56 protein-coding genes, 1 pseudogene and 1 riboswitch (1 of these 58 cut by a window edge) are annotated in these 56,101 nt (G+C 70.4%); of the genes and pseudogenes, 36 read left to right on the plus strand and 21 right to left on the minus strand.

Going from position 1 to position 56,101, the window contains the following annotated elements; translation table 11 throughout:
- Positions 1–182 precede the first annotated feature (182 nt).
- From ACWDA7_RS08925 to ACWDA7_RS08970, 10 genes are all read left to right on the plus strand, one after another.
- The gene (locus tag ACWDA7_RS08925) at positions 183–812 is read left to right on the plus strand and encodes a CDP-alcohol phosphatidyltransferase family protein (RefSeq protein WP_450603470.1); all 630 of its coding nucleotides are present in this window, start codon (positions 183–185) and stop codon (positions 810–812) included.
- 90 nt (positions 813–902) lie between these two features.
- A complete protein-coding gene (locus tag ACWDA7_RS08930) occupies positions 903–3,398 on the plus strand; it encodes a sugar phosphate nucleotidyltransferase (protein WP_450603471.1) in 2,496 nt (831 codons plus the stop codon).
- Between the two features lie 99 nt (positions 3,399–3,497).
- Positions 3,498–4,403 carry a DUF881 domain-containing protein gene (locus ACWDA7_RS08935; RefSeq protein ID WP_450603569.1) on the plus strand — a complete coding sequence of 302 codons (906 nt, stop codon included), beginning with the start codon at positions 3,498–3,500 and terminating at the stop codon, positions 4,401–4,403.
- Complete coding sequence (locus tag ACWDA7_RS08940; RefSeq protein WP_019708255.1) at positions 4,400–4,732, plus strand: small basic family protein; 333 nt, start codon at positions 4,400–4,402, stop codon at positions 4,730–4,732. Before ACWDA7_RS08935 ends, ACWDA7_RS08940 begins: the two co-directional genes overlap by 4 nt.
- Before the next feature lie 5 nt (positions 4,733–4,737).
- On the plus strand, positions 4,738–5,649 hold the full coding sequence (locus ACWDA7_RS08945) for a DUF881 domain-containing protein (protein ID WP_450603472.1): 912 nt from the start codon (positions 4,738–4,740) through the stop codon (positions 5,647–5,649).
- A gap of 148 nt (positions 5,650–5,797) precedes the next feature.
- Positions 5,798–6,583 (plus strand): FHA domain-containing protein, encoded by a 786-nt coding sequence (locus ACWDA7_RS08950; RefSeq protein ID WP_450603570.1) that lies wholly within the window; start codon positions 5,798–5,800, stop codon positions 6,581–6,583.
- A 36-nt stretch (positions 6,584–6,619) separates the two neighbouring features.
- On the plus strand, positions 6,620–7,375 hold the full coding sequence (gene ftsR, locus ACWDA7_RS08955; protein ID WP_450603473.1) for a transcriptional regulator FtsR: 756 nt from the start codon (positions 6,620–6,622) through the stop codon (positions 7,373–7,375).
- Between the two features lie 84 nt (positions 7,376–7,459).
- Positions 7,460–7,933, plus strand: a complete 474-nt coding sequence (locus ACWDA7_RS08960) for a bifunctional nuclease family protein (RefSeq protein ID WP_004002801.1) — start codon at positions 7,460–7,462, stop codon at positions 7,931–7,933.
- Between the two features lie 545 nt (positions 7,934–8,478).
- Positions 8,479–9,153: a MerR family transcriptional regulator gene (locus ACWDA7_RS08965; RefSeq protein WP_359398261.1), complete on the plus strand. Its 675-nt coding sequence runs from the start codon at positions 8,479–8,481 to the stop codon at positions 9,151–9,153.
- A 55-nt stretch (positions 9,154–9,208) separates the two neighbouring features.
- Entirely contained in the window at positions 9,209–10,615 is a 1,407-nt protein-coding gene (locus ACWDA7_RS08970; RefSeq protein WP_450603474.1) for a DNA polymerase IV, read from the plus strand.
- 110 nt (positions 10,616–10,725) lie between these two features.
- Here the strand turns inward: ACWDA7_RS08970 and ACWDA7_RS08975 are convergent, their stop codons facing one another.
- Positions 10,726–11,097, minus strand: coding sequence for a PRC-barrel domain-containing protein (locus tag ACWDA7_RS08975; protein WP_359398265.1), 372 nt, complete (start codon positions 11,095–11,097; stop codon positions 10,726–10,728).
- Positions 11,098–11,211: 114 nt separating this feature from the next.
- Positions 11,212–11,307: riboswitch (glycine riboswitch) on the plus strand.
- A gap of 177 nt (positions 11,308–11,484) precedes the next feature.
- On the opposite strand from ACWDA7_RS08975, the gene gcvP reads away from it, so the two are divergent.
- Positions 11,485–14,370: an aminomethyl-transferring glycine dehydrogenase gene (gcvP, locus tag ACWDA7_RS08980; protein WP_450603475.1), complete on the plus strand. Its 2,886-nt coding sequence runs from the start codon at positions 11,485–11,487 to the stop codon at positions 14,368–14,370.
- A gap of 95 nt (positions 14,371–14,465) precedes the next feature.
- Here the strand turns inward: gcvP and ACWDA7_RS08985 are convergent, their stop codons facing one another.
- Positions 14,466–14,672 (minus strand): DUF5999 family protein, encoded by a 207-nt coding sequence (locus ACWDA7_RS08985; protein ID WP_351231908.1) that lies wholly within the window; start codon positions 14,670–14,672, stop codon positions 14,466–14,468.
- A gap of 393 nt (positions 14,673–15,065) precedes the next feature.
- Positions 15,066–15,656, minus strand: coding sequence for a hypothetical protein (locus tag ACWDA7_RS08990; protein WP_450603476.1), 591 nt, complete (start codon positions 15,654–15,656; stop codon positions 15,066–15,068).
- A 539-nt stretch (positions 15,657–16,195) separates the two neighbouring features.
- Between ACWDA7_RS08990 and ACWDA7_RS08995 the strand changes: the two genes are divergently transcribed.
- Positions 16,196–17,713 (plus strand): glutamate--cysteine ligase, encoded by a 1,518-nt coding sequence (locus ACWDA7_RS08995; RefSeq protein ID WP_450603477.1) that lies wholly within the window; start codon positions 16,196–16,198, stop codon positions 17,711–17,713.
- Between the two features lie 253 nt (positions 17,714–17,966).
- Positions 17,967–18,767 (plus strand): CPBP family intramembrane glutamic endopeptidase, encoded by an 801-nt coding sequence (locus ACWDA7_RS09000; RefSeq protein ID WP_450603478.1) that lies wholly within the window; start codon positions 17,967–17,969, stop codon positions 18,765–18,767.
- 77 nt (positions 18,768–18,844) lie between these two features.
- Here the strand turns inward: ACWDA7_RS09000 and ACWDA7_RS09005 are convergent, their stop codons facing one another.
- Positions 18,845–19,654: a PhzF family phenazine biosynthesis protein gene (locus ACWDA7_RS09005; RefSeq protein WP_450603479.1), complete on the minus strand. Its 810-nt coding sequence runs from the start codon at positions 19,652–19,654 to the stop codon at positions 18,845–18,847.
- 233 nt (positions 19,655–19,887) lie between these two features.
- Between ACWDA7_RS09005 and ACWDA7_RS09010 the strand changes: the two genes are divergently transcribed.
- The gene (locus ACWDA7_RS09010) at positions 19,888–20,556 is read left to right on the plus strand and encodes a PadR family transcriptional regulator (protein WP_450603480.1); all 669 of its coding nucleotides are present in this window, start codon (positions 19,888–19,890) and stop codon (positions 20,554–20,556) included.
- 73 nt (positions 20,557–20,629) lie between these two features.
- Here ACWDA7_RS09010 and ACWDA7_RS09015 read toward each other — a convergent pair whose 3' ends face one another.
- Positions 20,630–21,058 carry a type II toxin-antitoxin system Rv0910 family toxin gene (locus tag ACWDA7_RS09015; protein ID WP_432925448.1) on the minus strand — a complete coding sequence of 143 codons (429 nt, stop codon included), beginning with the start codon at positions 21,056–21,058 and terminating at the stop codon, positions 20,630–20,632.
- Between the two features lie 278 nt (positions 21,059–21,336).
- Between ACWDA7_RS09015 and ACWDA7_RS09020 the strand changes: the two genes are divergently transcribed.
- The 3 genes from ACWDA7_RS09020 (at position 21,337) to ACWDA7_RS09030 (ending at position 24,124) form a co-directional block, all read left to right on the plus strand.
- Positions 21,337–21,912, plus strand: coding sequence for a Clp protease N-terminal domain-containing protein (locus ACWDA7_RS09020; RefSeq protein ID WP_450603481.1), 576 nt, complete (start codon positions 21,337–21,339; stop codon positions 21,910–21,912).
- A gap of 78 nt (positions 21,913–21,990) precedes the next feature.
- A complete protein-coding gene (locus ACWDA7_RS09025; RefSeq protein WP_450603482.1) occupies positions 21,991–22,995 on the plus strand; it encodes an EamA family transporter in 1,005 nt (334 codons plus the stop codon).
- Positions 22,996–23,173: 178 nt separating this feature from the next.
- Complete coding sequence (locus ACWDA7_RS09030; RefSeq protein ID WP_450603483.1) at positions 23,174–24,124, plus strand: DMT family transporter; 951 nt, start codon at positions 23,174–23,176, stop codon at positions 24,122–24,124.
- A gap of 42 nt (positions 24,125–24,166) precedes the next feature.
- Here ACWDA7_RS09030 and ACWDA7_RS09035 read toward each other — a convergent pair whose 3' ends face one another.
- The gene (locus ACWDA7_RS09035; protein WP_450603484.1) at positions 24,167–24,799 is read right to left on the minus strand and encodes an FMN-binding negative transcriptional regulator; all 633 of its coding nucleotides are present in this window, start codon (positions 24,797–24,799) and stop codon (positions 24,167–24,169) included.
- Complete coding sequence (locus tag ACWDA7_RS09040; protein ID WP_432925438.1) at positions 24,799–25,485, minus strand: pyridoxamine 5'-phosphate oxidase family protein; 687 nt, start codon at positions 25,483–25,485, stop codon at positions 24,799–24,801. The genes ACWDA7_RS09035 and ACWDA7_RS09040 overlap by 1 nt, the downstream gene beginning before the upstream one ends.
- Positions 25,486–25,521: 36 nt before the next feature.
- Between ACWDA7_RS09040 and ACWDA7_RS09045 the strand changes: the two genes are divergently transcribed.
- Entirely contained in the window at positions 25,522–26,853 is a 1,332-nt protein-coding gene (locus ACWDA7_RS09045; protein ID WP_450603485.1) for an aminotransferase class I/II-fold pyridoxal phosphate-dependent enzyme, read from the plus strand.
- Here the strand turns inward: ACWDA7_RS09045 and ACWDA7_RS09050 are convergent.
- Positions 26,844–27,944 (minus strand): DMT family transporter, encoded by a 1,101-nt coding sequence (locus ACWDA7_RS09050; protein ID WP_450603486.1) that lies wholly within the window; start codon positions 27,942–27,944, stop codon positions 26,844–26,846. The two genes, ACWDA7_RS09045 and ACWDA7_RS09050, sit on opposite strands and share 10 nt — an antisense overlap.
- Before the next feature lie 74 nt (positions 27,945–28,018).
- Between ACWDA7_RS09050 and ACWDA7_RS09055 the strand changes: the two genes are divergently transcribed.
- A complete protein-coding gene (locus ACWDA7_RS09055) occupies positions 28,019–28,927 on the plus strand; it encodes a LysR family transcriptional regulator (RefSeq protein ID WP_450603487.1) in 909 nt (302 codons plus the stop codon).
- A 27-nt stretch (positions 28,928–28,954) separates the two neighbouring features.
- Here the strand turns inward: ACWDA7_RS09055 and ACWDA7_RS09060 are convergent, their stop codons facing one another.
- Positions 28,955–29,422, minus strand: coding sequence for a pyridoxamine 5'-phosphate oxidase family protein (locus ACWDA7_RS09060; RefSeq protein WP_450603488.1), 468 nt, complete (start codon positions 29,420–29,422; stop codon positions 28,955–28,957).
- Between the two features lie 135 nt (positions 29,423–29,557).
- Here ACWDA7_RS09060 and ACWDA7_RS09065 point away from each other — a divergent pair, with 135 nt between their 5' ends.
- Positions 29,558–30,208, plus strand: a complete 651-nt coding sequence (locus ACWDA7_RS09065; protein WP_450603489.1) for a cysteine hydrolase — start codon at positions 29,558–29,560, stop codon at positions 30,206–30,208.
- A 13-nt stretch (positions 30,209–30,221) separates the two neighbouring features.
- Here the strand turns inward: ACWDA7_RS09065 and ACWDA7_RS09070 are convergent, their stop codons facing one another.
- Positions 30,222–30,707, minus strand: a complete 486-nt coding sequence (locus tag ACWDA7_RS09070; RefSeq protein WP_450603490.1) for a Rieske (2Fe-2S) protein — start codon at positions 30,705–30,707, stop codon at positions 30,222–30,224.
- Positions 30,708–30,908: 201 nt separating this feature from the next.
- Here ACWDA7_RS09070 and ACWDA7_RS09075 point away from each other — a divergent pair, with 201 nt between their 5' ends.
- The 7 genes and pseudogenes from ACWDA7_RS09075 to ACWDA7_RS09105 all read left to right on the plus strand — a co-directional run bounded on the left by ACWDA7_RS09075 (position 30,909) and on the right by ACWDA7_RS09105 (position 37,062).
- On the plus strand, positions 30,909–31,682 hold the full coding sequence (locus ACWDA7_RS09075) for a HipA family kinase (RefSeq protein WP_450603491.1): 774 nt from the start codon (positions 30,909–30,911) through the stop codon (positions 31,680–31,682).
- Positions 31,679–32,062 (plus strand): DUF3037 domain-containing protein, encoded by a 384-nt coding sequence (locus ACWDA7_RS09080; protein ID WP_359398306.1) that lies wholly within the window; start codon positions 31,679–31,681, stop codon positions 32,060–32,062. Before ACWDA7_RS09075 ends, ACWDA7_RS09080 begins: the two co-directional genes overlap by 4 nt.
- A 161-nt stretch (positions 32,063–32,223) precedes the next feature.
- Positions 32,224–32,985, plus strand: a complete 762-nt coding sequence (gene fabG / locus ACWDA7_RS09085) for a 3-oxoacyl-ACP reductase FabG (protein ID WP_361000392.1) — start codon at positions 32,224–32,226, stop codon at positions 32,983–32,985.
- An 18-nt stretch (positions 32,986–33,003) separates the two neighbouring features.
- Positions 33,004–33,762 (plus strand): SDR family oxidoreductase, encoded by a 759-nt coding sequence (locus ACWDA7_RS09090; protein ID WP_359398310.1) that lies wholly within the window; start codon positions 33,004–33,006, stop codon positions 33,760–33,762.
- Positions 33,763–33,955: 193 nt separating this feature from the next.
- Positions 33,956–35,532: pseudogene (locus ACWDA7_RS09095) on the plus strand (ABC transporter substrate-binding protein).
- Between the two features lie 91 nt (positions 35,533–35,623).
- Positions 35,624–36,307 (plus strand): uracil-DNA glycosylase, encoded by a 684-nt coding sequence (ung, locus tag ACWDA7_RS09100; RefSeq protein ID WP_450603492.1) that lies wholly within the window; start codon positions 35,624–35,626, stop codon positions 36,305–36,307.
- Between the two features lie 197 nt (positions 36,308–36,504).
- Complete coding sequence (locus ACWDA7_RS09105; RefSeq protein WP_450603493.1) at positions 36,505–37,062, plus strand: hypothetical protein; 558 nt, start codon at positions 36,505–36,507, stop codon at positions 37,060–37,062.
- 229 nt (positions 37,063–37,291) lie between these two features.
- On the opposite strand, the gene ACWDA7_RS09110 is transcribed toward ACWDA7_RS09105, so the two are convergent.
- From ACWDA7_RS09110 to ACWDA7_RS09120, 3 genes are all read right to left on the minus strand, one after another.
- Positions 37,292–37,756: a hypothetical protein gene (locus tag ACWDA7_RS09110; RefSeq protein ID WP_450603494.1), complete on the minus strand. Its 465-nt coding sequence runs from the start codon at positions 37,754–37,756 to the stop codon at positions 37,292–37,294.
- Positions 37,757–37,867: 111 nt separating this feature from the next.
- Positions 37,868–38,380, minus strand: a complete 513-nt coding sequence (locus ACWDA7_RS09115; protein WP_359398319.1) for a DinB family protein — start codon at positions 38,378–38,380, stop codon at positions 37,868–37,870.
- Between the two features lie 58 nt (positions 38,381–38,438).
- Complete coding sequence (locus ACWDA7_RS09120; protein ID WP_450603495.1) at positions 38,439–39,029, minus strand: TetR/AcrR family transcriptional regulator; 591 nt, start codon at positions 39,027–39,029, stop codon at positions 38,439–38,441.
- Positions 39,030–39,136: 107 nt separating this feature from the next.
- Here ACWDA7_RS09120 and ACWDA7_RS09125 point away from each other — a divergent pair, with 107 nt between their 5' ends.
- Positions 39,137–40,321, plus strand: a complete 1,185-nt coding sequence (locus tag ACWDA7_RS09125) for an FAD-dependent monooxygenase (protein ID WP_450603496.1) — start codon at positions 39,137–39,139, stop codon at positions 40,319–40,321.
- 41 nt (positions 40,322–40,362) lie between these two features.
- Entirely contained in the window at positions 40,363–41,274 is a 912-nt protein-coding gene (locus tag ACWDA7_RS09130) for a Gfo/Idh/MocA family protein (protein ID WP_450603497.1), read from the plus strand.
- On the opposite strand, the gene lnt is transcribed toward ACWDA7_RS09130, so the two are convergent.
- The 5 genes from lnt to ACWDA7_RS09155 form a co-directional block, all read right to left on the minus strand.
- Positions 41,192–42,766, minus strand: coding sequence for an apolipoprotein N-acyltransferase (gene lnt / locus ACWDA7_RS09135; protein WP_450603498.1), 1,575 nt, complete (start codon positions 42,764–42,766; stop codon positions 41,192–41,194). The genes ACWDA7_RS09130 and lnt overlap by 83 nt on opposite strands.
- Positions 42,767–42,857: 91 nt before the next feature.
- A complete protein-coding gene (locus ACWDA7_RS09140) occupies positions 42,858–43,355 on the minus strand; it encodes a nuclear transport factor 2 family protein (protein WP_450603499.1) in 498 nt (165 codons plus the stop codon).
- A 146-nt stretch (positions 43,356–43,501) separates the two neighbouring features.
- Complete coding sequence (locus ACWDA7_RS09145; protein ID WP_450603500.1) at positions 43,502–44,248, minus strand: hypothetical protein; 747 nt, start codon at positions 44,246–44,248, stop codon at positions 43,502–43,504.
- 379 nt (positions 44,249–44,627) lie between these two features.
- Positions 44,628–44,807 carry a hypothetical protein gene (locus tag ACWDA7_RS09150; RefSeq protein WP_450603501.1) on the minus strand — a complete coding sequence of 60 codons (180 nt, stop codon included), beginning with the start codon at positions 44,805–44,807 and terminating at the stop codon, positions 44,628–44,630.
- Between the two features lie 594 nt (positions 44,808–45,401).
- Positions 45,402–46,277 carry an undecaprenyl-diphosphate phosphatase gene (locus ACWDA7_RS09155; protein WP_450603502.1) on the minus strand — a complete coding sequence of 292 codons (876 nt, stop codon included), beginning with the start codon at positions 46,275–46,277 and terminating at the stop codon, positions 45,402–45,404.
- A 338-nt stretch (positions 46,278–46,615) separates the two neighbouring features.
- Here ACWDA7_RS09155 and ACWDA7_RS09160 point away from each other — a divergent pair, with 338 nt between their 5' ends.
- Genes ACWDA7_RS09160 through ACWDA7_RS09170 form a run of 3 tightly spaced genes read left to right on the plus strand, consistent with a single transcriptional unit; the run spans position 46,616 to position 49,556 of the window.
- Complete coding sequence (locus tag ACWDA7_RS09160) at positions 46,616–47,914, plus strand: Gfo/Idh/MocA family protein (RefSeq protein WP_450603503.1); 1,299 nt, start codon at positions 46,616–46,618, stop codon at positions 47,912–47,914.
- Positions 47,911–48,840: a DUF6807 domain-containing protein gene (locus tag ACWDA7_RS09165; protein ID WP_450603504.1), complete on the plus strand. Its 930-nt coding sequence runs from the start codon at positions 47,911–47,913 to the stop codon at positions 48,838–48,840. Before ACWDA7_RS09160 ends, ACWDA7_RS09165 begins: the two co-directional genes overlap by 4 nt.
- On the plus strand, positions 48,834–49,556 hold the full coding sequence (locus tag ACWDA7_RS09170) for a cupin domain-containing protein (RefSeq protein WP_450603505.1): 723 nt from the start codon (positions 48,834–48,836) through the stop codon (positions 49,554–49,556). Before ACWDA7_RS09165 ends, ACWDA7_RS09170 begins: the two co-directional genes overlap by 7 nt.
- Before the next feature lie 15 nt (positions 49,557–49,571).
- On the opposite strand, the gene ACWDA7_RS09175 is transcribed toward ACWDA7_RS09170, so the two are convergent.
- Complete coding sequence (locus tag ACWDA7_RS09175; RefSeq protein WP_359398340.1) at positions 49,572–50,042, minus strand: winged helix-turn-helix transcriptional regulator; 471 nt, start codon at positions 50,040–50,042, stop codon at positions 49,572–49,574.
- Between the two features lie 115 nt (positions 50,043–50,157).
- Between ACWDA7_RS09175 and ACWDA7_RS09180 the strand changes: the two genes are divergently transcribed.
- Complete coding sequence (locus tag ACWDA7_RS09180) at positions 50,158–51,327, plus strand: thiolase family protein (protein WP_450603506.1); 1,170 nt, start codon at positions 50,158–50,160, stop codon at positions 51,325–51,327.
- A 3-nt stretch (positions 51,328–51,330) separates the two neighbouring features.
- Here the strand turns inward: ACWDA7_RS09180 and ACWDA7_RS09185 are convergent, their stop codons facing one another.
- A complete protein-coding gene (locus ACWDA7_RS09185) occupies positions 51,331–52,161 on the minus strand; it encodes a TVP38/TMEM64 family protein (RefSeq protein ID WP_450603507.1) in 831 nt (276 codons plus the stop codon).
- A gap of 49 nt (positions 52,162–52,210) precedes the next feature.
- On the opposite strand from ACWDA7_RS09185, the gene ACWDA7_RS09190 reads away from it, so the two are divergent.
- The 3 genes from ACWDA7_RS09190 (at position 52,211) to ACWDA7_RS09200 (ending at position 55,401) form a co-directional block, all read left to right on the plus strand.
- Positions 52,211–52,939 carry a DNA alkylation repair protein gene (locus tag ACWDA7_RS09190; RefSeq protein WP_450603508.1) on the plus strand — a complete coding sequence of 243 codons (729 nt, stop codon included), beginning with the start codon at positions 52,211–52,213 and terminating at the stop codon, positions 52,937–52,939.
- Between the two features lie 315 nt (positions 52,940–53,254).
- A complete protein-coding gene (gene tuf, locus ACWDA7_RS09195) occupies positions 53,255–54,445 on the plus strand; it encodes an elongation factor Tu (RefSeq protein WP_450603509.1) in 1,191 nt (396 codons plus the stop codon).
- A gap of 110 nt (positions 54,446–54,555) precedes the next feature.
- Positions 54,556–55,401, plus strand: coding sequence for a spermidine synthase (locus tag ACWDA7_RS09200; RefSeq protein WP_450603510.1), 846 nt, complete (start codon positions 54,556–54,558; stop codon positions 55,399–55,401).
- Between the two features lie 58 nt (positions 55,402–55,459).
- On the opposite strand, the gene ACWDA7_RS09205 is transcribed toward ACWDA7_RS09200, so the two are convergent.
- Positions 55,460–56,101: the 3' portion of a hypothetical protein gene (locus ACWDA7_RS09205; RefSeq protein ID WP_450603511.1), read on the minus strand. Its footprint extends 366 nt past the window's final position; only the last 642 of its 1,008 coding nucleotides appear in the window; its start codon lies beyond the right edge, outside the window; its stop codon occupies positions 55,460–55,462.

Genomic DNA, 56,101 nt, shown 5'->3' on the forward strand with positions numbered 1-56,101 from the left:
TGCAGGGGGGACCCTGTGGGAGAGTAGGACGCCGCCGAACAAATCTTGGGAAAACCCCGCACCGCAGGTGCGGGGTTTTCTGCATTTCAGGGGCATGTTCCCACCCCCTCCTTACTGCCGCGTGAACCGTGCAGGTAGGGTCAAGGGGCATAGTCGGCTCGTTTCCCGCAGGAGGCCCCCGGGTGGAGGTCCAGGAGACCCGTGTCCAGACGGACCGGGTCCTCACCATCCCGAACATCCTCAGCATGGCGCGGCTCGTCGGCGTGCCCGTCTTCCTGTGGCTCATCCTGAGGCCGGAGTTCGGCGGCCCGAAGAGCGACGGCTGGGCGCTGCTCGTGCTCGTGCTGAGCGGCGTCAGCGACTACCTGGACGGAAAGCTAGCCAGGCGCTGGAACCAGATCAGCAGCCTCGGCCGGCTGCTCGATCCCGCTGCTGACCGGCTCTACATCGCCTCGACGCTCGTCGGACTCACCTGGCGCGAGATCCTGCCCCTGTGGCTGACCTCGGTACTCGTGGCGCGCGAGCTGGTCCTGTTGGTGATGGTGGGCATCCTCAGGCGCCACGGCTATCCGCCGCCTCAGGTGAACTTCCTCGGGAAGGCAGCCACGTTCAACCTGATGTATGCGTTCCCGCTTCTGCTTCTCAGTGACGGAAGCGGATGGATCGCGTCACTGGCTGCTATTTTCGGATGGGCGTTCGCGGGGTGGGGTACAACCCTCTACTGGTGGGCAGGAGTCCTCTACGTGGTCCAGGTCCGCCGCCTTGTCAGGGCGGACGCCAAGGCTGATGAGCCCGCCGATTGGCGGCCGTAGCGGCTCGATGGCCCGCTCGGGGAAACTGCGGGACAATCAGACGGGTGAAGTCGGCTGGACCGTCGTCTCTTAGAGGAGGACGCTTCCGACATGAAGGCCGTCGTGATGGCCGGAGGCGAAGGCACGCGCCTTCGCCCGATGACCTCAAGCATGCCCAAGCCGCTCCTGCCGGTGGTCAATCGGCCGATTATGGAGCATGTGCTGCGGCTGCTCAAAAGGCATGGGCTCAACGAGACCGTCGTGACCGTGCAGTTTCTGGCTTCGCTGGTCAAGAACTACTTCGGGGACGGCGAGGAGCTCGGTATGGAGCTCACGTATGCCAACGAGGAGAAGCCACTCGGTACCGCAGGGAGCGTCAAGAACGCAGAGGAAGCGCTGAAGGACGACGCATTCCTCGTCATCTCCGGTGATGCCCTGACTGATTTCGATCTCACCGATCTGGTCAATTTCCACAAGGAAAAGGGTGCTCTGGTCACCGTCTGTCTGACGCGTGTACCCAATCCTCTGGAATTCGGCATCACCATCGTCGACGAAGAAGGTAAGGTCGAGCGCTTCCTGGAGAAGCCGACCTGGGGTCAGGTCTTCTCGGACACGGTGAACACCGGCATCTATGTCATGGAGCCCGAGGTCTTCGACTACGTCGAGCCCGATGTGCCCGTCGACTGGTCCGGCGACGTCTTCCCGCAGCTCATGAAGGAAGGCAAGCCGATCTACGGCTATATCGCCGAGGGCTACTGGGAGGACGTCGGCACCCACGAGAGCTATGTGAAGGCGCAGGCCGATGTCCTGGAGGGCAAGGTCGACGTAGAGATCGACGGCTTTGAGATCTCACCCGGAGTCTGGGTGGCGGAGGGTGCCGAGGTGCATCCCGACGCGGTGCTGCGCGGCCCGCTCTACATCGGCGACTACGCCAAGGTCGAGGCCGGTGCCGAACTGCGTGAGCATACGGTCGTCGGCTCGAACGTCGTCGTGAAGAGCGGGGCGTTCATGCACCGCGCCGTCGTCCACGACAACGTCTACATCGGCCAGCACAGCAATCTGCGTGGCTGTGTCGTCGGGAAGAACACCGACATCATGCGTGCGGCCCGGATCGAGGACGGCGCGGTCATCGGTGACGAGTGCCTCATCGGTGAGGAATCGATTGTCCAGGGCAATGTGCGCGTCTACCCGTTCAAGACGATCGAGGCCGGCGCCTTCGTCAACACCTCGGTCATCTGGGAGTCCAGGAGCCAGGCGCACCTCTTCGGCGCCCGCGGGGTGTCCGGCATTCTCAATGTGGAGATCACCCCGGAGCTGGCCGTACGACTGGCCGGCGCGTACGCCACCACGTTGAAGAAGGGGGCGACGGTCACCACGGCCCGCGACCACTCCCGTGGTGCGCGAGCGCTGAAGCGCGCCGTCATCTCGGCGCTCCAGGCCAGCGCGATCGACGTACGGGATCTGGAGAACGTGCCGCTGCCCGTCGCCCGGCAGCAGACCGCTCGCGGCAGTGCCGGCGGAATCATGATCCGTACCTCGCCGGGCGTGCCGGACTCCGTCGACATCATGTTCTTCGACAGCCAGGGCGCCGATCTGTCGCAGGCCGGTCAGCGCAAGCTGGACCGGGTGTTCGCGCGGCAGGAGTACCGGCGTGCGTTCCCCGGCGAGATCGGGGACCTCTACTTCCCGTCCAGCGTCTTCGATTCTTACACCGGATCGCTGCTGCGCAGTGTCGACACCTCGGGGATAGCCGAGTCGGGCCTCAAGGTGGTCGTGGACGCCTCGAACGGCAGTGCCGGGCTTGTGCTGCCGAGCCTGCTCGGCAAGCTCGGTGTGGACTCGCTGACGATCAACCCCGGTCTGGACGAGTCCCGGCCCACGGAGACCGCCGACACTCGTCGGTCCGGGCTCGTGCGGCTGGGTGAGATCGTCGCCTCGTCCCGGGCCGCGTTCGGCGTGCGGTTCGACCCGGTCGGCGAGCGGATTTCCCTCGTCGACGAAAAGGGGCGGATCGTCGAGGACGACAGGGCGCTGCTCGTGATGCTCGACCTGGTGGCCGCGGAGCGTCGCAGCGGGAAGGTGGCGCTCCCCGTGACGACGACGCGGATCGCCGAGCAGGTGGCGGCGTACCACGGAACGCAGGTCGAATGGACCACGACCTCCCCGGACGACCTCACGCGCGTGGGCCGGGAGGAGTCGACGATCTTCGGCGGTGACGGGCGCGGCGGTTTCATCGTGCCGGAGTTCAGCAGCGTCTTCGACGGGACGGCCGCCTTCGTGCGGCTGATCGGGCTGGTGGCACGGACCCAGCTCACGCTGAGCCAGATCGATGCGCGGATTCCACGGGCACACGTCCTCAAGCGGGATCTCGCGACCCCGTGGGCCGTCAAGGGTCTGGTCATGCGCCGGGTCGTGGAGGCGGCCGGAGAACGGTCCGTGGACACGACAGACGGGGTACGGGTCGTGGAGACGGACGGGCGCTGGGTTCTGGTGCTCCCCGACCCTGCCGAGGCGGTCACCCATCTGTGGGCCGAGGGTCCCGACGACGCCTCCGCGCAGGCCCTGCTCGATGAGTGGTCGGCCGTCGTGGACAGCGCCGGCCGGTAAGAACAGAGGGCACGCGTGCGTGCCGGACAAGTGCCCCCAAGGGTGCCTGTCCGGCATGCCGGTGGGGCCATTCGGAGTATGCGGTCACGACATGCGACGATGTGCTGCATGCCGCAGCCGCCCCCCGTTCGGAGCACATACGGCCGCCCGTCGCGCCCGGATGCTTCCATGTCGTTGCTCACCAACGTCATGGATCACAGCCTCGACGACGGATATGCGCAGGCCGCTGCCCGGAAGCAGGCCGAGGGCTCTGGCGGTATGCCTAAGACGGTCCGGGCCAAGCTCGGTCTCGCCGCGGGACTCGTGCTGGCCGCTCTCGTGGTGACCGTGGGCGCCGCCCAGGCGCGTGTGGCCGCCCCCACGGTCGCCAAGGAGCGCCAAGAGCTCATCGGCCGCATCCAGCGCGAGACCGCGGCCGCGGACAAGCTGCAGGGCACCGTCGACGCACTGCGGGACGATGTGAGCGCACGGCAGCGCGCGGCCCTGAAGCAGGGCGGCAGCGGCGACAGTGCCGACCTCGTCGGAATCCTGTCGGGAGCCGTCGCCGTACACGGCCCCGGGGTGAAGCTCGTCGTGAACGACGCCAAGGAAGCCACCACCGGCGGCAACGGGAATCCTCGCGAGACCGCGGACTTCTCCGACACCGGACGGGTCCGGGACCGCGATATGCAGCGGGTCGTGAACGGGCTGTGGGAGTCGGGCGCCGAGGCGATCTCGATCAACGGGCAGCGGCTGACGTCCCTGTCGGCGATCAGGGCGGCGGGAGACGCGATACTGGTCGACAACAGGCCGTTGGTGCCGCCGTACACGGTGCTCGCGGTGGGGGACGGCCAACGGCTCAGCACCAGGTTCCAGAACAGCGCCGACGGGTTGTACCTGCATGCGCTGCAGGAGAACTACGGGATCCGGACCGCTATTTCCGTCGAGGGTGACGTCCGGCTGCCCGCCGCACCGAGTGTGATCGTACGTACAGCACAACCGAGCACAGAGAAGGGCACATCGTGATCGCCGTACTGGGCCTGGTCGTCGGAGTCGTGGTCGGTCTGTTGGTCCGGCCGGAGGTTCCGGCGGTCGTCGAGCCTTACCTGCCGATCGCCGTCGTGGCGGCGCTGGACGCCGTGTTCGGCGGCTTGCGGGCCATGCTCGACGGCATCTTCGACGACAAGGTCTTCGTGGTGTCGTTCCTGTCGAACGTGGTGGTGGCGGCGCTGATCGTCTTCCTCGGTGACAAGTTGGGCGTCGGCGCGCAGCTCTCCACCGGTGTGGTCGTCGTCCTCGGCATCCGGATCTTCTCCAACGCCGCGGCGATCCGCCGGCATGTGTTCCGGGCGTGAGGCCGATGAACGACGAGGAAGCGACGAACAGGCCGTCGCAGGCTCCGGAGCCGTCCGAGGCCCCTGGTGCGCCGCAGGGGGCGGAGGAGTCCCGGACCGCCGAGCACGGGCTGCGCAGGGAGCTGCCGCAGGAGATCCCCGCGGCGGCCGCCGGCTCGGGGGACCCCGAAGACGACCAGGACCCGGAGGGCTCGCTGACGGGCCGTCAGCGTCTGGCGAAGGGCTTGTGGCCGCTGCGGGTCTCGCGGGCCCAACTCATCGTTGCGGTACTGCTGTTCGGCCTCGGTTTCGGTCTGGCCGTCCAGGTCGCCTCCAACAGTGACGGCAGCAGTGCCCTGCGTGGCGCGCGCCAGGAAGATCTTGTGCGCATCCTGGATGAACTAGATGACCGCACGCAGCGTCTTCAAGACGAGAAGCAGGGTCTCGAAGATCAGCGGTCCGAGCTCGAGAACAGCTCGGACCGGGCCGAGGAGGCCCGCAAGCAGACCGCCGAGAAGGAGAAGCAACTCGGCATCCTTGCGGGCACGGTGGCGGCGCAGGGGCCCGGCATCACGATGACCATCGAGGACACGAAGGGAACGGTCCAGGCGGACATGCTGCTCGACGCGGTCCAGGAGCTGCGCGCGGCCGGTGCGGAGGCGATCGAGGTGAACGGCGTCCGGGTCGTTGCCAGCACGTTCCTGTCGGACTCGGGGAAGAGTGTGAGCGTCGACGGGAACAAGATCACCCAGCCCTATCGTTTCAAGGTCATCGGAAAACCGCAGGACCTCGAGCCGGCGCTCAACATCCCGGGAGGCGTGGTGCAGACCCTCGAGAAGGAGCAGGCAGCGGTCACTGTGGAGCGTTCCACGAAGATCGTCGTAGATGCCTTGCGAGCGGTGAAGCAGCCTGACTACGCTCGGTCGTCATCGCAGTGAACCGGGGGTGCATGGAGCCGGTCCGGCAGGGGCAAGAGGTTGCGGGGGGTCGGCGCACCGAATGGGCGGTGCGTGGTGGAAACTGTCTGGTGGATACGGACGTTGTGAGGATGTCCGGGTCGACCGGTGTACATAGTCAGGGTTCGTCCTGCCCCACGGGCGGGTCTGTTTCGGTCAAGGGGAATCGCCCGTGAAGTTGTTTGCGAAGTTGTTCGGCAAGAGCGCGCGAGAGGGCAGTGACAACGCGACGGCCCGCCATCGCGCACAGCCGGGAGAAGCACAGGGGCAGCGTCCGCTGTTCCGGGACCAGGTGGCTGGTCCAGGTGGTGACATTTCGGGAGGTCAGGGCGCGGCGGCTGTTGACCATGGCGCGTCCGGCCCCATAGGTTTCGGGGACATGTCGACTCTGGTGTGTACGAGGTGCGGTCACCGCAACGCGGAGAACAGCCGCTTCTGCTCCAACTGCGGTGCCCCGCTTCGCCCGGGGGCCGTTCCGGAGCGTGCCTCCGAGACGACCTCCACGATCTCCATTTCCGGTCTCGAGGCGTACGACGCGGAGGCCACTGGCCAGACGCCGACCCCGACGCTGTCTCCGGAAGCCCAGGCGGCCGTCGACGCGCTGCCATTCGGTTCGGCGCTGCTGGTGGTGCGCCGCGGCCCCAACTCGGGCAGCCGTTTCCTTCTGGACAGTGACCTGACCACGGCGGGGCGTCATCCGCAGAGCGACATTTTCCTGGATGATGTGACGGTCTCACGCCGGCACGTGGAGTTCCGCCGGAGCCCTGAGGGCGCGTTCACGGTCGCCGATGTCGGCAGCCTCAACGGCACGTACGTCAACCGTGAGCGCATCGACCAGGTGTCGCTTCACAACGGCGACGAGGTGCAGATCGGCAAGTACAGGCTGGTCTTCTACGCGAGTCAGCGGGGCATCTGACCTGCCAGGGCAGGGTCCCCCGCCAGGGAAGGGTCCATGCTTCACACACCGAGCGGCGGTGCCGACAGCGGTACCGCCGCCACGGACAGCGGGCTGATGAGTATCGGCACCGTGCTGAACGTGTTGCGCGAGGAATTCCCCGAAGTCACGATTTCGAAGATCCGTTTCCTGGAGACCGAGGGACTGATCGAGCCACAGCGCACCCCTTCCGGGTACCGCAAGTTCAGCGCGCACGACGTCGAGCGCCTCGGTCAGGTGCTGAGGATGCAGCGGGATCACTACCTGCCGCTGAAGATCATCCGTGAGCATCTGGACGCCCTGGAGCGGGGTGAGGAGGTGCGGTTGCCCTCTCTGGGCCGTTCGCGTGACACGGGTGAGGGCGAGCTGCTCGGGGACGTCCTGGGCGAGCCCGAGGCCTCCGCGGCGATGCGCATCGGCCGGGGCGAGCTGCTGAAGGTCACGGGGATCAGCGCGGAGCAGCTCGAGGAATGGGAGTCGTACGGCCTCGTGGCGCCGTTCCCCGACGGGATGTACGACGCCGAGACGGTCACGGTGGCCACTCTGGTGGCCGAACTGGGCAGGCATGGCATCGAGCCCCGGCATCTGCGGGTCATGAAGGCCGCCGCGGACCGCGACGCAGGCTTGGTGGACCAGGTGGTGGCCCCGCTGCGGCGCCATCGCAACCCCCAGACCAGGGCACATGCCGAGGCACGCACCAAGGAGCTGGCGGGGCTGGCGGTGCGGTTGCACGCGGCGCTGGTGCAGTCCGCGCTGGGTCTGCGGCTGCCCTGAGCGGGGGTGTTCGCCGTCGGCGGATCGGTGGGCCGTTCTGTGCCCGACTACCCAAACGTCCCGGGCACGGCCTAGGGTTGCTGTGTGAACGAGCTCGATGTCGTAGGTGTCCGGGTCGAGATGCCCTCCAACCAGCCGATCGTGCTCCTGCGCGAAGTGGGAGGCGACCGTTACCTGCCCATCTGGATCGGCCCCGGGGAGGCGACGGCCATCGCGTTCGCCCAGCAGGGCATGGCTCCCGCACGACCGCTGACCCACGACCTGTTCAAGGACGTGCTGGAGGCTGTCGGCCAGGAGCTCACGGAAGTACGCATCACGGATCTGCGTGAGGGCGTCTTCTACGCGGAGCTGGTCTTCGCCAGCGGTGTCGAGGTGAGTGCCCGCCCATCCGATGCCATAGCGCTGGCACTGCGCACCGGGACGCCGATCTACGGCAGCGACGGTGTGCTCGACGACGCGGGCATCGCGATCCCGGACGAGCAGGAGGACGAGGTCGAGAAGTTCCGGGAGTTCCTCGACCAGATCTCGCCCGAGGACTTCGGGACCAGCAGCCAGTGACGGTGTCCGGCGGAGGGTCGGCCGGCCGTGCGTGCCGACCGAAGGCCGGGCTGCGATGTGTGCCCCGGGGCGGACGGGAGCAGTGAACCGGCGCAGTGCGCGCGGGCCCGCGGCGTGGATGCGCCGGAGCGCTGGAGCGGATCGCACGAGTGCTCGGACGAACCGCGGAGGCTTCCAGGACGGACCGGCATCCGGTTCTGGCACGCACAGCGAGACAGGACGCCGTCCTTGTCATGCCGAGCCTTGTGACTGCGCAGCGCGAAGCGCGTTGAGCCTTGTTATCGGGGAGACGTGATCGCGTCGGGCCTTCAAAGCGTCGAGTGGGGAGCGAGTCGAGGCGGCGCTCCGGCGAAGTAGCACATGCCTGCGGCCAGTGCCACGTGTGAGGCCCACCCGCTAGAGCATTCGGCTAGCCTTTCCCCGCGGAAGGGCACGGAAAACCACTCCTAGGGTGATTATCACTCGGCGTGCCGAGTGTGGCGATCGTTGACGCACCCCTGGTGACTGCCTACCGTCGAGAAGGCAGGTCAAGGACGGAGGTCGGCGTGAGAATCAGCGGCGGCGGTACGGCGGGGGGTGCCCCCGGACACAGTCTGGGGGACAGCGGCCCGTACCCTTCCTCAAGCTCTCGGCTCCGTCCGAGCAGGGGGTATCCCCACCCCAGCAGCACGACCGACCCCCCCTCTCCTCGGCCCACGGCCGTTCCGGACGACGGAGGGGTGGCTTCCGAGCAGATCGGCTATCGCGGTCCCACGGCGTGTGCTGCCGCGGGCATCACCTACCGCCAGCTGGACTACTGGGCCAGGACGGGCCTGGTCGAACCGAGCGTGCGCCCCGCATACGGATCGGGCACACAGCGGCTCTACAGCTTCCGGGACGTCGTCGTCCTGAAGATCGTCAAGCGGTTCCTCGACACCGGCGTCGGCCTGCAGAACATCCGTACCGCTGTCCAGCACCTGCGGGAGCGCGGTTTCCGCGACCTGGAGCGGATGACGCTGATGAGCGACGGCGCCACCGTCTACGAATGCACCTCACCGGACGAGGTCCACGCCCTGCTCCAGGGCGGTCAGGGCATCTTCGGCATCGCCGTCGGCGTGGTGTGGCGGGACGTGGAGAGCGCGCTGTCGCAACTGCACGGGGAGCGGGTCGACACGGGGGAGACCCTTGTCGGCCACAACCCCGCCGACGAGCTGGCAAGGCGGCGCAACCGGGCCGTCTGAGCCGCGCCGGCTCATCGCTGCCGTGATGTCAGTGGCGTAGGGCAGCATCGGACATGTGAGAGCCGTGCCCACGATCCTGCATCTCGACATGGATGCCTTCTACGCCTCGGCGGAGCAGGCATCCAAGCCGAGCCTGCGCGGCAAGGCCGTCATCGTGGGCGGGCTCGGGCCGCGCGGAGTGGTGGCCACGGCCTCGTACGAGGCCCGGGCCTTCGGGGTGCACTCGGCGATGCCCATGGCCCAGGCACGCCGGCTCGCGCCGAACGCCGCGTATCTGATCCCGCGCTTCACGTTCTACCGGGAGATCAGCGAGCAGGTGATGGGGCTGCTGAGAGCCTTGTCGCCGCTGGTGGAGCCGTTGAGCCTGGACGAGGCGTTCGTGGACCTGGAGGCCGGAGGCACGGCCTGGGACGAGGAATCCGCGCGGCTCGCCGGAACGAAGCTGCGCACCGACATCCGGGCCGTCACCGGGCTCACGGGTTCCGTCGGGCTCGCCGCCTCCAAGATGCTCGCCAAGATCGCTTCCGAGCAGGCCAAGCCGGACGGCCTCCTGCTCATACGGCCGGGTACCGAGCGCGCGCTGCTCGGACCGATGTCGGTGCGCACGCTGCCGGGCGTCGGGCCCGCCACCGGGGACCATCTGCGGCGGGCCGGGATCACCACGGTCGACGAGATCGCCGAGGCGGGGGAGGACGAGCTCGTGCGACTGCTGGGCAAGGCCCATGGGCAGGCGCTGTACGCCATGGCGCTCGCGCGGGACGAGCGGCCGGTGGTGGCCGAGCGGGAGGCCAAGTCGGTGTCGGTCGAGGACACCTACGACGTGGACATCCACGACCGGATCCGCGTCGCCCTGGAAGTGCAGCGGCTCGCCGACCGGTGTGTGCACAGGCTGCGGGGCGCCGGTCTGTCGGGCCGCACGATCGTGCTGAAGGTGCGCCGGTACGACTTCTCCACCCTGACCCGTTCCGAGACCCTGCGCGGGCCCACCGACGATCCATCGGTGGTGCGGGAGGCCGCCGCGAGGCTGCTGGAGGCCGTGGACACGACCGGCGGCGTACGGCTGCTCGGCGTCGGCGTCACCGGACTGGCCGACTACACGCAGGAGGACCTGTTCGCCCAGGCTCACCTGGCGGCGGCCGAGGCGGGCGGGGACGATCGCGCGCAGCCGGAGGAAGCGGTACCGGAACCCGCCGAGCAGGAGCCGGCGGCGCCCTCGGAGCACGTCTGGCGAGCGGGCCAGGACGTGCGCCACCCCGAGTACGGGCACGGGTGGGTGCAGGGCAGCGGTCTCGGCCGGGTGACCGTACGGTTCGAGACGCCGGACTCAGACCCGGGGCGGGTCCGTACGTTCCGGAGCGACGACCCGGGCCTCGAGCCGGCGGATCCTCTGCCTCTGGTAGCCCGAAGCCCGGAAGTCGCGGATCGTGATCCTGGGACGGCGCCGTCCGGGGCGGAAGCGTGACGGGGCCCCTTCAGGCCCGGGCCGTCATGGCCGCCCGCCGGGGCGAGTGAGGTCCCCGAGGGGCATCACCGTCCAGGATGGTCGGCGCGCCTTGGTCCGGACGGGCGGTCTCAGGTCTCCTCGGTCCCCGCGAGATGTCCGAAGTCGCGGTCGTGCGCGGGGGGCGGTGAGGCCACGTCCAGACCGTAGTGGTGGTACAGCTGCAGCTCCTGCTCAGGGGAGAGATGGCGCCCGACGCCGAAGTCGGGGGCGTCCTTGATCAGGGAGCGTTCGAAAGGCACGTAGAGGGCACCTTCGACCAGCTCGCTGGGCTCCAGGGGGACGAACGCGTCCCTGCCGAACAGGCCCGTCCGTATGGCCGCCCACTCCGGTACTCCGGTCGCGTCGTCGAGATAGATCTCGTCGATCGTGCCGATCTTGTTCCCATTGCGGTCGAACGCCTTGCGGCCGATCAGATTCCGCGGATCGATATCGGTCTTCACGGTCCCTCCAACTGGTCGCAACGCATCCGTAAGCACTACAAAAGAGCACAATGAGCCAGGCGGCCACTCGAAGGTTGTCTTGTTGTTCCCGCTGGTAGTCTGGCAAGCGGCTGCTGACCCCGTGCGGGAGAGTCCTCCGGAGTGAACCGGAGGCGCCGAAGGAGCAAACCCTCCCCGGAATCTCTCAGGCACACGTACCGCACGGACGAGGTCACTCTGGAAAGCAGGGCGGGTGTCGACGGCTTCCGCTCTCACCGACGGTGAAAACCGGAGCGCCCTCGGGCGGACCGGTGAAGCTCTCAGGTTTGAGATGACAGAGGGGGAGGCCGTCGGGGTACCCGCGCCGGGGTACCCCTCGAAGGTCGCGTCAGACCAGGAGGCCTCTGCATGACCGCCCACCGCATTCCGCTCTCCGAGCTCGAACGGGGGACGCCCTTCGAGCAGCGCCACATCGGGCCCGACCAGGAGGCGCGGGCCAAGATGCTCGCCCAGGTCGGCTATGGCTCCCTCGACGAGCTCACCGCCACCGCGGTCCCGGATGTGATCAAGAACGCCGACGCACTGGACCTTCCGGGCGCCCGCACCGAGGCGGAGGTGCTGGCCGAGCTGCGCTCCCTCGCCGACCGCAACCAGGTCCTCGACTCCATGATCGGTCTGGGCTACTACGGGACCTTCACTCCGCCGGTGATCCTGCGGAACGTGATGGAGAACCCTGCCTGGTACACCGCGTACACGCCGTACCAGCCCGAGATCTCCCAGGGCAGGCTCGAGGCCCTGCTCAACTTCCAGACCATGGTCGCCGACCTCACCGGGCTGCCGACCTCCGGTGCCTCGCTGCTCGACGAGGGGACGGCCGCCGCCGAGGCGATGGCGCTGTCCCGGCGCATGGGCAAGAACAAGAAGGGCCTTTTCCTGGTCGACGCGGACGCGCTGCCGCAGACCATCGCGGTGATCCAGACCCGCGCGGAGCCCACGGGCGTGGAGGTCGTCGTCGCCGACCTCAGCGACGGCATCCCGGCCGAGGTGGCCGAGCGGGAGATCAACGGCGTGCTGATTCAGTACCCGGGAGCCTCCGGCGCCGTCCGCGACATCAAGCCGGTCATCGAGCAGGCGCACGAGCTGGGCGCGGTCGTCACCGTCGCCGCCGACCTGCTCGCGCTCACGCTGCTGACCTCGCCCGGTGAGCTGGGCGCCGACATCGCCGTCGGGACCACACAGCGCTTCGGCGTGCCGATGGGCTTCGGTGGCCCGCACGCCGGCTACATGGCCGTGCACGAGAAGTTCGCCCGCAGCCTGCCGGGCCGGCTCGTGGGCGTCTCCGTGGACGTGGACGGACACAAGGCCTACCGGCTCGCCCTGCAGACGCGCGAGCAGCACATCCGCCGCGAGAAGGCGACGAGCAACATCTGCACCGCCCAGGTGCTGCTCGCCGTGATGGCCGGGATGTATGCCGTCTACCACGGCCCCGAGGGTCTGCGGACGATCGCGCGCCGTACCCACCGCTACGCCGAGATACTCGCCGCGGGTCTCACGGCGGGCGGTGTCGAGGTCGTCCACGGCGCCTACTTCGACACGCTGACCGTGCGCGTCCCGGGCCGTGCCGACGCGGTGGTCGCGGACGCGCGCGAGCGCGGGGTCAACCTGCGCCTTGTGGACGCCGACCATGTGTCCGTCTCCTGCGACGAGACGACCGGCCGGGCCCAGCTCGGTGCGGTGTGGACCGCCTTCGGCGTCGAGGGCGACATCGAGGCGCTGGACGCCGGCGCCGGGGACGCACTCCCGCAGGGCCTGGTCCGCAGTGACGACTACCTCACGCACCCGGTCTTCCACCAGCACCGCTCCGAGACCGCGATGCTGCGCTACCTGCGTCGGCTGGCGGACCGGGACTACGCGCTCGACCGCGGCATGATCCCGCTGGGCTCCTGCACCATGAAGCTCAACGCGACCACCGAGATGGAGCCGGTCACCTGGCCTGAGTTCGGGCAGCTGCACCCCTTCGCGCCCGCCGAGCAGGCGCAGGGCTACCTGACGCTGATCCGCGAGCTGGAGGAGCGGCTTGCCGAGGTCACCGGCTACGACAAGGTCTCCCTCCAGCCCAACGCCGGCTCCCAGGGCGAGCTGGCGGGTCTGCTCGCGGTCCGCGGCTACCACCGCGCCAACGGTGACGAGCAGCGCACCGTCTGCCTCATCCCCTCCTCGGCGCACGGCACCAACGCCGCCAGCGCGGTCATGGCCGGGATGAAGGTGGTCGTCGTCAAGACCGCCGAGGACGGCGAGATCGACATCGCGGACCTGCGGGCCAAGATCGAGCAGTACCGTGACGAGCTCTCGGTGCTGATGATCACGTACCCGTCCACGCACGGCGTGTTCGAGGAGCACGTCGCGGACATCTGCGCGGCGGTCCACGAGGCCGGCGGCCAGGTGTACGTCGACGGCGCCAACCTCAACGCGCTGGTCGGCCTCGCCAAGCCGGGTCACTTCGGCGGTGACGTCTCGCACCTCAACCTGCACAAGACGTTCTGCATCCCGCACGGCGGCGGCGGTCCCGGCGTGGGCCCCGTCGGCGTCCGCGCGCACCTGGCGCCGTACCTGCCGAACCACCCGCTGCAGCCCGCGGCGGGCCCCGAGACGGGTGTCGGCCCGATCTCCGCCGCCCCCTGGGGCTCCGCCGGCATCCTGCCCATCTCCTGGGCGTACGTCCGGCTCATGGGCGGCGAGGGCCTCAAGCAGGCCACGCAGGTGGCCGTGCTGTCCGCCAACTACATCGCCAAGCGCCTCGAGCCCCACTACCCGGTGCTGTACACCGGTCCGGGCGGCCTGGTCGCCCACGAGTGCATCATCGACCTGCGCCCGCTGACCAAGGCGACCGGAGTGAGCGTCGACGACGTCGCCAAGCGGCTGATCGACTACGGCTTCCACGCGCCGACGATGTCGTTCCCGGTGGCAGGCACGCTGATGATCGAGCCGACCGAGTCGGAGGACCTCGCCGAGATCGACCGGTTCTGCGACGCGATGATCGCCATCCGCGCCGAGATCGAGAAGGTCGGCTCGGGCGAGTGGCCGGCCGAGGACAACCCGCTGCGGAACGCCCCGCACACCGCCGCTGCGCTCGGCGGGCAGTGGGAGCACGCCTACGCGCGCGAGGAGGCCGTCTTCCCGGCCGGTGTCTCGGCCGCGGACAAGTACTGGCCGCCGGTACGCCGCATCGACCAGGCCTTCGGTGACCGCAACCTGGTCTGTTCCTGCCCGCCGCTGGACGCTTACGAGGAGTAATCACCCTCCGACATGCGTCGGGGCCGGTTCGGAGCGTTCGTCTCCGGGCCGGCCCCCTTGTATGCGGGGCAGCGGCTGCCCCTTGTGCGCCTGCCTCAGGCGGCGGTCATCACCTGGTCGGTGCCCATCGGGCGGTGCGGGGCGATGATCTGACCGTCGGGCAGAAGCTCACCGGTGTCCTCGAACAGCAGAACGCCGTTGCACAGCAGGCTCCATCCCTGCTCCGGGTGGTGCGCCACGAGACGGGCGGACTCCCGGTCGGCGGATTCGGCGGTCGGGCACGGTGGCTGGTGCTGGCACATGGTGGATGGGATCTTTCGCTCTGTCGTGATCTGTGGGTTGGCTGTCGTGTCTGTCCTGCGGCTCGTCGAGTCGTTCATGGCCGCTCCCCCGTTGTGAAGCATCGGTCTGGACCCAGTGTTGCCCTACGGACGTCAATCCGCAGGGATTTCGCAGCACCGCTCCTCACAGGTTCATGACGCGTCACCCGCGCGGACGGTTCAGTCCAACTCGAGGGTCACTTCAGGTGGTTCGTGGTGGTCGGAAGGGGCTAGTCAAGGGCGCCCGACCAGCGCGCTGTCCCTCGTACGAGCGTTGTGGAGCACCAATGAGCAACGGAGGTCCGGGCGTGTCGGCACCCGGACACACGACGTGCCCCGCGGCCTTCTGCGGCAGCGGGGCACGAACGGGCGGGGCTAGGCCGGCGTCGGCGAGCCGAGCAGCGGGCCCCGGGTGATCCGGAGGGTCAGCACCGGGAGGAGATCGGCGACCCGGTGCGCGCTATGGGCCGCGATGCCGGGCGGGGCCGGCGCGAGCGGCACCAACAGGTCGGTCGCGGCCGGGTGGCCCGTCGCGCCGTCGGCGGTGCAGTCGCCGTGCAGCCACAGGGTGAGCATGTAGAGCTCGGGCACGGACAGCAGCCGTGCCTGGTAGGGCTGGGTCATCGTCTCCGCCTGGCGCAGGGCCCGTTCGGTGGAGGCGACATAGGGACCCTCGAAGAAGTGGGAGAACGCCCAGCCGTCGGGGGTGAGCATCGTCTCGGCGGCGGCCACGGCGCGGTCGCCGGAGCGGATGAGGAATCGCCACCCGGCGAGCCGGGTGGCGGACGCGCCGGCCGGAGTGATCCGGTCCAGCACATGCACCGGCAGGGGCAGTTCGGGTGTGACGGGTCCCTGGGCGGTGCGCAGGGACGGGGTGACAGCCTCGCGGACCGCGGTGGGGGAACCGAGGGCCGTGAGGACGGAGCGGAGGGCGGGCGCGGGAGCCGGGGGGACGTGCAACTGCATGGTGGGTCGCCTCTCATTCGACAGGCATGGTGGCGCGAGGGCGTGGTGGGGCGGGCGGACGGCGCTGTCAGCTCTCGGGGTCCGAGGGGCGGGGGATGGTGCCCGGACGAATGGCGACCCTTTTGACGACAGGCTCAGGACCGCGAGTGCCAACTCTCTACCCCGTGCCGAAAGTTTATATGACGCGCGTTCATGCAGTGTTTCATCTAGTCGTCCCGCGTATGACGAACAAGGAGATATTCGGTCGGCGATAAGCGGGATTCGTCCCGGTGCTGCTCGGGCCCGACAGCCGTGACCTCGGAATACTCGCCCGTAGCGGTAGGCCGATTCTCGTCGGCGTTTTTCACGACGTGGTTGCGCCGTGAAACTGCTCAATGCGCCATGCCCCGTGAATGTGCCGGACGGCATCGGCCATCAGCCTACCGTGCGACCGCCCGAGTGCGGGACGTTATCGATCGCGTTGCCGGGGCATCATCCACCGAGACCCGGGACAGCAGCGGCCGGAACGTCGGCCTACCCATCACAGGAGGGACGCTTCGATGGGAGAGAAGGTCGTGGCGGGGCCGTTCGACCTGTCCGATCGCCAGCGCTACCGCGGCAAGCTCAGGCAGTGTCTGGAGGGACTGGCGCGACTGCTGGAGGAGAAGCGGTTCGACAGGCCGAAGAACCTGATGGGTCTGGAGATCGAACTGAATCTCGTCGGCTCCGACGGCATGCCGAAAATGCTGAATGCGCAAGTGCTGGAAAGGATTGCCAGCCGGGATTTCCAAACAGAACTCGCCATGTTCAATCTGGAAGTCAACATAGCTCCACACGTGTTGGGGGGACGTGTATTCGACCGGCTCGCCGAGGAGCTGCGCACCTCGCTCGCCTATGCCGACCGCAAAGCCGGCGAGGTCGACGCCGGAATCGTGATGATCGGCATTCTGCCCACCCTCGACCGTGACGACCTGGTCTCCTCCAATCTCTCGGCCGTCGACCGGTACAGGCTGCTCAACGACCAGATCGTCGCAGCGCGCGGCGAGGACTTCAGGTTGGACATCGACGGGGTGGAGCGGCTGGAGTGCACCTCGCGCTCGATCGCGCCGGAGGCCGCCTGCACATCCGTCCAGCTGCATCTCCAGGTCACCCCGGGGCGCTTCGCGGACGTGTGGAACGCCGCACAGGCCGTCGCGGCGGCGCAGGTCGCCGTCGGCGCCAACTCCCCGTTCCTGTTCGGGCGTGAGCTGTGGCGCGAGTCCCGGCCGCCGCTGTTCCTGCAGTCCACCGACACCCGGCCGCCCGAACTGCAGGCGCAGGGCGTGCGACCGCGCACATGGTTCGGGGAGCGCTGGATCACATCCGCGTACGAACTGTTCGAGGAGAACCTGCGCTACTTCCCGGCGCTGCTGCCGATCTGCGACGACGAGGACCCGTTGCGCGTCATCGACGAGGGCGGCACGCCCAAGCTCGCCGAACTCGTCCTGCTCAACGGCACGGTGTACCGCTGGAACCGGCCCGTGTACGGCATCGCGGACGGCGTCCCGCATCTTCGCGTGGAGAACCGGGTGCTGCCCGCCGGCCCCACCACCGTCGACGTGATCGCTAACGCGGCCTTCTACTACGGCGTCGTCCGTGCTCTCGCGGAGGACCAGCGGCCGGTGTGGACCCGGCTGCCGTTCGATGCCGCGGCGGCCAACTTCGACGCGGCCTGCCGGTACGGCATCGAGGCCCGTCTGCAGTGGCCGCGGCGCGGGCGCTACGGGGGGATCACCGAGGTGGACGCCGTGGACCTCGTACGCGACGAACTGCTCCCACTCGCCGCGGCGGGGCTCGACGCGTGGGGTGTCGAGCGGGCCGACCGGGACCTCTACCTCGGAGTGATCGAGGAGCGGTGCCGGCTGAGGGTCAACGGCGCGAGTTGGCAGGCAGCCAGCTTCCACCGGGGCCTGGAACAGGGTCTTGACCGGGATGCCGCGCTCGCCGTGACGACCCGCCGGTACTGCGAGCTGATGAACAGCGGCGAGCCGGTGCACACCTGGCCGGTCGGGTTAGCGGAACCGGTGCTGCTGGGCTGACCCGCCGCACACCGGTCACCGGCCGCCGCCCGGACGATCCCGACGAGGTCCCGGGTGGGTCCGCGGGGCGGCCGGTGACCCGGCGCTGAGCCCTGGCCGCCCCTGCGCTCCACCTGGCGTCCGTACGTCGATCTGCGTCCCGTATGTCTCCGTACGGCCCCCATGCCCGTCGCGCACGATCTTCGTCACTTCTTTCGAGACCCGGAGGGGGTGAAGATGGGGGTCGGACGGAACTGCTCAGCGGGAGGCGGGAGTGCAGGTGGAGGCAGGATCGGTGGCCGATTCTTCGACGACGAAGTGGCCGACGCGACGGATTCTGCGGGACGAGACGCTGCTGGTTCTGGCGCTCTCGCTCGGCGCGAGCGGCGTATCCGCGCTGATCAGCTTTGTCGGATCGGTCACCAAACCAGGAGGTCTCAAGGATCAGGCCGCCACACTCAACGCCTCGGCGGCACCCGGCCGTCCCTGGCTGGATCTTGCCTGGCAGCTGTTCGGGATCGCGACGGCGCTGGTGCCCGTCGCGCTCGTCGCGCATTTCCTGCTGCGGGAGGGGGTCTCGCTGCGCACGCTGGGCGTCGACCGGACGCGGCGGTGGCCGGACCTCGGGCGCGGAGCGGTGATCGCCGCGGTGATCGGCTCCACGGGCATCGCCTTCTATCTGGCCGCCCGTGGTTTCGGTGCCAACCTCACCGTGGTGCCCGAGGCGCTGCCCGACGTGTGGTGGAAGTATCCGGTGCTCGTCCTGTCCGCGGTGCAGAACGCGGTCCTCGAGGAGGTCATCGTCGTCGGCTATCTGCTGCGGCGACTCGGCCAGCTGGGCTGGACGCCGGGCACGGCCCTGGTGGCCAGCTCGGTGCTGCGCGGCTCCTATCACCTCTACCAGGGTATCGGCGGGTTCTTCGGCAACATGGTGATGGGGGTCGTCTTCGTCTACCTGTACCGGCGTTGGGGCAGGGTCGGCCCGCTGGTGGTGGCCCACTCGCTGCTCGACATCGGGGCCTTCGTCGGGTACGCGCTGCTGGCGGGGAAGGTGGGCTGGCTGCCCACGGCATGACGGCTACCGCCTAGCGGCCGTGCGGAAGCATTCGGGCTGGGGGTGCACGCGGGAATCGTGCACCCCCGGTCCGGGGGTCAGACGAGCAGCTCGCCTTCGATGACGGTAACCGCCCGGCCGACGAGCAGGGTCCGGTCGCCCCGTAGTTCCGTGCGGACCCGGCCGGAGCGGGGCGAGGCCTGCAGCCCGGTGAGGTCGGGGCGGCCCAGACGCTCGGACCAGTAGGGGGCAAGGGCGGTGTGCGCGCTGCCGGTGACCGGGTCCTCGTCGATGCCGACGTTCGGGAAGAAGCAGCGCGAGACGAAGTCGTATCCCCGGGAGGGATCCTCGGCGCGTGCGGTGGCGATGATGCCGCGTGCCGAGTGACGGCCGAGCGACCTGTGGTCGGGGGTGAGGCCCAGGACCGTCTTCTCGTCGGTGAGTTCGACGAGCAGGTCGCCCACGTTCGGGCCGGTGTCGAAAGCGGTGCGGGGTTCGGTCCCGAGGGCTTCGGCCACACCCTCGGGGATCTCGGTCCGGGTGAGCGGCGCGGTGGGGAAGTCCAGCCCGACGGAACCGTCCGCATGGGGCTCGGCGGTGAGCACGCCGCTGCGGGTGGCGAACCGAACGGGACCCTCGTGGGCGCCCGTGCTGTGCAGCACGTGCGCGGTGGCCAGGGTGGCGTGACCGCACATGGCCACCTCGGTGGCGGGCGTGAACCAGCGCAGCGCCCAGTCGGCCTCGTCGCCCTCGGGCAGGCGGTGGGCGAAGGCGGTCTCGGCGTGGTTGACCTCGCGGGCCACGTCCTGGAGCCAGGCGTCGTCCGGGAAGGCGTCGAGGAGCAGGACCCCGGCGGGGTTGCCGGCGAAGGGCCGGTCGGTGAAGGCGTCGACGATTCGAATCCGCATGCGCTGACGGTAGAGGGCGACGGGCGGGCCGGGCCAAGGGCCAATTCGGGCTGCCTGGACCACGTGCGCGGCGCCTTCGGCCGACAGAACGACAGCAAGGGTGCTGCCCGCCCCCCAGCCGCGGACTCCGAGCTGCGCGCCGTGCGCGGAGCACAGCTTCCACCTCCCCTTTGGACGGGGCTTGCCGCGCCCATCGTTCCGATATATCGTTGAGGTATCGCGACAGATCAACGATGGAATGGAGTGTGATCGCGATGCGTACTCATGGACAGGACTTCGGATTCGAACGGCGTGGACACCGCGGCGGACCCGGTCATCACGCTCAGGGTGGCTTCGAAGGCATGCGTGGAGCCTTCGGGCCCTTTGGCCCCGGTGGGCACGGTGGTCCCGGTTTCGGCGGGCCTGGCTTCTTCGGCCCGGGCGGCCCCTGGGGTGGGCGCGGCAGGGGAGGACCGAGGGGGAGGGCGCGACGCGGCGATGTACGCGCGTCGATCCTGGCTCTCCTCAAGGACCGGCCCATGCACGGCTACGAGATGATCCAGGAGATCGCCGAGCGCAGTGGCGGGGCGTGGAAGCCCAGCCCGGGCTCGGTCTACCCCACTCTCCAGCTGCTGGAGGACGAGGGGCTGATCGCGAGTGAGAGCGAGGGCGGCAAGAAGCTCTTCTCGCTCACCGAGGAGGGCCGTGCCGCGGCCGACGAGGGTCCCGAGGCCCCTTGGGAAGAGGCCTCGCGCGGCGTCGACTGGGAGGCGCTGCACGAGATCCGGCAGGCCGGTGTCGGTCTGATGGAGGCGTTCAGTCAGGTCTGGAAGACCGGCGACAAGGACCAGCGCGACAAGGCCCTGGCGGTCATCAACGAGGCCCGCAAGAAGCTGTACCTGATCCTCGCCGAGGAAAGCTGACGGCAGGTCGGGACAGTGTAGGGCGCCCCGCGGAATCAGCTCCGCGGGGTGCCTTCGGGTTCGGGTGTCGCGCTCAGGACACCAGCGCGCCCAGTTTGCGGAGCGACTCGTTGAGCGCGGCCGTCGCGGAGTCCTTCAGCTTGCCCGCCATCAGGGAGACCGCCGCGCCCGTGAACTCCCCGTCGATGCGGACCGAGGTCCCCTCGCCGTCCGGTGTCAGCGTGTAGCGCGTGGCGACGTTCACCGCCATCGGGCCCTTGCCACGGATGGCCAGGACCCGCCCCGGCTCCAGTTCGTCGATGGTCCAGGTGACTTCGGCCGGAAAGCCCATGAGCTTCATGTTCTCCTCGAAGGTCCCTCCCACCTCCAGTTTCTCGGGGCCGCCCTTCGGGAAGCTCGTGTGGGTCGCGTTCCACTCGCCGTATGCCGGCCAGTCCGTGAGCTGGGCCCACACCTTCTCGGTGGGCGCCTCGATGCGCGCTTCCGCGCTGACTTCGGCCATGCGGCCACCCCTTCGTGTCGGGTGCTGCGCCGGGCGCAGCTCCGGTGTCGCGGAACGTAGCCGCAGACCCTGGAACATTCAATACTGATGAACCGTCAGAAAAGGTGGAGTTGAAGTGCGGCATATCCGGGTGCGGGATCGCGTGGCTGTCCGGGGTGTCCGCGGCGACGTCATCCGCAAGGAGGAGAAAGCGTCCGGTGGTGCACAACCTGCGTCGGACGCGGAAATGCTGCCCGCCGGGGATGTCAGGCGCCGATGGGGCTGATGAGGTGGTACACGTGTCACCTCGTCCTCCCCATCAGACGCCCGCGGAACGCGGCTCGCACCTCGGTGTCCGGCTCACCGACGAGCTCGCGGCGGCGGTCTCGGGTGCGCGCAGAAGGGCGCTGCGGGACGGGGACCGGCAGGTCGACACGGCTCATCTGCTGCACACCCTGCTGGAGTCCGACCCCGAGGTGCACGCCGTTCTCGACGGCCCCGAGATCGCACGGCTCCTGGGCTATCTCGTCCAGCGCGCGATCGGCTACGGGCTGCGCTGGCAGGGCACTGTCGAGGACTCCGGCGCGATACCGGTACTGCATGAGCCCGGGGGCTGGTCACCGGCGGCGGCGAGTGCCCTGGACGCGGCGTACGGGCGCGCGGCACGACGTCGCGACGGACGCGCGCGGGGGCTCGACCTCCTCGCGGCGATCGTCGCGGACCCCGAGTCACGGGCCGTGGAGGTCCTCGGCCGCGCGGGCGTGGACGTGCATACGCTTCCGGCGCGGATAGAGGCGGCCGGCGCGGTGCGCGAGTACGCGGGGGAATCGGAGGCCGGCCGCCAGGCGCAGGTGCGGTGGGACACGGGGGGATGAGTACGCCCACGGCGGCGGGGTCCAGTTTCTGAGACAGGTGCATTCAGGGGTGACGCTCATGTCGTCGCCTGTCATCATGTGCCGGTGCATACGTCTCAGGGGAATCAGGGAAACCGCGGCAAGGGCGTCGGGCTGGGGCTCGCCCTCGCGTCGGCGGTCGCCTTCGGCGGATCGGGAGTCGCGGCCAAGCCGCTGATCCAGGCGGGGCTGGACCCGCTCGACGTGGTGTGGCTGAGGGTCATGGGCGCCGCGCTGGTCATGCTGCCGCTCGCCGTGCGTCACCGCGCGCTGCTGCGCCGCCGCCCCGCACTGCTCGCCGGGTTCGGCCTGCTCGCCGTGGCCGGTGTCCAGGCCTGCTACTTCGCCGCACTCTCCCGTATCCCGGTCGGCGTCGCCCTGCTCATCGAGTACCTCGCACCCGCACTCGTGCTCGGCTGGGTGCGTGTCGTGCAGCGGCGGCCCGTGACGCGTGCCGCAGTGATCGGTGTGGTGCTCGCGGTCGGCGGTCTCGCCTGTGTCGTGGAGGTGTGGTCGGGCTTGAGCTTCGACGCCCTGGGCTTGACCCTCGCGCTCGGCGCAGCCTGCTGCCAGGTCGGCTACTTCGTCCTGTCCGACCAAGGGAGCGAGGCGGGCGACGAGGCCCCGGACCCGCTCGGCGTCATCGCGTACGGACTGCTCGTCGGGGCCGCCGTCCTGACGGTCGTCGCCCGCCCCTGGGGCATGCACTGGTCCGTCCTGGCCGGCACGGCGCACATGAACGGCACATCCGTACCCGCCGTCGCGCTGATCGCCTGGATCGTCCTGATCGCCACGGTGCTCGCCTACGTCACGGGCGTCGTGTCCGTGCGCCGGCTCTCGCCACAGGTGGCCGGTGTCGTGGCCTGCCTCGAAGCCGTCATCGCGACCGTTCTGGCCTGGGTGCTTCTCGGCGAGCACCTGTCGGCGCCGCAGATCGCCGGTGGTGCGGTCGTCCTGGTCGGCGCCTTCATAGCCCAGTCGTCGGCGCCCGCGAAGGTCTCCGTCGAGCCGGTGGCCGGCGGTGGTGCCGAAAGGGAGTTGTCGATCCGCGGAACGGCCGCATAAGGTGCCGATCATGCATTCCGACGCACTCGTTCTTCCGCCGCCGGCCGCCTGAGGCGGGCCCTCCGGACATGCGCCCGGCGAGTCGCCGGGCGGAACGGTGCTGCCCGCAGAAGGAGTCCACGGACCCCGGTGTTCCGGGGTTCCCTCCCGAACTTCTGCTCATCTGCGGAGAGAATTCGTGTCGAATGCTGCCTCCGGCCTGCCCGTCGGGCGAGGTCTCCTCTATCTGATCGTCGCCGGTGCCGCGTGGGGCACCGCGGGCGCCGCCGCCTCCCTGGTCTACCGGGTCAGTGACATGGGCCCGGTGGCCCTGTCCTTCTGGCGCTGCGCGGCCGGGCTCGTCCTGTTGGTCGCCGTCCGGCTCCTGCGCCCTGGCCCCCGGACCGCCCCGTCCGAGCCGTTCGGCCGGAGGACGCTGCGGGCCGGTGCCACCGGTGTGGGACTCGCCGTGTTCCAGACCGCCTACTTCGGGGCCGTTGCCGCCACCGGACTCGCCGTCGCTACCGTCGTCACCCTCGGCGCGGGGCCGGTGCTCATCGCACTCGGCGCCCGTCTGACCATGGGGGAGCGGCTCGGCCGCGGCGGGTTGATCGCCGTCGCGGGGGCGCTCGCCGGGCTGGGTGTGCTCGTGTTCGGTGGCGGCGGTGCGACGGTGCGCCCCTGGGGCGTGCTGCTCGCGGTCGTGTCGGCGCTCGGCTACTCCGCCATGACGCTGCTCACCCGATGGTGGGGCCGTGACGGCGGGGCCGACGTGTCCGCAGGGACTGTGTCGACGTTCGCGGTCACCAGTCTGTGCCTGCTGCCGTTCGCCCTGCGGGAAGGGCTGCTGCCGCACACCGCGCAACCGGGCGCCGTCCTGTGGCTGCTGGCGTACATCGCGGCGGTGCCCACAGCGCTGGCCTACGCCCTCTACTTCGCGGGGGCGGCCGTCGTACGGTCCGCCACCGTGTCCGTGATCATGTTGCTCGAGCCGGTCAGCGCGGCGATGCTCGCCGTCGTCCTGCTGGGGGAGCGGCTCACGGCGGCGACGGCGGTCGGAACCGCGCTGATGCTCGGTTCGGTCACGGGGCTCGCGATGGCGGAGGCACGCGGAGAGCACATGCCCCAGGACGAGCCCGTTCTCGTGTGAACCGGTGGGTGCGGGGTCCGGCACCGGCCCCCGCACCCCGGCTCACTCCCCGCGCCTGCGCAGCAGATGCTCGCGCGCGACCTCGTCGCGCGGCCCGTTCCGCATCGACAGTCCGGCCGCGATGCGGTCCTGGATCTCTTCGGGCTTCCGTCCGGCGTACTTGAACTTCGCCCGGACACCCGTCACTTCGAGCCGCAGGCCGCGGATGCCGGACAGCAGGCGGCCGTAGGGCGCCTCACCCACCGCCGTCCGGGCGGACCCGCCTTCCGGCTGGAAGTGGTGCGTCTGGCGGTTCAGCAGCTCCGCCTTCTCGGCGGGATCGTCCACGACGCGGGCGGTGCAGCGCAGTTGGACCGCGGCGTAGAAGCTCGTGGGCACACCGTTCTCGGACGGGCCGTCCGGCGGCGCCTGCCAGGGGCCGGGCACGAACACATAGTCGTCGACCACGCTCAGCAGCACCTCCGGGTTCGCCTCCAGGGCGGGCCACAGCGGGTTCGGACGGGCCAGATGGGCCACCGCCTCGCCGCGGTCCACGTCGTAGGCGAAATGCAGCGGCTGGACGTACGGCGGTTCGCCCGGCGGACCGTTCACCGCGAGCTGTCCGAAGTCGCGGCCGACCAGCCAACGCTGCCACTCGGTGTCGTCCTGTGGTGCGTCCCAGGGGTGGATCAGCATCACAGCACCGCCAGGTAGTCGGGAAGGCCGGTGCCGGGCGCGAGGTCGGGGTCGGGAACGGGGGCGCCGTACTCGGTGCGGACCGGGACCACGCCGGCCCAGTGGGGGAGCGAGAGGTCCTCGGGTTCGTCGCTGACACCGCCGGTGCGCACCTTGGCGGAGACCGCGTCCAGGTCGAGGCGGATCACGGCGGTGGCCGCCAGCTCCTTCTTGTTGGCGGGCCGTGAGTCGCGCGAGCGGCCGGGTGTGACCTGGTCGACCACCGCGTCCAGGGCGATCCGCTTCTCCTCCGGGTCGTCGACCTGGTGGGCGACGCCGTGCACCACCACGGACCGGTAGTTGATCGAGTGGTGGAAGGCCGATCGGGCCAGGACCAGGCCGTCGACGTGCGTCACCGTCAGGCACACGGCCAGCCCCGGGTCGGCCTCGCCCGTCATCCGCAGGGGACGCGAGCCCGTCGAGCCGTGGACGTAGAGACGTTCACCGATGCGGCCGTACAGCGTGGGCAGGACGACCGGTGCACCGTCGCGCACGAAGCCGAGGTGGCACACATAGCCCCCGTCGAGTATCGCGTGCACCAGCTCCTTGTCGTACGACGCCCGGTGCGCGGAGCGCGTGGGGACGGTGCGATCGGTGGGTGCATAGGCGGTGGCGCGCGACGACGCCGGCTCGTGGGTCCCGTGCATTTGCGCTCCCTCTTGCACTAGTGCAAAATATGCTTTGTGCTAGGAGAATATCCGATCGAAGGGCGGGGCGCAGCCGAGATCGCGGCCAGCGTCGAGCGTGCGGTGGGTACGGGAAAGCTGGAGCCGGGTCAACTCCTGCCGCCGATGCGGGAGTTGGCGGTCGAGCTGGGCGTGAATCCCAATACGGTCGCGGCCGCGTACCGCGTCCTGCGCGAACGGGGGGTCATCGAGACCGCCGGGCGCCGGGGGAGCCGGGTGCGGCCCGCGCCCGCCACGACGGGCCGGGACCACATCCGGGTGGACGTGCCCGCGGGTGTGCGCGATGTGTCCAGCGGCAATCCGGATCCGGCGCTGTTGCCACCGCTGGCCCCGGCGTTCGCGGCGGCCGCGGCGCAGGGCGACACGGAGCCGGTGCTCTACGGTGATGTCGCCGTGGAACCGGAGCTCGCACGTGTCGCCCGGTCGGCCTTCGACGCCGACGGAGTGCCGGACGGGCCGCTCGCCGTGGTCTCCGGTTCCCTCGACGCCGTGGAGCGGGTGCTCGCGGCCCACCTCAAGCCGGGCGACAGCGTCGCCGTGGAGGATCCCGGGTGGGGCAGGACCCTCGACCTCATCCCGGCGCTCGGCCTGCGCACGGTTCCGGTCGGCGTCGACGACGAGGGGCCGCTTCCCGGCGGCGTACGCGACGCGCTGGAGGCCGGGGCGCGTGCCCTGATCGTCACGGACCGGGCGCAGAACCCGACCGGCGCCGCGGTGAGCGCCACCCGCGCGCGTGCCCTGCGTTCCGTGCTGCGCGAGTTCCCGCAGACGCTGTTGATCGAGGACGACCACGGTCACGGGATCGTCGACGTCCCACTTCACCCCCTCGCCGGTGTCACCCGGCACTGGGCGTTCGTGCGCTCGGTCGCCAAGGCGTACGGGCCGGATCTGCGCCTCGCCGTGCTCACCGGGGACGACGTCACCCTCGACCGGGTGCGCGGGCGGCAGCGGCTCGGGCCGGGGTGGGTGAGCCTGATCCTGCAGCGGGCCGTGGTGCGGCTGTGGGCCGACCGTTCGGTCGACGCCCGGGCCGTGGCGGCGGAGTACGGCCGACGTCGCGACGCGCTGATCGGCGCGCTCGCGGAACGCGGTGTCGCGTCCCGGGGGCGCAGCGGGTTGAACGTGTGGGTGCCCGTGCCGGACGAGACGGGCGCGGTCGCGCGGCTGCTGCATGCGGGCTGGGCCGTCGCCCCCGGCGCCCGCTACCGGATGAGCGCGCCGCCCGGCATGCGGATCACCGTCTCGACGCTGACACCGGACGAGACCGGGTCCCTGGCGGAAGCGGTGGCCGCCGCCCTGGGCCCCGCCCCCGCCCGGAGCTACGTGTAGCGGTCCTGGCTCCGGTCCGTCGCCCCGGGACCGCTCTCCATCCGGCTGACGTCCGGTTCCTGCGCGATCCTGCCCGATGCCACGTCCGGTCCCGGCCGGGCCGCTTCCGTGCGCTCGGTTTTGGGCCTGGCCTGCGTCGGTGCCGTTCCCGTGCGCTGGGTCTTGGGCCTGGCTTGGGTCAGGGCCGCTCCCGCCAGGACGATCAGCGCCCCGACCGGTGTCGACCAGGTCAGCGACTCGCCGAGGATCGCGACGCCCGCGGCGGTGGCGATGACCGGGATGAAGTACGTGACCATCTGCGCCGTCGTCGGCCCCACCTCGGCGACGAGACCGTACTGGACGAGGACGGCGAGTCCGGTACCGAGAGCGCCGAGCGCCGCGACCGCGAGGAGCGGGACGAGCGGGAAGCGGTTCGGCAAGCTGGTGAACAGCGGGGTGACCAGGGCCAGTTGGACGGTGGCCAGGAGCAACTGAGCGCCGGTCAGCGACAGATGGGACGGGCCGGCGCCCGCGAGGGTGCGGCGCACGTAGATCCAGCCGACGGGGTAGCTGAGCGAGGCCAGCAGGGCCATCGCCGTGCCCGTCATGTCAAGGCCGTGGAAGCCCTGCCAGGCGCCGAGCACCGTCAGGACGCCCAGGAAGCCGATGCCGAGTCCTGCGACCCGGCGGCGCGTGGGCCGGTCCTCGGAGAGCGCGACCAGGGACAGCACCATGCCCCACAGAGGCGAGGTCGCGTTGCAGATCCCCGCGAGCGTCGACGGGATCGTCAGCTCCGAGTAGGCGAACAGCGAGAACGGCAGCGCGTTGAGCAGGAACGCGGCGACGGTGAGATGGCCCCAGGCGCGGGCGCCGCGCGGGAGGCGCTCACGCTTCACGGCCATCGCCACCGCGAGCACCGCCGTGCCGAACACCAGACGCCCCAGCGTGACCTGGAAGGGGGCGTAGGCCTCGGTGCCCACCTTGATGAACAGGAAGCTGAAGCCCCAGATCAGCGAGAGCACACCGAAGCGGATCCGCCAGTCCAGGGCAGCGCGGCGGTGCGGGGTGACGGTGGGCGTGGTTTCGGACGGTCGGGCGGCGACGGTGCTCATGACCGTAACGATGGCGCAGATAACCTCTTAGAACAATCGAGAATTCGCTGCCGATACCTCGTAGCATTGCTTATGTGTTGAACCTGGAGCGCCTGCGCACCCTCGACGCCCTCGCCCGGCACGGCTCGGTCAGCGGCGCGGCGGAGGGACTGCATGTGACGACGTCGGCCGTCTCCCAGCAAATGGCCAAGCTGGAGCGGGAGGTGGGGCAACAGCTCCTTGCCAAGAACGGCCGGGGGGTGCGGCTCACGGACGCCGGCCGGCTGCTCGCCGATCACGCGGCACGCATCCTGTCGCAGGTCGAACTGGCCCAGGCCGATCTGGAGGCGCAGCGCGGGCAGGTGGCAGGCGAACTGCGGCTGGCGGCCTTCCCGACCGCCGCGCGCGGTCTTTTCCCGACCGCCTTGGCCGAGCTGCGCGCCGGGCACCCCGCGTTGCGGCTGCGTTCCTGCGAGCTCGAACCCGAGCCCGGAGTCGCCGGAGTGGTGCGCGGCGACCTCGATCTCGCGGTGGTCCTCGACTGGTACAACAGGCCGATGGCGCTTCCGGAAGGCCTGGTGAAGGCGGCGATCCTCGACGATCCGGCGGATGTGGCGATGCCCGGGGGGCACCGGCTCGCGGACCGGACGGAGGTGGACCTCGGGGAGTTCGCGGACGACGAGTGGATCACCTGGGGCGAGGGCGAGTTCTGCCATGAGTGGCTGATGTTCACCCTGCGGTCCAAGGGCGTCGAGCCGCGCATCGGCCACCGTGCCGCCGAGACGCACACCCAGCTGGGACTGGTGGCCGCCGGTCTGGGCGTGTGCATCGCGCCCCTGCTCGGGCGGAATCCATTGCCTGCCGGGGTGGTGACCGTGCCGCTGCGGCAGCGGGTGCGACGGCACGTCTACGTGGTGTGGCGGGCGGACGCCGACCGCCGCCCGTCGATCCGGGCGGCGGTGGAGGCGCTGCGGGTGGCAGGACGCGCCGTGGCGGCCGGGTGAGCGGTGGACCAGAGCCCGCCGGCGGGCTCAACGCAAGCCGAGTTTGCGGAAGTCCCAGGAAACGATCTTCTGCGGCGTCAACCGGATCCACGCGTGGCGCCCGTCGTACGGCATCTCCTCGAGGCCGAAATTCTTCCGCGCGAACAGGGTCTCCGGTGCGTCGAGCTCGGCGCACAGCTCCCCGGTGCGGGGGATCTCGCCCACGAACTCCGCCACGCCCGCCAGCTCGGCACCCCTGAGCTGCTCGTACTCCTCACCCGTGTCGATCACGACGGCGATCCGCGGATCCCGGCGCAGATCGGCCCAGCGCTTGCTGCGTACAACGGAGTACAACCACAGCGAGGTGCCGTCCCAGGCGAACCACAGCGCGCTCACGTGCGGGGCGCCGTCGGCCGACACGGTCGCCACCCGGCAGGTGCGCTGGGTGGCGAGGAATTCGTCCAGCTCACCGGGTGTCATCATGATCTTCCGGCCCCGGCGCTGAGTGTCGGTCATGGGTCCCCCTCTTCTTCTCCTACGTCGTGCCAGAGAGATCCTCTGACATCACGTCAGAAAAGAATGAGGTGTCTTCCTTCCACCCGCAATGGCCGCTACCCTCGCCGCTCCCGGCCGTCGACGACAAGGGGAGCCATGCCGTCGTACGAAGTGCTCAGCGAACTCCTCGACCCCCGGACCACGGTGCTGCTCACCGTCGAGTGCCAGCAGGGCGTCGTGGGCCCTGACAGCGCACTGCCCGAACTCGCCGCGGAGGCGCGTTCCTCGGGTGCGCTCGCCCATGTGGCCCGGCTGGTCGCCGCCGCGCACGAAGCCGGGGTGCAGGTGATCCACGCGATCGCCGAGCGCCGACCGGACGGCCGGGGCGCGAACCGCAACGCCCGCCTCTTCCGCGCGGCCGAGCGGCTCCCGGTGCAGCAGCTGTCCGGCACCACGGCGGTACGTGTGGCGGCACCCATCGAGGTGACGGAAGAGGACCTCGTCGTACGCCGGCTGCACGGCCTGTCGCCGCTGTCGGGCACGGAGGTCGACGCGCTGCTGCGCAATCTGGGCTGCCGCACCCTGGTCGTCACCGGCGTCTCCGCCAACGTCGCGATCCCCAACGCGGTGTTCGACGCGGTCAACCGCGGCTACAGCGCCGTCGTGCCCGCCGACGCCATCGCGGGGGTGCCCTCGGAGTACACCCCCGCGATGATCCGCAACACTCTCGCGCTGGTCGCCACGGTCGTGACCACCGACGAGGTGCTGGCGTGCCTGGGGCCGCCCCGCCGGGCGGCGGGGGCCTGAGCGGGCGCCGAGTTCAGGCGAGCTTGATCTCGTCCCCGGACACGGTGATGTTGGCGGCGGGCAGCGGCTGTGTCGCCGGACCCTTCTTCACGCTGCCGTCGGCCACGGAGAACTCGCTGTTGTGGCAGGGGCAGGTGATCACGCCGTTCGAGATGTCCTTCACCGCACAGCCCTGGTGGGTGCACTTGGACGAGAACGCCTGGAACTTGCCCGCCGTCGGCTGGGTCACCACCACGCCCTTGTCGTCGAAGACCTTGCCGCCGCCCTCGGGGATGTCCGACGTCTTCGCGAGGACCGTGCCGCCGGAACCGGTCGCGGCGTTCTCGCCGCCGCCGCCCGTGCTGCCGCTGCTCGCGGTGCTGCTGTCCTGGGAGCTCGACGACGCATTGTCCGAGCCCCCGCACGCGGTCAGCGCGACGGCGAGCCCCGTCGCGCCGACGGCCGCCACGACCGTGCGGCGGGCCGGTGCCGGTACGGACTGGAGCGATTCGCTGGTCATGCTGACGTTCCCTTCCATGGGTGATTCCTGCTTCTGGACGGTGGTACGGCCTGGGGGCAACAGCTGTTCAGATGCTCTCGAGATCTTGACCGCTTCGAGATGAGCCGGGCGTTAGACACGGCTGTCGTTCCGCTGTCAGGGGGGACTCAGAACCCGAAAGGGGGTCTCCGCGGCGCCCCGACACGCCAGTAGCCTGGGGCGATGCTCAAGGAAGTCATCGCGACCCGCTACATCACTCCGATGCGCGAGGGCGGTTCGCTGCCGGGGCTCGTCGAGGCCGACGATCTCGGGACGTATATCATGAAGTTCACCGGCGCCGGGCAGGGCCGCAAGACGCTCGTCGCCGAGGTCGTCAGCGGCGAACTCGCCCGCCGGCTCGGGCTGCGGGTCCCCGGCCTCGTGACCATCGGCCTCGACCCGGTGCTGGGGCTCGGGGAGCCCGACCAGGAGGTGCAGGAACTGCTCAAGGCGAGCGGCGGACGCAACCTCGGCATGGACTTCCTCAGCCGCGCGATCGGCTTCGACCCGCTGGCCTTCGCGGTCGGCCCCGAGGAGGCCGGGCGGATCGTCTGGTTCGACGCGCTCGTGAACAACGTCGACCGCTCCTGGCGCAACCCCAATCTGCTGATGTGGCACGGCGACCTGTGGCTCATCGACCATGGCGCCACCATGATCTGGCACCACAACTGGCCGGGCGCCGAGTCATCGGCCGCGCGGTCCTACGACGCCTCCGACCATGCCCTCGCCCCCTTCGCACCGGACGTCGCGGGCGCCGCCGCCGAGCTCGCGCCGCTCGTCACCGAGGAGCTGCTCGCCGACGTGACCGCCGAGATCCCGGATGAATGGCTGACCGGCGAGCCCGGCTTCGACACCGCCGACGCGCTGCGCCGGGCGTATGCGCGGCCGCTGCTGGCCCGCGCGGCCGACATCCACGAACGCATCCAGGGCATCGGGACCACCAAGGGGGACAAGTGAGCGAGCGGGACGTCTTCGAGTACGCGCTGCTGCGGGTCGTGCCGCGGATCGAGCGGGGCGAGTGCATCAACGCCGGCGTGCTCGTGTACTGCCGCGCGAAGTCGTTCGTCGGCGCCCGGACGCATCTGGACGAGGGAAAGCTGCTGGCGCTCGACCCGGACGCGGACGTGGCCGGGGTACGTGCCGCGCTCGGCGCCGTCGAGGGTGTGTGTGCGGGGGGCGCAGCGGCCGGGCAAGCTGCCCTTGACGACGCGGGACGGCGTTTCCGCTGGCTGATCGCGCCCCGCTCGACAGTTGTCCAGCCCGGGCCCGTGCACACTGGGCTGACCGCCGATCCGGCGGCCGAGGCGGAGCGATTGCTCGACCTCCTGGTGCGGTAATGGATCACATGCACCGGGTCGGCCGTTGACACCGGGTGCCAGGACTTCTAGCGTCACGTCTGCTGAAGGTACTAAGCGGTCGCTCACCAGCGGGGCGTACCGTGGGAGTCGCAGACTTTCCGAAGGTGTTCCAGGCTTTCCTAGGACGAGGAGAACCAGCAATGTCCACCAGTGAGCAGCGGGTCGCCGTCGTCACCGGCGGTGCGCGCGGCATCGGCGCCGCCACCGCCGTACGACTGGCCGCCGAGGGCCGTGCCGTCGCGGTGATCGACCTCGATGAGGCCGCGTGCAAGGACACCGTGGAGAAGATCGGCGCCGCCGGTGGCAAGGCCATCGCCGTCGGCTGCGACGTCTCGGACGAGGCGCAGGTCGAGGCGGCCGTCGCGCGTATCGCCGAGGAACTGGGCGCGCCGACGATCCTCGTGAACAACGCGGGCGTGCTCCGCGACAACCTGCTGTTCAAGATGAGCGTGTCGGACTGGGACACCGTCATGAACGTGCACCTGCGCGGCGCGTTCCTGATGTCGCGTGCCGTGCAGAAGCACATGGTGGACGCGGGCTTCGGCCGTATCGTCAACCTCTCTTCGTCCTCCGCGCTCGGCAACCGCGGACAGGTGAACTACTCCGCCGCGAAGGCCGGTCTGCAGGGCTTCACCAAGACCCTGGCCAAGGAGCTCGGCAAGTTCGGCGTCACCGCCAACGCCGTCGCGCCCGGCTTCATCGCCACCGAGATGACCAAGGCCACCGCCGAGCGCGTCGGCATGGGCTTCGAGGACTTCAAGGCCGCCGCCGCCACCCAGATCCCCGTCGCGCGCGTCGGGGAGCCGGACGACATCGCCAACGCCATCGCCTTCTTCACCGGTGACGCGGCCGGATTCGTCTCCGGCCAGGTGCTGTACGTCGCCGGTGGACCGCTCGACTAGCGCCGGGAGTACTGAGACATGACTGCACTGCCCGAACTCAGCGGGAAGGTCGCCCTCGTCACGGGCGCCAGCCGCGGTATCGGCTACGGCGTCGCCGAGGCGTTCGTCGCCCGCGGCGATCGCGTCTGCATCACCGGACGCAACGAGGACGCTCTCAAGGAGGCCGTCGAGAAACTCGGCGCCGACCGCGTCATCGGTGTCGCCGGCAAGGCGCACGACGAGAACCACCAGGCCCTCGCCGTGGAACGCACCATGGAGGTGTTCGGCCGGGTCGACTTCCTGGTCAACAACGCCGGGACGAATCCGGTGTTCGGGCCGATCGCCGACCTCGACCTGAACGTGGCGCGCAAGGTGTTCGAGACGAACGTCGTCTCCGCGCTCGGTTTCGCCCAGCGGACCTGGCACGCCTGGCAGAAGGAGAACGGCGGCGCGACCGTCAACATCGCCTCGGTGGCCGGTCTCTCCGCCTCCCCGTTCATCGGCGCGTACGGCATCAGCAAGGCCGCGATGATCAACCTGACCCTTCAGCTCGCGCACGAGTTCGCACCGCTGGTCCGGGTCAACGCCATCGCGCCGGCCGTCGTCAAGACGAAGTTCGCCCAGGCGCTGTACGAGGGCCGGGAGGCGGAGGCCGCCGCGGCCTACCCGCTCGGTCGGCTCGGCGTGCCCTCCGACATCGGCGGCGCGGCCGCGTTCCTGACGTCGGACCAGTCCGACTGGATCACCGGCCAGACCCTCGTCGTCGACGGCGGCATCTTCCTGAACTCCGGGGTCTGATGAGGTGAGCCCCGACACGGGCGCCGTATGGACAGAAACGGCGCCCGTGTCGAGCCGCGTACGACACAAAGACGGATGACAACGTCGTCATATACACGCTGATCACACGCCCTGCGCGAACCAGGTCCGGCCGGCCTGGTGCTGCGGTATGGTCTGCCGCCGACCACTGGTAGGCAGACCGAGGAGTGTGCGCGTGTTCAACCGGAACCGTTGTCTGCGTCGGCTGGCGGCGAGCACGTCCATAACCCTGGTGGCCGGCTGCAGTGCGTTCTCCTCGGGGTCCGCCGACGACAAGGGGCCCATCGTCGTCGGTACCACCAGCTCACCGAGCACCCTGGATCCGGCCGCCTCCTGGGACAACTCCTGGGAGCTGTTCCGCAACGTGTACCAGACCCTGCTGAACTACCCCGACGGCGCGACCGAGCCGGGACCCGACGCCGCGGAGAATTGCACGTTCACGGCCGGAAACCTGGCGTACCGCTGCATTCTGCGCGAAGGCCTGACGTTCTCCAACGGGGACAAGCTCGACGCCCAGGCCGTGAAGTACTCGATCGACCGGATCAAGCGCATCAACGTGTCCGGCGGCCCGGCCGGCCTGCTGGGCAGCCTCGGGCGGGTCGAGACGAAGGGCGACCGCGAGGTCGTCTTCCACCTCAACGAGCCCGACGCCACCTTCCCGTTCGTCCTGACCACCCCGGCCATGTCGATCGTCGATCCGGCCGAGTACCCGGCCACGCGGATACGCGAGGACGGCAAGGTCACCGGGTCCGGGCCGTACACACTGCGGTCCTACCAGGAGGGCAAGGAGGCCCGGCTCGCGCGGAACACCCACTACACGGGCTACGCCGACCGGAAGAACGACGCGGTGACCATTCGGTACTTCCAGGACTCCGCCAGCATGGTGGGCGCCCTCAGGAGCCGGAAGATCGACCTCACCTACCGCGGACTCGGCGCCTCCGACATCGTCTCGCTCCAGGGTCACGGCTCCGACAACGGCATCCAGCTCCTCGAGAACCCGGGTATCGAGATCAGCTACCTGGTCTTCAACCCCAAGGACCCGTGGGCCGGCAAGGCCGCCGTCCGCAAGGCCGTGGCCCAGGTCGTGGACCGGGGCGCGATCGCCCACAACGTCTACAAGGACACCGTCGAACCCCTCTACTCGATGATCCCGGCGGGACTGACCGGGCACACCACGGGGTTCTTCGACGACTTCGGCGATCCCAGCACGGCGAAGGCCCGCAAGCTCCTCACCGGCGCGGGCATCAAGCAGCGCGTCCCGCTGACCCTCTGGTACGCCACCGACCGCTACGGCTCAGAAACCGGTCCGGAGTTCCAGGAGCTCAAACGTCAGCTGGAGGACTCCGGTCTGTTCCGGGTCACCCTCAAGAACCGCCCCTGGAAGACGTACGTGGGGGGCTACCAGAAGGGCGAGTACCCGGTGTTCGGGCGCGGGTGGTTCCCCGACTTCCCGGACCCCGACAACTACATCACGCCCTTCGTGGGCCGGCAGAACGCGCTCGGCACCCCTACCCGTCGCCGGAGATCACCGACGTGCTGCTGCCGCGGTCCCGGCGCGAGAGCAACCGCGGCAAGGTGGTCGAGGATTTCGAGCAGGCCCAGCGGATCCTGGTGAACGACGCCCGGCTGGTGCCCCTCTGGCAGGGCAAGCAGTTCGTGGCGGCGAGCGAGGAGATCTCCGGCGGGGAGCGCGCGCTGGACCCGTCCACGATCATGATGATGTGGGAGCTGTCCCGCAAGACCAGCTGGTAGGCCCGCCCCGGGCCGGGGTCCGGATCCCGTTGTCAGTGGTCACCTGTAGGTTCTGAGGCCTGGAAGTGACCGCACATCGGAGGAAGTTGACGTGACCGACATCGCCATGCTGCCGGAGTCCTGGCGGGGCGTTCTGGGCGACGAACTGCAGCAGCCCTACTTCAAGGAACTCGTGGAGTTCGTCGAGGGCGAGCGCGCCAAGGGTCCCGTCTACCCTCCGCGCGAGGAGGTCTTCGCCGCCCTCGACGCGACTCCGTACGACAAGGTGAAGGTCCTCGTCCTCGGCCAGGACCCCTACCACGGGGAGGGCCAGGGACACGGCCTGTGCTTCTCCGTGCGGCCCGGCGTGAAGATCCCGCCCTCCCTGCGGAACATCTACAAGGAGATGCACGAGGAGCTGGGCACGCCGGTCCCGGACAACGGCTATCTGATGCCGTGGGCCGAGCAGGGGGTACTGCTGCTGAACGCGGTGCTGACGGTGCGCTCCGGCGAGGCGAACTCCCACAAGGGCAAGGGCTGGGAGAAGTTCACAGACGCGGTGATCCGTGCCGTCGCCGGCCGGCCGGACCCGGCGGTGTTCGTGCTGTGGGGCAACTACGCGCAGAAGAAGCTGCCGTTGATCGACGAGAGCCGGCATGTCGTCGTCAAGGGCGCGCACCCCTCGCCGCTGTCCGCGAAGAAGTTCTTCGGCTCACGTCCGTTCACGCAGATCAACGAGGCGGTGGCCCGGCAGGGGCACGAGCCGATTGACTGGACCATTCCCGATCTGGGATGAGCCCGGCCCGGACCCGCCCGTCGCCACCGCTCGCAGCGCCCGCGTCACCGCCTTGGCCCAGCGGCCGTACGGAGCCGCCTGACCGCGATTGCCGGTGCGGGCGGTTAGCGTCGTGGATGGGAGTCCCCCTGGCTCATGGGGATCCCCCCGCTCGGGCCGAGCCCCGAGCGGGGGAGGCGACGAGCGTGGAGGACGCGGTGGCGAATCGACAGGCGGAGATGGAGCCGGATCCCGTCATGACCCGGATCGGACAGGTCGTCATGCTGCACCACGGCGGCGACCGCGAGGAGGCGCGGGACCGTTTCCTGCGCCTGTGGGCCGAGCTCGGCGAGGACGGCGACCCGCTGCACCGCTGCACGCTGGCGCACTACCTGGCGGACACACAGGACGACCCCTCGGACGAACTCGCCTGGGACCTTCGGGCGCTGTCGGCCGCCGAGGAACTCACCGATGAGCGCCTCGCCGAACACGACGGGGCGCTCGCGGTACACGCCTTCTACCCCTTGCTCCATCTGAACCTGGCCGCCGACTATGTGAAGCTCGGGCGGTCCGAAGCCGCCCGCGTCCATCTGGGCCGGGCCCGAGGTGCGGTCGGCGCCCTCGGGGACGGCCTGTACGGCGACGGCGTCAGGGCGGCGATCGCACGACTGGAGCGACGGCTCGCAGAGGAGTGGCCGACCGGGGGCGCACCGGAGCCCGGCCCCCTGGACGGCCCCGGCGGGGAGACGCTGGGGCCGCAGAGACGCCGGCCTTGAAGCCTGCGCTGTCCAAGTTCTTGCCGGGGCGGGGTGACGGGGGCCGCCGGGGTCGCGCTTTCGGGCCGCCGGGGTTGTGTCTTCGGGATGACGGGCCTGGCCGGGACGGTGGTTGCGGGGTGCCCGGCCGGGCCAGGCACGGATACCGGCTTCGGAGTGCCGGGCCAGTTCCGGACCGTGGTGCGGCTCGAGTCGCCAGGGAGCCTCGTCGCCGGTGTGAGCCGCGGGTTCACCGCCCGTAGGTGCCGGCACAGATCTTCGCCTCGGGGCTGTCCGCTTGCCACCCTCCGTACCTGTGGCCCAGGTCGCACACGTCTCCGTTCCTGGGGAACACCTGGGAGGCGGCGGGCGGCACCTCGATGCGCCCGGCGTGGCGGCTCCACCGGGGGCGCGGGCCCGGGTACGGGTGGTGCGGCGCGGCCGGAGGCACCGCGCCGGCGTCCGGGCGCCGTCCGCGGTGCGGGGTGGGAGCGGTGGGCGAGGGGCGGCCGGAGGGCCCGACCATCTCCAGCGCCTCCCGTGCCGGCGCCTGGACGACCTGGGGCTCCGTGCTCCCGTCGGGGCGCGGTGCCGAGGGGTTCGAGGGCGCGTGCGGCGGGCCCGGAACGGGCTGGCGCTGGACGGTCACACAGCCGGTGAGGGCCGAGACGGCCACGGTGACCAGGAGCGTTGCGGTCGTCGTCGTTCGATGCACCCGCGCCACTCTGCTGGGTCCGGGCCGCTGTGGGGAGCGGACAGGCGGAGGATGCCCCTCACGGGTGATCTCCATCCCCGTATGGAGGGCCCGGACCCGTCGAAGGTGACGTCAGTCCCCCGTGGACCCGTCGATCCGCTCACGGATCAGGTCGGCGTGGCCGTTGTGGCGCGCGTACTCCTCGATCATGTGGGTGTAGATCCAGCGCAGATTGAAGGGTTCGTCGGTGAACGTGCTCCGGCCCTTGGAGAGGTCGTCCAGGCCGAAGCCGGCGGAGTGCCGCCGGGCGATCTCGATCTCGGCCTGCCACGTGGTGAGCGCGTCCTCCCAGGTGTCGGCCTCGGTGAGATGGAACTCCCCGTCCCGGTCCTCGTCGCTGTAGTAGATCGGTCCGGGCTCCTCACCGGCGAGCACCTTGCGGAACCAGCCGCGCTCGACCTCCGCCATGTGCCGCACGAGTCCCATCAGGGAGAGTTCGGACGGTTGTACCGAGGCGGTCCTGAGTTGGGCATCGGTGAGCCCCTCGCACTTCCATGCGAGCGTCTGGCGGTGGTAGTCGAGCCAGCCCTCCAGCATGGTGCGTTCGTCGGCGTTCTGGGCGGGTTCACGGCGCTCAAGGGTCATACCCGGCATCCTCACCCAGCCCCGGTCACCGCCGCCAGACATTTGACGCGGCGGCCCGTCAGCCGTGGAGCATCCCGTCGAGCAGTTCCCGCAGGCCGGTGCGCACCTCGTCCAGGGTGGGCACCGCCGCGGTGAAGGACCCGGCCACGCACGAGAACATCAGCCCGTCCAGCCAGGCGACCAGCGACAGCGCGTGGCGCGCCGGGTCGGCCGAACCCGCGGCCGTGACAAGGGCGGTGAGCTGATCCCGGAAGCGGGCGCCCGCCGCGTTGAAGTACCGGCGCAGCTCGGGCCGTCGCGTGGCCTCCAGGGCCAGTTCGTAGCGGGCGAGAGTCAGTGCGCGATTGCGGGTCAGGGACCGGTGGGTGGCGAGAGCCAGGCCGTCCACGAGGGGGCCGAGTCCGCTCCCGGGACCGGGCATCTCGTGCGCCGCGAGAACCCGGGCCTCACGGTCGGCGAGGCGTCGCACCGCGAGTTCCAGGAGCGCCAGGCGGGTCCGCGCGAGGTTCGAGGTCGAGCCCTGGGGGAGTCCCGCCGACTCGTCGACCGCCCGGTGCGTCAGCCCGCGCATCCCGCGCTCGGCGAGCAGGGCGAGCGCGGTGTCGGCGATGAGGTCGGCGCGAGCGGCGCCCGTGGCATGTGCGGACATGGAGGTCAACCTATCTGTGTAACTACACCCGTAGTACAGTCGACGCGTTTCTTCACTGCACATGTAGTGACATCGGAGAGTCGCCACAGCACTGCTCAGGAGGAGCCATGGCACAGTCGTCGCACGCCGTCGTCATCGGCGGCGGCATCGGGGGTCTCACCGCGGCGGTGGCGCTGCATCTGCGCGGGTTGCGGGTCACGGTGCTGGAACGGGCCCGTTCCCTGGAGCCGGTCGGCGCCGGCATCTCCCTCGCCCCCAACGCCCTGCGTGCCCTGGACGTCATCGGCCTCGGCGACGAGATCCGGGACCTGGCCGCCTGGCAGGGCGACGGCGGACTGCGTACCCCGCGCGGACGCTGGCTCTCGCGCACGAACGCCTCGGCCGCGGCCGAACGCTTTGGTGGCCCGCTCGTCCTGCTGCACCGGGCGACGCTCATCAACAGCCTGGCCGCCCGCATCCCGCCGGGCGCCATCCGCACGACCGCCGCCGCGTCGGTCGCCGACCCGGGCGACAGCGGCCGGCCGGCCCGTGTCACCATTCCGGACGGCGAACTGGAGGCCGACCTGGTCGTCGCCGCCGACGGCATCCACTCCGGTGTACGCCAGGCGCTGTTCCCGCACCACCCGGGGCCGGTCTACTCCGGATTCACCACCTGGCGGGCGGTGATCCCGGTGCCTGGCGTCGAGTTCGCCTCGCACGAGACGTGGAGCCGGGGCGCCTTGTGGGGAACGCATCCGCTCAAGGACGGCCAGGTCTACGCGTACGCCGCAGCCGTCGTGCCCGCCGGGCGGCGCGCGCCGGACAACGAGAAGGCCGAACTCCTGCGGCGTTTCGGCGACTGGCACGACCCGATTCCCGCCGTCCTCGCTGCGGCCCGGCCCGAGGACGTACTGCGCCACGACGTCCACCACATCGCCGAGCCGCTGCCCGCCTACCACCGCGGCCGGGTCGCCCTGCTCGGCGACGCGGCGCACGCCATGCCGCCGATGCTCGGCCAGGGCGGCAACCAGGCCGTCGAGGACGCGATCGTGCTCGCCCAGTGCACCGACGACCTGGCCGCCTACAGCACTGCCCGGCTGCCCCGAACCACCGCCATCACCCGCCAGTCCGTGCGGGTGGCCCGGCTCAACCTGATGACCAACGGCGCCGGGATCGCCCTCCGCAACGCCTCCATCGCCTTGCTCTCGAAGGCCGCTCCCGCCCTGTTGCTGCGCGGCTTCGACGGCATCGCCGGCTGGCGGCCGCCGGCGGACACCAGGCCCGAGCGGAACCGGGAGGCGGAAAGGCCGTAAGCTTCCGCAGAGGACCAGGTCGGCGATCCCAGGAGAGGCCCGTGAAGGTCGGCTGCATCGGACTCGGCGACATCGCGCTGAAGGCCTATCTGCCGGTGCTGGGGCTGCAACCGGGGCTCGAACTGCACCTCCAGACCCGGACCTCCGCGACGCTCCACCGGGTTGCCGACAGTCTGCATCTTCCGCGGGAGCAGCGGCACGGGGGCTTGGACGTGCTGCTCGCGCAGGACCTCGACGCCGCCTTCGTGCACGCGCCCACCGCCGCCCATGCCGAGATCGTCGCGCTGCTGCTGGAGGCGGGCGTGCCGACGTACGTCGACAAGCCGCTCGCTTACGAACTCGCCGACTCCGAAAGGCTGGTGCAACTCGCGGAGCAGCGGAACGTGACCCTGGCGGTCGGCTTCAACCGGCGCCACGCACCCGCGTACGCGCAGTGCGCCGACCATCCCCGCGAGCTGATCCTGATGCAGAAGAACCGCGTCGGACTGCCCGAGGAACCCCGCATGATGATCCTCGACGACTTCATCCACGTTGTGGACACCCTGCGGTTCCTGGTGCCGGGCCCGGTGGACGACGTGACGGTGCGCGGCCGGGTCGAGGACGGGCTGCTGCACCACGTGGTGCTCCAGCTCTCCGGTGACGGATTCACCGCGCTCGGTGTGATGAACCGGCTGAGCGGTTCGGCGGAGGAGATCCTGGAGGTCTCCGGGCAGGACACCAAGCGGCAGGTGCTGAACCTGGCCGAGATCGTCGACCACAAGGGCCAGCCCACCGTGCGCAGGCGCGGGGACTGGGTGCCGGTGGCCCGGCAGCGGGGCATCGAGCAGGCCGCGCTGGCCTTCCTGGACGCGGTCCGCACGGGCGAGGTGCTCAGCGCCCGTGACGCACTGGCCACTCACGAACTGTGCGAGCGGGTCGTTGCCGCGGTGCGGGAGCCCCCCGTCGCACTCTGAGCGCCCGGAACCCCTCCGCCGCGCACAGCCCGGCCAGGACCAGCAGGGCCCCGTGCAGCGGCCAGTCGCCGAAGCGGACGTACGGGGTGACGCCATGGCTGAGCGGGACGGCGAAGACCTCTGTGGCACTCCGGTCGGTGCCGAGCCAGGAGCCGACGCGCTCGCCGCTCGGACCGTAGACCGCGGAGACGCCGGTCAGCGTGGCGTGCACCATCGGGCGGCCGGTCTCCGCGGCGCGCAGCGCGGCCAGCGAGGCGTGCTGCTCCGGCGCCCAGCTGTGCTGGAAGGTGGAGGTCGAGGACTGGGCGAGCAGCACCTCGGCGCCGTCCTGCGCGAGATGGCGGCTCATGTCGGGGAACGCCGACTCGAAGCAGACCATGGGGCCGACGCGCAGTCCGTGCCCGACGTTCATCACCACCTGTTCGGAACCGCGCCTGCGGTCCTCGGCGGCTGCCCTGCCGACGGAGGTGGCCCAGCCGAGCATGGACCGCGCGGGTATGTACTCGCCGAACGGGACGAGCCGCATCTTGTCGTAGCGGTCACCGGTCGGGCCGTCCGGGCCGACCAGCACGGAGCTCTTGTATATGCCGGGGTGGTCGGAGCGGCGCGCGTCGACGTTGACCAGGATGTCGGCCTTCACCAGCCGGGACAGGTGCGCGATCCGGGCGGCCAGATCGGGCCGCCGCGCGAGGTCGAACCCCACACTGCTCTCGCCCCAGACGACCAGGTTCACGTGGCTGCCGGCCAGCTCGCGGGTCAGCTGCTCCTCGCGGGCGAAGCGCCTCATACCGCTGTCCGCCCCGTTGACGATCCCGGGCTGCACGACCGCGATGCGCATCTGTCCGTCGAGGTCCGGGCGTGGCGACCAGACCCAGGCGGCCGATGTCGCGACGGCCGCGGCCACGAGCCCGGTCACGGCCGTGACGCGCGCCGCGCGCACCGAGACGAGCACGGCGACGGCGACGTTGACGCCCACCACCAGAAAGCTCAGCAGCCACACCCCGCCGACCGAGGCGAGCCGCAGTGCGGGTGCCACCTGCCACTGGCTCGATCCGAGCAGCCCCCAGGGGCCGCCGAGGGCCTGCCAGGAGCGTATGAGCTCGACCATCAGCCAGCCGGAGGGCAGCACGACAAGGGCCGCGGCGACCCGCCTCGCTGTGGGCACCCCGGCAAGGAAGCGCCGTACCAGCCAGCCCCAAGGGGCCCACAGAGCGCCCAGGAGGGCGGCGATGACGAAGGTGAAGACGTTCAGATTCGGCAGCAGCCAGTGGTGCACGGCGAACATGAAGCCGAAGCCGCCGAGCCAGCCGTCGTAGCGGGCCTGTTTTCCGGTCGGGGCGGTGCGCAGCAGCAGAATCCACGGGACCAGACAGACGTACGCGAACCACCACCAGGACGGTGCCGGGAAGGCGAGCACCGGCAGAGCACCGGCGAGCGCAGCGGCGACACCCCGTCTCCAGCGGGAGGCGAGCCAGTCGCTGGGCATGGTCATTCGGCGCGTCCCTCCCCAGAGCATGTCTCCAGTGTGCGCGCCGCGGACGATCTCCGACAGGGGGCGTGGAGGTGTGCGGGAAGGGGCTCGCTCAGGCGCCGGTGTCCTCCTGGTGAGGGCCGGGGTGGGGGAGCGGTGTGCGGCGCCATTTCTCCTGGACGACCACTTCGCGCAGCCGCCAGCCCTCGCCCGTGCGCAGGAAGGCGAACGTGTACCGGCCGCCGCAGACGAAGTCCGGCTCGGCGGGACCGCCGTCCCTTCCCGCGAACCGCATGGGGTTGACGTAGTCGGCCTGGACCCCGGCGGTGTCGCCGACGTCCTGTTCCCGCACGCCGAACCGCAGCCGCCGGTTGACGATCAGGTGCTGGCGCATCGGAAACAGCCGCATGGTCCCCGCCAGCCATTCCGCGACCTGCCCGGCGTCTCCCTCGATGCCGCCGGCGGAGCGGTAGTCGGCGCGGCCGTCCGCGGTGAACAGTTCTCGGTAGGAGTGCCAGTCACCGTCGTCCACGGCCACCGCGTACTCGGTGACGAGGCCGTCGAGCGCCAGCCGGTCCATCAGGGTGGCGAGCTCCACACGCTGGGTCATCGGCTCAGTGTTGGGGACGGGGGGCGTGCAGCCAAGGGGTGTGCGGAGGGTTTAGGGGCGACGGTGACCACGTCGCCCGGTGAACGATGCCGGGAGCGCCGGCCCGATTCCGGCGGGCCGGCGCTTCCGGTGCTGGTGGGGGCCCCTCACCAATCGCCCTGGTTGATCACCCGGAAGCTGCCGACCGTGGCATTCTCGAAGAACGCGCCGCCGGCGAAGGGGAAGCCGCCGTTGGAGAGCCCTTCCCCGTACGCGCCGTCCTGGTTGTTGTTGGTCACCACGCCGAACGTCCTGCCGTAGGGGCCGACCGTGGCGACCGGGCCGCCGTTGTCGCACGTGAAGCCGCGGAAGACCTCGATGGTCTTGTCGCTGTCGTTGTCGACGCTGAAACTGGTGGAGCCCAGTCCGCTGGCCGCGACGATGCAGCCGGACGAGTAGGCGGGGTACTCCCGCTCGTTGAAGTAGATCCGTCCGACCCTCTTGTGGTCGCCGCCACGGTCACCGCGGTCGCCACCGTTGTCGCGGTCGCCACCATTGTCGCGGTCACCACCGTTGTTGCGGCCGCCCCCGTTACCGCGGTCCTCGTTTCCGTAGTTCCCGCTGTTCCCGTAGTTCCCGCTGTTCCCGTTGTTCCCGTTGTTCCCGTTGTTCCCGTTGTTCCCGCCCGAACTGTCGCCGCCGTTGGGAGCGGTCGCGGGGGCAGCGGCGGCCTCGAGAGGAGCGGCCATCTGGACGGACGGTTTCTTGACCGCCTTGTGGGCAGCCGGGGCCGCGCGCTTGGCGGACGGCGCAGCCTCGACGGATTCGTTGGTCGAGGCGTAAGTGATGCCGGTCGTGACCAGGACCGCCGCGCTCACGGCGGCGGCGGTCACGGCGAGAGTACGCGTGCGCATATCAGTTCTTTCTGTCGCAGAGACGCCGGCCGGGCAGCCGATCTGCGATGAAACTACTGATAGCCTCTTTTAGTTTCATGCCGGACATGTCCGACGAGTGAAGCGGGGGGGCCGGGCGGGTACAAAGGGGGCGCTCGCGGCGTGTCGTTGCGCGCTTCTCCATGTCTGTCGTGCTGTCAGAACGCGTGCCGGAACCGGATTCGACTGTGCCGCGGCACCGGTGCCGGACGAGTGGCCGCCTCTCGCCGACGGGATGTCTCTGCCGTCCGCGATCGTGCGCGCTCGCTCGGCAGGGGGACACATCGCTTGGCGGGTATCTGTGCCGCGACGTGTGTGCGTCTCGTGGCCGGCGGGCGCGATCCGGCCGACCCTCGCGCGGTCAGGCCGCTTCGATCACCTTGTCGCGCATCGCCGCCGCCCACTCCACGACCAACAGCTCGTACTCCGCGCGCTCCTGGGCCGACAGGGAACCGCCCGCACGCAGCCACAGCGCGCGAATCCGCGCGTTCAAGTCCTCGGCAGACCGTGCGGAACCAGGGCTCAGTGAGTCGGGGGACATACCCACAACCCTAGGGGCAAGGGCTGACAGCGCGCTACCGACCGGCTACGCGACCGGTATGTGGTTGGTCACGGTCGTTTCCGCGGAGGGGAGTTGGGGGTTTCTGTCGCTGCCTCAGATGAGCCCACGGGTGCAGTCCGGCCGAAGGCGGGGGCCTGGGTGTGCGGACGCGGCGGGCTGATCCGCAGAAGTCGTTGTACGGGTCGGGGAAGCCACCAGTTGAGGCGGTTGGAGGGTGAAACGAGGGAGAGGAGGCCTGGGCGCCACCGCCGAGTCGCGCCCAGGCCGTCCCGCCCGAGCGGGGGCAGACTCACGACGAGGAGTGGGCCTGTCCCTGCACGTCGGCGCCCGCGGGCTTCCCCCCGGAGTGCGGGCGCCTTGACCCCCGCCCGGGGTCACTCTCTCCAGCGGGCGGTGCGACGGGAGTGTCACAGGTGACGACGGATGGCCACAAGATCGGCACCTTTGTAGAGGCGCCGATGCGTGGCCATCACGCGAAAGCGCAGAGACCGCGCGTCAACGCTCGGCACGCCGCAGCCGCTGAACATCGCGCGGCAGGCCGTCACGTCGCAGACGGTTACGCACTGGATCCGGTCAGCCCGCGGACTCGGCCGCGTGCGGGCTCAAAATTCCCGCGCTGACCAGGGCGATGATGAGCACGCCCAGCGCGATCCGGTACCAGACGAACGGCATGAAGCTCTTGCTCGAGATGAACCTCATGAACCATGCGATGACCGCGTAGCCCGAGACGAACGCGATGACCGTCGCGAACAACGTGGGCCCCCAGCTCACATGTCCCGCCTCTGCCGCGTCCTTGAGTTCGAAGGCGCCGGAGGCGAGCACGGCCGGGATGGCGAGCAGGAAGGAGTAGCGCGCCGCGGCCTCGCGCCGATAGCCGAGGAAGAGGCCGCCGCTGATCGTCGCTCCGGAGCGGGAGACGCCGGGGATCAGGGCCATCGCCTGGCAGGCGCCGTAGATCAGGCCGTCCTTGATGTTCAGGTCCTGGAGCGACTTGCGCTGCTTGGGCGCCCGGTGCCGGCCGCCGGTCTCGTCGCGTGCCGCGAGGCGATCCGCGGTGCCGAGGATCAGGCCCATGACGATCAGCATCGTCGCCGTGACCCGCAGATCGCGGAACGGTCCCTCGATCTGTTCCTTGAGGGTCACGCCGAGCACGCCGATGGGTATCGACCCGACGATCACCAGCCAGCCCATCTTCGCGTCCTGGCTCCGCCGCATCGCGCTGTCGGACAAGGAGCGGAACCAGGCCGAGACGATGTTCGCGATGTCCTTGCGGAAGTAGATCAGCACCGCCGCCTCCGTGCCGATCTGGGTGATCGCGGTGAAGGCCGCCCCGGGGTCCTCCCAGCCCGCGAACGCCGCGGTCAGCCGCAGATGTGCGCTGGAGGAGACGGGAAGGAATTCGGTCAGCCCCTGGACGAGCCCGAGGACGAGGGATTCAAACCAAGACATGAAGTGAAGGGGTCCAAGCGCTGATCGTAAAGGCGGCGACGGGCACACCCGGGGCGCGGCTGCCGTGGTGCAGCCGGCGATCAAGTGTTCCCGGCAGCGTAGCGCCCCGGGATGACTCGCCCTTCACCGGGGCTTTGCCAATGCTTGGGGCAGTCGGGTGCCGCCCCACGGGTCTGGACCGTGTCCGCCTGCCGCAGAGGGCCGGTCGGCGGTGTTGACCGCCCTCACGAACGGTGCTTTCGTTGCAGCCTGGGGAAAGCGCTTGCCGCGAGTCCTCGGAAGACATCACGCGTTGGCCAACGTCTGACATCACGTCCGATGGAGCGCTGATCACGGTCATGCCCACAGCCCGCAACGCGTCCGCGGCCCACCACCTCACCAGCCCGGGGACCACCCCGGTTCCCCATCCCGGCGACGCTGTGCGCCGGGCCACCGGAACCGAACGGAACCCGGAGCCGAGCCCGGACCGCCCGGCGCCGGGCCCGTTCGCCGGCCGCTGTATCCGGGCCGCTCTGGTGGGAGCCGGTGTGATCGCCCGCGGCTCCCACCTGCCCGCGCTCGCCCGACTGGCCGAGGAGGGTGAGGTCGAGGTGATCGCCGCCGTCGACATCGACGCCGTCGCGGTCGAGCGGCTGTGCACGGACGGCGGCATTCCGCACCCGTACACCGACCTGGAGCTCATGCTCGAGGAGCAGCGGCCCGATCTGGTCGGCATCTGTACTCCGCCCACCCTGCACCGGGAGCAGGCCGTCGCCGCACTGCGGGCCGGTGCCTGGGTGTGGTGCGAGAAGCCGCCGGTGGCGACGCTGGCGGACTTCGACGCCGTCGAGGCGGCGGAGGGCACCGGGGGCGGCCCGTACGCGGCGATCGTGTTCCAGCACCGCTTCGGGTCCGGCGCCCGGCACGTCAGGCGGCTGCTCGCGCGGGGGGCCATGGGCCGTCCGCTGGTGGCGCACTGCCAGACCACCTGGTATCGCAACGCCGCCTACTACGCCGTGCCGTGGCGGGGGCGCTGGCAGACCGAGGGCGGCGGACCCGCGATGGGCCACGGCATCCACCAGATGGACCTCCTGCTCGACCTGCTCGGACCCTGGAGCGAGGTGCGGGCGATGGCCGGGCGTCTGGTGCACGACGTGGAGACCGAGGACGTCTCCACGGCGCTCGTACGGTTCGAGAACGGCGCGCTCGCCACGGTCGTGAACAGCGTGCTCAGCCCGGACGAGGTCAGCCGCATCCGCATCGACTGTGAGCGGGCCACCGTGGAACTGACGCATCTGTACAGCCACTGCAACGACGACTGGCGCATCACCCCCGCCCCCGGCGTCTCCGGGGATGAGGTCGCCGCCTGGCGGGACTTCGGACCGGACGTGCCGAGCTCGCACCTGGCGCAGCTGCGCGACCTGGTCGCGAGCATGCGCGCCGGCGAGCGGCCGCGCAGCAGCGGCGCCGACGGGCGCACCAGCCTGGAACTGATCACCGCGCTGTACAAGTCCGCCTTCACCGACACCACCGTCCGCGCCGGCGACGTCGGCCCGGGCGACCCGTACTACACGGCCCTGCACGGAGGCGCGCCCGGCTGGGCGCCCGTCGTGACCGAGGCGTCGGGGACGGCGCCGAGGAAGGAAGTGCCCGCATGACCTCGACCCTGCGCATCACGCACGCGCATGGCGACCGCATCGGGATCTCCGCACCGGCCATCGGCGTCGAGCTGTTCAGCTACGTCTACCGGCCCGAGGCGGCCTGGGAGGCCCCCAAGCCGTATCTCCACCCGATCCGGACCCTGGCCGGCGACGTCGTCACGGACTACCGGCCGAACGACCACCGCTGGCACAAGGGCCTGCAGCTGACCGCCTCACATCTGTCCGGGCAGAACCTGTGGGGCGGCAACACCTACGTGCACGGCGAGGGATATCTCGCGCTGCCGGAGTGCGTCGGCTCGATGGCGCACGTCGGCTTCGACGAGGTCGGCGCGGACAGCGGCCGTGCGGTCATCGCCGAGCGGCTCACCTGGCACCCGTACAGCGGGGAGCTGTGGGCCGACGAGGAGCGCCGTATCGAGGTGCACGACGTCGACACGGCGACCCGGTCCTGGGCGCTGACCTGGACCTCCGCGATCACCAACCGCCGCGCCGAGCCGCTCCTGTTCGGCAGCCCGACCACGGTGGGGCGGGAGCTGGCCGGCTACACCGGGCTGTTCTGGCGCGGACCGCGGGCCTTCCGGGACGGACGGGTCCTCGGGCCGGACTCCGAAGGGCCCGGAATGATGGGCCGGCCGGCGTCCTGGCTCGCGTACACGGGGGAGCACGACGGCACCGACGGGCACGCCACGCTCGTCTTCGCGCACGCCCCCGAGAACGACCACCTCGGAGAACGGGGCACCCACCCCGCCCACTGGTTCGTCCGCAACGACCCCTTCGCGGCCGTGGCCCCTTCCTGGGCGTTCTACGAGGAGTTGGAGCTGGCGCCGGGCGACACCCTGCGACGCCGCTACCGCGTTGTGGTGGCGGACGGCGCATGGGAGCGTGAGGAGGTCGTCAAGTACTTCGAGGAGCACCCGTGGTGAGCGCCGGGGAGTTCACGGGCCTGCCGGGCGCGGTGGCCGTCTCGCACCTCACCGTCTACGACTGGCCCGCCGCCGACGGCGTGTGCGGTGGCACGCCCCATCTGCATCTGACCTGTTCGGAGGCGTACGTCGTCACCAGTGGGCGCGGCGCGGTGCAGACGCTGACGACGACCGGGTACCAGGTCACACCCCTGGCGCCCGGAACGGTCGCCTGGTTCACACCCGGGACCGTCCACCGGCTGGTCAACGAGGACGACCTGCGCATCACCGTGCTGATGCAGAACAGTGGGCTCCCGGAGGCGGGCGACGCCGTGCTCACCCTGCCGCCCGAGTACCTCACCGACTGGCAGACGTACGCCGCCGCGACCGCGATCCCGGCCGACGCGCCGGAGGAGGAGCAGGAGCGGATCGCCCGGGCACGCCGCGATCTCGCCCTGGCGGGCTACCGGGCGCTGCGCGACGCATCGGGCCCGGAGGCGCTGGCCGCGTTCCACCGGGCCGCCGCGGCGCTCGTACGGCCGCGCCTGGCCGAGTGGCGCGAACGGTGGCTGCACGGTGCCGGGGCGGCCGCCGCGGCCACGGGCGAGCAACTGGACCGCCTGGAGCGCGGTGACGTCTCCCACCTCGCCGGCGCGGTAGTCCAGGCGCAGCAGCCGTCCGCCCACGGCAAGTTCGGGATGTGCGGGCGGCTGAACACGTATAAAGAGACGTTCTAGTCGCGGGCCAGGCCGCTAGGCGGCGGCCGGCCCCGACACCGTCCAGCCCGGTGCCTGCGGGTGCGGCGTCTGGCTCCCGTGACGGACCTCCTCGCCGCAGGCGGAGCAGGTGACGACCGGGACGAGCTCGTTGCCGCAGGCGTGCTCGATCACCATGGGGCGATCGTCCTCCTTCCGGAGATGACGGTCGCCCCACGCCATGAGCGTCATCAGGACCGGCTCCAGCTCCAGGCCGGCCGGCGTGGGCCGGTACTCGAAGCGCTGCGGGCGCTCGCTGTACATCCGCTTCGTGAGGATCCCGGCGTCCACCAGCCGCTTCAGACGTGCGGCCAGGATGTCGCGGGGGGCGCCGATGTTGCGCACGAGCTGGTCGAAGCGCCCGTTGCCGAGGCACGCCTCACGCAGGACGAGCAGGGAGTACTTCTCGCCGACGAGCGCCAGAGCGTCGGCGATCGAACAGGGGCGCGGGTCTTTGGGGGCGGCCATAAGCCCAGTCTAGTCGTGGGTTTGTTTTTCCAACTCTCGGCGTTATGGTGGAGCCAGATTTGCTACTCACCGGTAATCACCGCACCGGCACAGGCCGGGCAAGGAGGACCGCGCCATGCGCGACGCCGTGATCGTCGAAGCCGTACGTACCCCGGTGGGCAAGGGCAAGCCGAACGGTGCCCTCGCCCATGTCCATCCCGTGGAACTCCTCGCGCACACCCTGCGCACCTTGGTCGAACGCTCCGGCATCGACCCCGCGCTCATCGACGACGTCATCGGCGGCACCGTCGACCAGGTCGGCGAGCAGGCCATGAACACCACCCGGTACGCGGTCCTGTCGGCGGGCTTCCCGGAGACGGTGCCCGCGACCACCGTCGACCGCCAGTGCGGGTCCTCGCAGCAGGCTGTGCACTTCGCCGCCCAGGGCGTCCTCTCGGGGGCGTACGACATCGTCGTGGCCTGTGGTGTGGAGTCCATGAGCCGGGTACCGATGTGGTCGAACGTGCCCCCCGGCAAGGACCCCTTCGGCCCGGGCGTCGCCGCGCGCTACCCGGACGGCCTGGTCCCGCAGGGCATCAGCGCGGAGCTGATCGCCGCCAAGTGGTCGATCACCCGCGAGGAGATGGACGCCTTCGCCGTCTCCTCGCACCGGAAGGCGGCGGCGGCCTGGGACGCGGGCTTGTTCGACGCCGAGACGGCCCCGCTCGAGGACCTCACGCGCGACGAGTGCATCCGGCCGTCCAGCACCCCCGAGATCCTCGCCGGGCTCAAGCCCGCGTACTACGACCCCGGATTCGCCGAGCGGTTCCCGCAGATCGAGTGGAACGTCACCGCCGGCAACGCGAGCCCCATCAACGACGGTGCTTCGGCCGTGCTGATCACTTCCAGCGAGACCGCGGCGCGCCTCGGACTGCGCCCGATCGCCCGGCTGCACAGCTTCGCCGTGACCGGCTCCGACCCCGTGCTGATGCTCACCGGAGTCATCCCCGCCACCGAGAAGGTGCTGCGCAAGGCCGGTCTGGCCGTGGACGACATCGACCTCTTCGAGGTGAACGAGGCCTTCTCCAGCGTCGTGCTGGCCTGGCAGCAGGAGACGGGCGCCGACCTCGCGAAGGTCAACGTCAACGGCGGGGCCATCGCCATCGGCCACCCGCTGGGCGCCAGCGGCACGCGTCTGACGACCACCCTCGTGCACGCGCTGCGCGCGCGGGGCGCGCGCTACGGCCTGCAGACGATGTGCGAGGCGGGCGGCCTCGCCAACGCGATGATCCTGGAAACTCTCTGATCCTCAGTGGCCGCGCAGGTGGTGGCGCTTGCGCCAGGCCACGAACGCGCCGATCAGCGTCGGCACCGCGATGGAAGCCACCGCGATCAGAAAGATCGGCGAGGTGGGCCTGGCGGCCCGGGCGCCGGCGACGACGTAGGCGGCGGTGTTCGGTATCGAGCCGAGCGCCGTCGCCAGCAGATAGTGCCCCCACCGCATCCGGGAGACGGCCGCGCAGTAGTTGACCGCCCAGAAGGGCAGCCCCGGGAACAGCCGGGCCGCCAGCATCGAGCGAAATCCATGCCGGCTGAGCAGCCCATCCGCGGCCTTCAGCACGCGGCCGCGCAGGAGCGGCCGCAGGGCGTCCTGCCCGAGCACCCGGCCGAGCCCGAAGGAGATCCCGGCCGCGAGCACGGTGCCCGCGACAGCGGCCCCCGTGCCCAGCGCAGAGCCGAACAGCGCGCCCGCCGCGAGGCTCAGCAGCGGGCGCGGTACGAACGCCGTCGCGCACAGCCCGTACGCCACAGCGAAGAGGACGGCAGCGGCGGCGCCCCCGAACTGGTGCGGCCAGCCGTGCGTCAGCAGCTTCTGCGGCTGGAACAGCAGCACGCAGGACCCGGCAGCGGCGAGCAGACCCAGCAGCAGGCACAGCCGCGACCAGGGCGAGAGCAGCGCTCTTGTGCAGCGGGCGGCGAAGCCGAGGGGTACGACGACGGCAGCGACCTGCCCCGAGGCCGCGTCCGCGGCGACCAGGGGCGGGACCGTTGTGTCGAGTTCTGCGGCGGCGAATTCCGTGGCGGCGGCCTGGGCTGCGGCCGTGGCGGTGCCCCCAGAGCGGGTGGTGGCATCGGGCATTCCGCGACACTAACCGACCGATGTGTGCGAAGGCCGTATGGTTCGTCTCATGGGCGTCACAGATTCCGGAATTCACTGTGGACAGTTGGCGTCGCCGAACAGCGTTCTCGCCGACGCGGTGTTGGAGCGGCTCACCGATGTGTATGCTGCCGCCGCGGATCCGGAGCGGGCTGCCGCGATGAGTGCCTACATGAAGGACGTCGCGCCCTTTCTCGGTCTGCCCACGCCCGTCCGCCGGACCCTCTCCCGCAGCGTCCTGGAGGGCATCCCCCGTCCCGACGAGGCCGACTGCACCGCGCTCGCACTGCGCTGCTGGGCGCTTCCGGAACGCGAGTACCACTACTTCGCCGTCGACTTCCTGCGCAGCAACGTGCGCCGGCTGTCCCCCGGATTCCTGCCCGTGGCACGCCATCTGATCTCCACGGTCCCCTGGTGGGACACGGTCGACGCACTCGCCTCGCATGTGGTGGGAGGTCTTGTGACCGCCGCTCCCGAGCTGCGGAGCGACATGGACGCGTGGATCGAGGACGACCACCTGTGGATCGCACGCACAGCCCTCCTGCACCAGCTGCGCCACAAGGAGGCGACCGACACCCGCCGCCTCTTCGCGTACTGCGTACGGCAGTCCGGCCACCCCGACTTCTTCATCAGGAAGGCGATCGGGTGGGCCCTGCGGGAGTACGCGAAGACTGACCCGGAGGCCGTGCGGGAGTTCGTGGTCTGGGAGCGCTCGCGGCTCTCCCCCCTGTCGGTGCGGGAAGCACTCAAGAACCTCTGATCCGTCCTGCCCCGGGCGTCCCGCCGAACTCGCCCTCCGGGAAAACCATTCGACGCGGGCCGGTCCTTCGACGACGATCTACAACATGTTCCGGTACGCCTTCGTCCTCGCAGCATCCGCAGTCGCGGATGCGCCGAAGGCTGCCGTCCCGATCCTCGTGGCCGCAGTCGACGGCGCCCGAAGCTGACCCTCCCCGGATCGTCCGGCGGACCCCGCAGGGGGAGGGTCGGCACGTCCTCGGGGTCCCCGTCCCGGCCGTCCACGCGACACCGGGGCCATCACTCGGCATCACGGAAGAGGCTTCGAGGTACAGCCATGCCCAAGACGGCATACGTGCGCACCAAACCGCATCTGAACATCGGCACGATGGGGCACGTCGACCACGGCAAGACCACCCTGACCGCCGCCATCACCAAGGTCCTCGCTGACCGCGGCGCCGGCGGCAGCACCCGTTACGTACCCTTCGACCGGATCGACCGGGCCCCGGAGGAGGCGGCGCGTGGCATCACCATCAACATCGCGCACGTCGAGTACGAGACGGACACCCGGCACTACGCGCACGTGGACATGCCGGGCCACGCCGACTACGTCAAGAACATGGTCACCGGCGCCGCGCAGCTCGACGGGGCGATCCTCGTCGTATCCGCACTCGACGGGATCATGCCGCAGACGGCCGAACACGTTCTGCTCGCCCGGCAGGTGGGCGTCGACCACATCGTCGTCGCCCTGAACAAGGCCGACGCTGTCGACGACGGCGAGGACACCGTGCTGACCGACCTCGTCGAGTTGGAGGTCCGCGAACTGCTCACCGCGCAGGGCTATCCCGGAGACTCCGTACCGGTGGTGCGGGTCTCCGGGCTCAAGGCCCTTCAGGGCGACCCCCGTTGGACCGCGGCGATCGACGCGCTGCTCGACGCGGTGGACACCTATGTCCCCATGCCGGAGCGGTACCTGGACGCGCCGTTCCTGCTGTCGGTGGAGAACGTGCTCACCATCACCGGCCGCGGCACGGTCGTCACGGGCGCCGTGGAGCGCGGCACGGTCCGTGTGGGCGACCGGGTCGAGGTGCTCGGCGCGGGCGTGGAGACCGTGGTCACCGGTCTGGAGACCTTCGGCAGGCCCATGGACGAGGCGCAGGCCGGCGACAATGTGGCGCTGCTGCTGCGCGGGGTGCCGCGCGACGCGGTGCGCCGCGGGCACATCGTCGCGGCGCCCGGCAGCGTCGCGCCGAGCCGCCGCTTCTCGGCGCGGGTGTACGTCTTGTCCACCCGGGAGGGCGGCCGTACGACCCCGGTTTCGACCGGTTACCGGCCGCAGTTCTACATCCGCACCGCGGATGTGGTCGGGGACGTCGACCTCGGTGAGACGGCCGTCGCCCGGCCCGGCGACACGGTCACCATGACCGTGGAACTGGGCCGCGCTGTCCCGCTGGAGCCCGGCCTCGGCTTCGCGATCCGCGAAGGCGGCCGGACGGTCGGCGCCGGGACGGTGACAGCCGTGGAGTGAGGGGCGTGTGAGCTCCAGGGGGAACCGCGGACCGGTCCGGTCCGCGGTTCCCCCGCCCCCTGCACAGGGCGAGGAGCGGCGCCGGCCCCCCGGCCCGGCACAATGGCACCGTGAGCGACTCCATACCCGTGATCCGCACCGTCGACCACGGCACCGCCAAGCTGATGCCCGACGTGGACCGTGAGCGGGCCTGGCTGCTGACGGTGGACGAAGCGCCGCAGTCGTACGTCGATCAGGACGAACCGACGCATCTGGAGTTCGAGTACACGCGCCGGCTCGGCCATGCACTCGACACGCTGGCGGAGCCGGGCCGGCCCCTGGAGGTGCTGCACCTCGGCGGAGGCGCGCTCACGCTGCCCCGCTATGTCGCCGCGACGCGGCCGGGCTCACGGCAGGACGTCGTCGAGGCCGACCGGGGACTGCTGGACCTGGTCGTGGAGCACCTGCCCCTGCCCGACGACGCCGGCATCACGCTGCACGCGGCGGACGCCCGCGGCTGGCTGGAGACCGCCGCACCGGACACCGCCGATGTCGTGATCGCGGACGTCTTCGGCGGCTCCCGCATCCCCGCGCACCTCACCACGGTGGCGTACGCACGCGCCGCGGACCGGGTGCTGCGCCCGGACGGGATCTATCTGGCCAATCTGGCCGACGCCGCGCCCTTCGCCTTCCTCCGGTCCCAACTCGCCACCTTCGCGGCGGTCTTCGAGCAGCTCGCGGTCATCGCCGAGCCCGGCGTGCTGCGCGGCCGCCGCTTCGGCAACGCCGTGCTGATCGCGGCCCACCGGCCGTTCGACGTGGCACCGCTGGCACGCCGCACCGCCGCGGACGCGTTTCCCGCCCGGGTCGAACACGGCGCGGGGCTGCGGGACTTCATGGGCGGAGCCGAGCCGGTGCACGACGAGAACGCGGTCCCCTCGCCGGAGCCGCCCGACGGGGCCTTCACCATCGGCTGACCGACCGCCGGCAGCCCGCAGGGTGCCACGGTCGCCGTGGCACCCGGTGTGCGCGGGCTCAGGACGCCGTCGGGTCGCCGTGCAGGCGTACCGTGCTGAGGATCTTCGCGATCGTCGCGTCCGGGATCTCGTCCTTCACGCCCGTGGCGCCGTAAAGGCTCCACGCGACGAAGTCTCCCGCGGAGTTCTTGAAACCGAACGTGACGGCCTTGCCGTCGGATGCGCACTTCCCCTTCTGGGGCGTGTTCTTGGACCGGGCCCAGGCGATGCTGCCCTTGATACCGGACGCCGTCGTGTACGCCTTGGCCTTCTTGTCGTACGTGACGCTCTTCTTGTCCGGCTGCGTGTAGCCGCCGTACACCCACCAGGCCACCTGGTTCACGGCGACCTCATCCGTGGTCTTCGCGCCGTTCGCGCCCTTGGTGCCCGCCGCGGCCAGCGCCTTGTCGTCCGGCCGCCCGTCCTTGTCGTCGTCCGAGGTGCACCACTTCTCCTTGAGGAATGCGGGTGCGGACATGGTGATCAGAGGCTTGCCGTCGGCCTTGGCACTGTCGTCCTCGAAACCGATCAGCAGCCCCGGCGACTTGACGTCCCAGTCCGGCGGTACGTCAAAGGCCGTGCCCCACTTGGGGTTGACGACGACCTTCCAGCCGGCGACGGTCGGCTTCTCGGTCTCGGTGCCGCGGGGGTTCTCCGACGC

This window comes from Streptomyces sp. NPDC001156 (genome assembly GCF_053598275.1).

Coding starts and splice junctions, on each gene's coding strand:
- ACWDA7_RS09060 (WP_450603488.1), bottom strand. CDS start 29,422: ATGACCGACACTCAGCGCCGGGGCCGGAAGATCATGATGACACCCGGT.
- lnt (WP_450603498.1), bottom strand. CDS start 42,766: ATGACCATGCCCAGCGACTGGCTCGCCTCCCGCTGGAGACGGGGTGTC.
- ACWDA7_RS09155 (WP_450603502.1), bottom strand. CDS start 46,277: ATGTCTTGGTTTGAATCCCTCGTCCTCGGGCTCGTCCAGGGGCTGACC.
- ACWDA7_RS09005 (WP_450603479.1), bottom strand. CDS start 19,654: ATGCGGATTCGAATCGTCGACGCCTTCACCGACCGGCCCTTCGCCGGC.
- gcvP (WP_450603475.1), top strand. CDS start 11,485: ATGACCGCCCACCGCATTCCGCTCTCCGAGCTCGAACGGGGGACGCCC.
- ACWDA7_RS08930 (WP_450603471.1), top strand. CDS start 903: ATGAAGGCCGTCGTGATGGCCGGAGGCGAAGGCACGCGCCTTCGCCCG.
- ACWDA7_RS09125 (WP_450603496.1), top strand. CDS start 39,137: ATGGCACAGTCGTCGCACGCCGTCGTCATCGGCGGCGGCATCGGGGGT.
- fabG (WP_361000392.1), top strand. CDS start 32,224: ATGTCCACCAGTGAGCAGCGGGTCGCCGTCGTCACCGGCGGTGCGCGC.
- ACWDA7_RS09115 (WP_359398319.1), bottom strand. CDS start 38,380: ATGACCCTTGAGCGCCGTGAACCCGCCCAGAACGCCGACGAACGCACC.
- ACWDA7_RS09150 (WP_450603501.1), bottom strand. CDS start 44,807: ATGTCCCCCGACTCACTGAGCCCTGGTTCCGCACGGTCTGCCGAGGAC.
- ACWDA7_RS09160 (WP_450603503.1), top strand. CDS start 46,616: ATGCCCACAGCCCGCAACGCGTCCGCGGCCCACCACCTCACCAGCCCG.
- ACWDA7_RS09120 (WP_450603495.1), bottom strand. CDS start 39,029: ATGTCCGCACATGCCACGGGCGCCGCTCGCGCCGACCTCATCGCCGAC.
- ACWDA7_RS09145 (WP_450603500.1), bottom strand. CDS start 44,248: ATGCGCACGCGTACTCTCGCCGTGACCGCCGCCGCCGTGAGCGCGGCG.
- ACWDA7_RS08985 (WP_351231908.1), bottom strand. CDS start 14,672: ATGTGCCAGCACCAGCCACCGTGCCCGACCGCCGAATCCGCCGACCGG.
- ACWDA7_RS09010 (WP_450603480.1), top strand. CDS start 19,888: ATGGAATGGAGTGTGATCGCGATGCGTACTCATGGACAGGACTTCGGA.
- ACWDA7_RS09070 (WP_450603490.1), bottom strand. CDS start 30,707: ATGACCAGCGAATCGCTCCAGTCCGTACCGGCACCGGCCCGCCGCACG.
- ACWDA7_RS08995 (WP_450603477.1), top strand. CDS start 16,196: ATGGGAGAGAAGGTCGTGGCGGGGCCGTTCGACCTGTCCGATCGCCAG.
- ACWDA7_RS09065 (WP_450603489.1), top strand. CDS start 29,558: ATGCCGTCGTACGAAGTGCTCAGCGAACTCCTCGACCCCCGGACCACG.
- ACWDA7_RS08945 (WP_450603472.1), top strand. CDS start 4,738: ATGAACGACGAGGAAGCGACGAACAGGCCGTCGCAGGCTCCGGAGCCG.
- ACWDA7_RS09185 (WP_450603507.1), bottom strand. CDS start 52,161: ATGCCCGATGCCACCACCCGCTCTGGGGGCACCGCCACGGCCGCAGCC.
- ACWDA7_RS09190 (WP_450603508.1), top strand. CDS start 52,211: ATGGGCGTCACAGATTCCGGAATTCACTGTGGACAGTTGGCGTCGCCG.
- ACWDA7_RS09165 (WP_450603504.1), top strand. CDS start 47,911: ATGACCTCGACCCTGCGCATCACGCACGCGCATGGCGACCGCATCGGG.
- ftsR (WP_450603473.1), top strand. CDS start 6,620: ATGCTTCACACACCGAGCGGCGGTGCCGACAGCGGTACCGCCGCCACG.
- ACWDA7_RS09090 (WP_359398310.1), top strand. CDS start 33,004: ATGACTGCACTGCCCGAACTCAGCGGGAAGGTCGCCCTCGTCACGGGC.
- tuf (WP_450603509.1), top strand. CDS start 53,255: ATGCCCAAGACGGCATACGTGCGCACCAAACCGCATCTGAACATCGGC.
- ACWDA7_RS09050 (WP_450603486.1), bottom strand. CDS start 27,944: ATGAGCACCGTCGCCGCCCGACCGTCCGAAACCACGCCCACCGTCACC.
- ACWDA7_RS09015 (WP_432925448.1), bottom strand. CDS start 21,058: ATGGCCGAAGTCAGCGCGGAAGCGCGCATCGAGGCGCCCACCGAGAAG.
- ACWDA7_RS09035 (WP_450603484.1), bottom strand. CDS start 24,799: ATGCTGATCCACCCCTGGGACGCACCACAGGACGACACCGAGTGGCAG.
- ACWDA7_RS08935 (WP_450603569.1), top strand. CDS start 3,498: ATGTGCTGCATGCCGCAGCCGCCCCCCGTTCGGAGCACATACGGCCGC.
- ACWDA7_RS08990 (WP_450603476.1), bottom strand. CDS start 15,656: ATGCAGTTGCACGTCCCCCCGGCTCCCGCGCCCGCCCTCCGCTCCGTC.
- ACWDA7_RS09175 (WP_359398340.1), bottom strand. CDS start 50,042: ATGGCCGCCCCCAAAGACCCGCGCCCCTGTTCGATCGCCGACGCTCTG.
- ACWDA7_RS09040 (WP_432925438.1), bottom strand. CDS start 25,485: ATGCACGGGACCCACGAGCCGGCGTCGTCGCGCGCCACCGCCTATGCA.
- ACWDA7_RS09180 (WP_450603506.1), top strand. CDS start 50,158: ATGCGCGACGCCGTGATCGTCGAAGCCGTACGTACCCCGGTGGGCAAG.
- ACWDA7_RS09075 (WP_450603491.1), top strand. CDS start 30,909: ATGCTCAAGGAAGTCATCGCGACCCGCTACATCACTCCGATGCGCGAG.
- ACWDA7_RS09140 (WP_450603499.1), bottom strand. CDS start 43,355: ATGACCCAGCGTGTGGAGCTCGCCACCCTGATGGACCGGCTGGCGCTC.